This is a genomic window from Aminobacter sp. AP02 (assembly GCF_003148805.1).
Lineage (GTDB): Bacteria > Pseudomonadota > Alphaproteobacteria > Rhizobiales > Rhizobiaceae > Aminobacter.
The window spans coordinates 230,687-288,357 of record NZ_QGGX01000004.1; the positions used below are offsets into that span (position 1 = coordinate 230,687).

Annotated in this window: 49 protein-coding genes and 1 pseudogene (2 of these 50 running past the window's edge); 30 read left to right on the forward strand and 20 right to left on the reverse strand. The window is 61.4% G+C overall.

Translation table 11 applies throughout. The features are described 5' to 3' along the window. Nucleotides 1-2,767, forward strand: the 3' portion of a protein-coding gene (gene torS / locus C8K44_RS06785; RefSeq protein ID WP_109574997.1) for a TMAO reductase system sensor histidine kinase/response regulator TorS. It extends 161 nt beyond the left edge of the window; the window shows 2,767 of its 2,928 coding nt (coding positions 162-2,928); its start codon lies beyond the left edge, outside the window; its stop codon occupies nt 2,765-2,767. A gap of 6 nt (nt 2,768-2,773) precedes the next feature. Here the strand turns inward: torS and torR are convergent, their stop codons facing one another. After that, on the reverse strand, nt 2,774-3,508 hold the full coding sequence (gene torR, locus C8K44_RS06790; protein WP_109574998.1) for a two-component system response regulator TorR: 735 nt from the start codon (nt 3,506-3,508) through the stop codon (nt 2,774-2,776). Between the two features lie 190 nt (nt 3,509-3,698). On the opposite strand from torR, the gene C8K44_RS06795 reads away from it, so the two are divergent. The 3 genes from C8K44_RS06795 to C8K44_RS06805 all read left to right on the forward strand — a co-directional run bounded on the left by C8K44_RS06795 (nt 3,699) and on the right by C8K44_RS06805 (nt 7,771). Further along, complete coding sequence (locus C8K44_RS06795) at nt 3,699-4,652, forward strand: ABC transporter substrate-binding protein (RefSeq protein WP_245417388.1); 954 nt, start codon at nt 3,699-3,701, stop codon at nt 4,650-4,652. A 102-nt stretch (nt 4,653-4,754) separates the two neighbouring features. Then, nucleotides 4,755-5,783, forward strand: a complete 1,029-nt coding sequence (locus C8K44_RS06800; protein ID WP_109574999.1) for a glycine betaine/L-proline ABC transporter ATP-binding protein — start codon at nt 4,755-4,757, stop codon at nt 5,781-5,783. Beyond that, nucleotides 5,780-7,771, forward strand: coding sequence for an ABC transporter permease subunit (locus C8K44_RS06805; RefSeq protein WP_109575000.1), 1,992 nt, complete (start codon nt 5,780-5,782; stop codon nt 7,769-7,771). Before C8K44_RS06800 ends, C8K44_RS06805 begins: the two co-directional genes overlap by 4 nt. A gap of 88 nt (nt 7,772-7,859) precedes the next feature. Here C8K44_RS06805 and C8K44_RS06810 read toward each other — a convergent pair whose 3' ends face one another. The 6 genes from C8K44_RS06810 to C8K44_RS06835 form a co-directional block, all read right to left on the reverse strand. Next, nucleotides 7,860-8,174 carry a WGR domain-containing protein gene (locus tag C8K44_RS06810; RefSeq protein WP_109575001.1) on the reverse strand — a complete coding sequence of 105 codons (315 nt, stop codon included), beginning with the start codon at nt 8,172-8,174 and terminating at the stop codon, nt 7,860-7,862. Between the two features lie 172 nt (nt 8,175-8,346). Continuing rightward, on the reverse strand, nt 8,347-8,811 hold the full coding sequence (locus tag C8K44_RS06815) for a TetR/AcrR family transcriptional regulator (protein WP_109575002.1): 465 nt from the start codon (nt 8,809-8,811) through the stop codon (nt 8,347-8,349). Then, nucleotides 8,808-11,954: an efflux RND transporter permease subunit gene (locus C8K44_RS06820; RefSeq protein WP_109575003.1), complete on the reverse strand. Its 3,147-nt coding sequence runs from the start codon at nt 11,952-11,954 to the stop codon at nt 8,808-8,810. The genes C8K44_RS06815 and C8K44_RS06820 overlap by 4 nt, the downstream gene beginning before the upstream one ends. Nucleotides 11,955-11,965: 11 nt before the next feature. Beyond that, entirely contained in the window at nt 11,966-13,183 is a 1,218-nt protein-coding gene (locus C8K44_RS06825) for an efflux RND transporter periplasmic adaptor subunit (protein ID WP_109575004.1), read from the reverse strand. A gap of 81 nt (nt 13,184-13,264) precedes the next feature. Next, nucleotides 13,265-13,846: a TetR/AcrR family transcriptional regulator gene (locus tag C8K44_RS06830; RefSeq protein ID WP_109575005.1), complete on the reverse strand. Its 582-nt coding sequence runs from the start codon at nt 13,844-13,846 to the stop codon at nt 13,265-13,267. Between the two features lie 160 nt (nt 13,847-14,006). Next, on the reverse strand, nt 14,007-14,933 hold the full coding sequence (locus tag C8K44_RS06835; RefSeq protein ID WP_109575006.1) for a LysR family transcriptional regulator: 927 nt from the start codon (nt 14,931-14,933) through the stop codon (nt 14,007-14,009). A 100-nt stretch (nt 14,934-15,033) separates the two neighbouring features. Here C8K44_RS06835 and C8K44_RS06840 point away from each other — a divergent pair, with 100 nt between their 5' ends. The 9 genes from C8K44_RS06840 to C8K44_RS06885 all read left to right on the forward strand — a co-directional run bounded on the left by C8K44_RS06840 (nt 15,034) and on the right by C8K44_RS06885 (nt 25,700). Then, on the forward strand, nt 15,034-16,188 hold the full coding sequence (locus C8K44_RS06840) for a muconate/chloromuconate family cycloisomerase (protein WP_109575111.1): 1,155 nt from the start codon (nt 15,034-15,036) through the stop codon (nt 16,186-16,188). A gap of 4 nt (nt 16,189-16,192) precedes the next feature. Further along, nucleotides 16,193-16,483, forward strand: a complete 291-nt coding sequence (gene catC, locus C8K44_RS06845; protein ID WP_109575007.1) for a muconolactone Delta-isomerase — start codon at nt 16,193-16,195, stop codon at nt 16,481-16,483. Between the two features lie 94 nt (nt 16,484-16,577). Then, nucleotides 16,578-17,504, forward strand: a complete 927-nt coding sequence (catA, locus tag C8K44_RS06850) for a catechol 1,2-dioxygenase (protein WP_109575008.1) — start codon at nt 16,578-16,580, stop codon at nt 17,502-17,504. A gap of 319 nt (nt 17,505-17,823) precedes the next feature. Then, nucleotides 17,824-18,612, forward strand: a complete 789-nt coding sequence (benD, locus tag C8K44_RS06855) for a benzoate diol dehydrogenase BenD (protein WP_109575009.1) — start codon at nt 17,824-17,826, stop codon at nt 18,610-18,612. 85 nt (nt 18,613-18,697) lie between these two features. Further along, the gene (locus C8K44_RS06860) at nt 18,698-20,038 is read left to right on the forward strand and encodes an MFS transporter (RefSeq protein WP_109575010.1); all 1,341 of its coding nucleotides are present in this window, start codon (nt 18,698-18,700) and stop codon (nt 20,036-20,038) included. Between the two features lie 600 nt (nt 20,039-20,638). Next, nucleotides 20,639-22,030: a PLP-dependent aminotransferase family protein gene (locus tag C8K44_RS06870; RefSeq protein ID WP_109575012.1), complete on the forward strand. Its 1,392-nt coding sequence runs from the start codon at nt 20,639-20,641 to the stop codon at nt 22,028-22,030. Nucleotides 22,031-22,334: 304 nt separating this feature from the next. After that, nucleotides 22,335-23,561 (forward strand): 5-aminolevulinate synthase, encoded by a 1,227-nt coding sequence (gene hemA / locus C8K44_RS06875; RefSeq protein WP_199227033.1) that lies wholly within the window; start codon nt 22,335-22,337, stop codon nt 23,559-23,561. A 105-nt stretch (nt 23,562-23,666) separates the two neighbouring features. Beyond that, entirely contained in the window at nt 23,667-24,152 is a 486-nt protein-coding gene (locus C8K44_RS06880; RefSeq protein ID WP_158282714.1) for a DUF934 domain-containing protein, read from the forward strand. Between the two features lie 3 nt (nt 24,153-24,155). Continuing rightward, nucleotides 24,156-25,700, forward strand: a complete 1,545-nt coding sequence (locus C8K44_RS06885) for an MFS transporter (RefSeq protein ID WP_199227034.1) — start codon at nt 24,156-24,158, stop codon at nt 25,698-25,700. A 7-nt stretch (nt 25,701-25,707) separates the two neighbouring features. On the opposite strand, the gene dapA is transcribed toward C8K44_RS06885, so the two are convergent. Next, a complete protein-coding gene (gene dapA / locus C8K44_RS06890) occupies nt 25,708-26,598 on the reverse strand; it encodes a 4-hydroxy-tetrahydrodipicolinate synthase (protein WP_348626321.1) in 891 nt (296 codons plus the stop codon). Nucleotides 26,599-26,647: 49 nt separating this feature from the next. Next, entirely contained in the window at nt 26,648-27,409 is a 762-nt protein-coding gene (locus C8K44_RS06895) for a 2-dehydro-3-deoxy-6-phosphogalactonate aldolase (RefSeq protein WP_245417389.1), read from the reverse strand. Nucleotides 27,410-27,562: 153 nt separating this feature from the next. Between C8K44_RS06895 and ccoN the strand changes: the two genes are divergently transcribed. The 8 genes from ccoN to C8K44_RS06935 all read left to right on the forward strand — a co-directional run bounded on the left by ccoN (nt 27,563) and on the right by C8K44_RS06935 (nt 33,556). Next, nucleotides 27,563-29,023: a cytochrome-c oxidase, cbb3-type subunit I gene (ccoN, locus tag C8K44_RS06900; RefSeq protein ID WP_109575016.1), complete on the forward strand. Its 1,461-nt coding sequence runs from the start codon at nt 27,563-27,565 to the stop codon at nt 29,021-29,023. A gap of 13 nt (nt 29,024-29,036) precedes the next feature. Beyond that, nucleotides 29,037-29,774 (forward strand): cytochrome-c oxidase, cbb3-type subunit II, encoded by a 738-nt coding sequence (gene ccoO, locus C8K44_RS06905; RefSeq protein WP_109575017.1) that lies wholly within the window; start codon nt 29,037-29,039, stop codon nt 29,772-29,774. A 3-nt stretch (nt 29,775-29,777) separates the two neighbouring features. Beyond that, on the forward strand, nt 29,778-29,936 hold the full coding sequence (locus tag C8K44_RS06910; RefSeq protein ID WP_109575018.1) for a cbb3-type cytochrome c oxidase subunit 3: 159 nt from the start codon (nt 29,778-29,780) through the stop codon (nt 29,934-29,936). Continuing rightward, entirely contained in the window at nt 29,933-30,802 is an 870-nt protein-coding gene (ccoP, locus tag C8K44_RS06915) for a cytochrome-c oxidase, cbb3-type subunit III (protein WP_109575019.1), read from the forward strand. Before C8K44_RS06910 ends, ccoP begins: the two co-directional genes overlap by 4 nt. Further along, nucleotides 30,802-32,241 (forward strand): cytochrome c oxidase accessory protein CcoG, encoded by a 1,440-nt coding sequence (gene ccoG, locus C8K44_RS06920; RefSeq protein WP_109575020.1) that lies wholly within the window; start codon nt 30,802-30,804, stop codon nt 32,239-32,241. The genes ccoP and ccoG overlap by 1 nt, the downstream gene beginning before the upstream one ends. Next, entirely contained in the window at nt 32,238-32,738 is a 501-nt protein-coding gene (locus C8K44_RS06925) for a FixH family protein (protein WP_109575021.1), read from the forward strand. The genes ccoG and C8K44_RS06925 overlap by 4 nt, the downstream gene beginning before the upstream one ends. Nucleotides 32,739-32,974: 236 nt before the next feature. Further along, nucleotides 32,975-33,124 carry a cbb3-type cytochrome oxidase assembly protein CcoS gene (ccoS, locus tag C8K44_RS06930; protein ID WP_109575022.1) on the forward strand — a complete coding sequence of 50 codons (150 nt, stop codon included), beginning with the start codon at nt 32,975-32,977 and terminating at the stop codon, nt 33,122-33,124. Nucleotides 33,125-33,130: 6 nt separating this feature from the next. Beyond that, complete coding sequence (locus C8K44_RS06935; RefSeq protein ID WP_109575023.1) at nt 33,131-33,556, forward strand: hypothetical protein; 426 nt, start codon at nt 33,131-33,133, stop codon at nt 33,554-33,556. A 151-nt stretch (nt 33,557-33,707) separates the two neighbouring features. Here the strand turns inward: C8K44_RS06935 and C8K44_RS06940 are convergent, their stop codons facing one another. From C8K44_RS06940 to exbB, 6 genes are all read right to left on the reverse strand, one after another. After that, a complete protein-coding gene (locus C8K44_RS06940; protein ID WP_245417390.1) occupies nt 33,708-35,948 on the reverse strand; it encodes a TonB-dependent receptor in 2,241 nt (746 codons plus the stop codon). A gap of 218 nt (nt 35,949-36,166) precedes the next feature. After that, the gene (locus C8K44_RS06945; RefSeq protein ID WP_109575025.1) at nt 36,167-37,129 is read right to left on the reverse strand and encodes a FecR domain-containing protein; all 963 of its coding nucleotides are present in this window, start codon (nt 37,127-37,129) and stop codon (nt 36,167-36,169) included. A gap of 111 nt (nt 37,130-37,240) precedes the next feature. Then, complete coding sequence (locus C8K44_RS06950) at nt 37,241-37,744, reverse strand: sigma-70 family RNA polymerase sigma factor (RefSeq protein WP_109575026.1); 504 nt, start codon at nt 37,742-37,744, stop codon at nt 37,241-37,243. 47 nt (nt 37,745-37,791) lie between these two features. Next, nucleotides 37,792-38,694 (reverse strand): TonB family protein, encoded by a 903-nt coding sequence (locus C8K44_RS06955; RefSeq protein WP_109575027.1) that lies wholly within the window; start codon nt 38,692-38,694, stop codon nt 37,792-37,794. After that, nucleotides 38,691-39,149, reverse strand: a complete 459-nt coding sequence (exbD, locus tag C8K44_RS06960; RefSeq protein ID WP_109575028.1) for a TonB system transport protein ExbD — start codon at nt 39,147-39,149, stop codon at nt 38,691-38,693. The genes C8K44_RS06955 and exbD overlap by 4 nt, the downstream gene beginning before the upstream one ends. Nucleotides 39,150-39,160: 11 nt before the next feature. Further along, nucleotides 39,161-40,249: a tonB-system energizer ExbB gene (exbB, locus tag C8K44_RS06965; RefSeq protein WP_245417404.1), complete on the reverse strand. Its 1,089-nt coding sequence runs from the start codon at nt 40,247-40,249 to the stop codon at nt 39,161-39,163. A gap of 463 nt (nt 40,250-40,712) precedes the next feature. Between exbB and C8K44_RS06970 the strand changes: the two genes are divergently transcribed. The 9 genes and pseudogenes from C8K44_RS06970 (at nt 40,713) to C8K44_RS07010 (ending at nt 52,522) form a co-directional block, all read left to right on the forward strand. After that, a complete protein-coding gene (locus C8K44_RS06970; RefSeq protein WP_109575029.1) occupies nt 40,713-41,162 on the forward strand; it encodes a YbaN family protein in 450 nt (149 codons plus the stop codon). A 735-nt stretch (nt 41,163-41,897) separates the two neighbouring features. Then, the gene (locus C8K44_RS06975; protein WP_146203913.1) at nt 41,898-42,680 is read left to right on the forward strand and encodes a GntR family transcriptional regulator; all 783 of its coding nucleotides are present in this window, start codon (nt 41,898-41,900) and stop codon (nt 42,678-42,680) included. Nucleotides 42,681-43,422: 742 nt separating this feature from the next. Next, the gene (locus C8K44_RS06980; protein ID WP_109575031.1) at nt 43,423-44,520 is read left to right on the forward strand and encodes a porin; all 1,098 of its coding nucleotides are present in this window, start codon (nt 43,423-43,425) and stop codon (nt 44,518-44,520) included. Between the two features lie 448 nt (nt 44,521-44,968). Next, complete coding sequence (urtA, locus tag C8K44_RS06985) at nt 44,969-46,285, forward strand: urea ABC transporter substrate-binding protein (protein WP_109575115.1); 1,317 nt, start codon at nt 44,969-44,971, stop codon at nt 46,283-46,285. A gap of 112 nt (nt 46,286-46,397) precedes the next feature. Next, entirely contained in the window at nt 46,398-48,014 is a 1,617-nt protein-coding gene (urtB, locus tag C8K44_RS06990) for an urea ABC transporter permease subunit UrtB (RefSeq protein WP_109575032.1), read from the forward strand. Beyond that, nucleotides 48,011-49,078, forward strand: a pseudogene (gene urtC, locus C8K44_RS06995) (urea ABC transporter permease subunit UrtC); the annotation flags it as partial. The gene urtB and the pseudogene urtC, both read left to right, overlap by 4 nt. A gap of 145 nt (nt 49,079-49,223) precedes the next feature. Continuing rightward, nucleotides 49,224-49,970, forward strand: coding sequence for an urea ABC transporter ATP-binding protein UrtD (gene urtD / locus C8K44_RS07000; protein ID WP_109575034.1), 747 nt, complete (start codon nt 49,224-49,226; stop codon nt 49,968-49,970). Nucleotides 49,971-50,144: 174 nt separating this feature from the next. Next, nucleotides 50,145-50,840 (forward strand): urea ABC transporter ATP-binding subunit UrtE, encoded by a 696-nt coding sequence (gene urtE / locus C8K44_RS07005; RefSeq protein ID WP_109575035.1) that lies wholly within the window; start codon nt 50,145-50,147, stop codon nt 50,838-50,840. Nucleotides 50,841-51,655: 815 nt separating this feature from the next. Further along, nucleotides 51,656-52,522: a CocE/NonD family hydrolase gene (locus tag C8K44_RS07010; RefSeq protein ID WP_245417391.1), complete on the forward strand. Its 867-nt coding sequence runs from the start codon at nt 51,656-51,658 to the stop codon at nt 52,520-52,522. Here C8K44_RS07010 and C8K44_RS07015 read toward each other — a convergent pair. The 5 genes in view from C8K44_RS07015 to C8K44_RS07035 are tightly spaced (at most 52 nt apart) and all read right to left on the reverse strand, a layout consistent with a single transcriptional unit that may run on beyond the window. Beyond that, the gene (locus C8K44_RS07015) at nt 52,504-53,601 is read right to left on the reverse strand and encodes an ABC transporter ATP-binding protein (RefSeq protein ID WP_109575037.1); all 1,098 of its coding nucleotides are present in this window, start codon (nt 53,599-53,601) and stop codon (nt 52,504-52,506) included. The genes C8K44_RS07010 and C8K44_RS07015 overlap by 19 nt on opposite strands. 9 nt (nt 53,602-53,610) lie before the next feature. Continuing rightward, nucleotides 53,611-54,663, reverse strand: a complete 1,053-nt coding sequence (locus tag C8K44_RS07020; RefSeq protein WP_109575038.1) for a carbohydrate ABC transporter permease — start codon at nt 54,661-54,663, stop codon at nt 53,611-53,613. Beyond that, nucleotides 54,660-55,682 (reverse strand): sugar ABC transporter permease, encoded by a 1,023-nt coding sequence (locus tag C8K44_RS07025; protein WP_109575039.1) that lies wholly within the window; start codon nt 55,680-55,682, stop codon nt 54,660-54,662. Before C8K44_RS07025 ends, C8K44_RS07020 begins: the two co-directional genes overlap by 4 nt. After that, a complete protein-coding gene (locus C8K44_RS07030) occupies nt 55,679-56,947 on the reverse strand; it encodes an ABC transporter substrate-binding protein (RefSeq protein WP_199227035.1) in 1,269 nt (422 codons plus the stop codon). Before C8K44_RS07030 ends, C8K44_RS07025 begins: the two co-directional genes overlap by 4 nt. A 52-nt stretch (nt 56,948-56,999) precedes the next feature. Beyond that, a protein-coding gene (locus C8K44_RS07035) for a hypothetical protein (RefSeq protein ID WP_245417392.1) crosses the window boundary here: on the reverse strand, nt 57,000-57,671 show its 3' portion. It continues 1,848 nt past the right edge of the window; 672 of the gene's 2,520 nt are visible here — the last part of the coding sequence; the start codon falls outside the window, past its right edge; the stop codon is at nt 57,000-57,002.

Below are 57,671 nucleotides of genomic sequence, written 5' to 3' on the forward strand. Positions count from 1 at the left end.
CCAGCGCACCGCAGAACTCAGCGCCAAGCTGATCGCCACGGCACCCGCCCTTGCGGCTGTACGCTCGCGCGACGAGTTGCAGGCCGAGCAGGCCAAGCTCGCCACGCTATCGCAGGAAATCGTCAAGTCGTTGGCCGAGGTCCAGCGCCTCTCTATCGACCCCGAACTCGTAGAAGCCTTTGCCGGGTCGGTCGAAAAGATGCTGGCGAACCTCAAGCAAAACAACGACCTGGTCCGGCAGCGGCTGGAAGAGGACAAGGCATATCGAGAAGGTGCCGAAGCGGCAGCAACGGCGGCCCAGTCGATTCTGCTGCTGTCTGAAACCTTGATTTCCAACGCGTCTGCCGGTGCATCGGCGGTGACGGCGAGTCTCTACGGCCTGATCGGCGATCCCGGCCGCCGCGAGGACGCCTATACCGCGCTTGACAGGCTGATCGAGCACGACATCTATCTCATGGAGCGGATGTACGAGCTTCGCCACCGAAGCGCCCAGGTCAGCCTGTTGATCAACAGGTTGAGCCGTGCTGAATCGAAGGCCGAGATCAATGAGATCAGCGGCATCTTCCACGATCATGTGAAGGTCATAAGACGGCGTATCTTGAGCATTGACGACCCGGTGCGCCGCAAGCAGGGCGTGGAGTTCTTCCGCGCCATCGAGGCAGCTGCCGGCGACGTGCCGGTCGCGGGCTCGATCTTCGGCCGTCGCCAGCATGTTGTCGATCTGGCCGGCAACCTCGATGACATGGCGCAAGCCAATAGCGAGCTTGCCGTGACGCAGAACCAGGTTGCGCGGAACATTCTCGACCGCTCCGACGAATTTGCCAGGACTACGGCCGAACGTGCCGACAACGCCGTTCGCATCGGCGTCATGGTGCTCGTCGTGACACTGCTTGGTGCAATCCTCGCCTCGGGCGCCATCGTTTGGTTCTATGTCGAGCGCAATCTTGTGCGCCGTCTCAGCGGCCTATCGCGCGCCATGCAGCGCCTGACGGCAGGCGACCTTGACGTCACTGTCACCGACACCGGCGACGACGAATTGCGCACCATGGCCATTGCCGTCAACCAGTTCCGCGACGAGTCGCGGCGGCGGCTCGAGTTGGAACAAGAACGCGAGCGCATCACCGACGAACTCAGGCGTCATCGCGAAGAACTGCAGCAACTGGTCGAAGAGCAGACGGAGCAGATCAGGCTGGTCAACAAACGCTTGCGTCAGGAGGCTATCGACCATGGCGAAGCACGCGCCCGGGCCGAACAGGCCAGCAGCGCCAAGTCGGCCTTTCTTGCCACGATGAGCCACGAGATACGCACGCCGATGACGGGCATGCTGGGCATGATGCGCCTCCTTTCCGACACCAGGCTGGGTCCCAAGCAACGCGAGCACCTGTCGGTCGCGGCGAGTTCAGGCGAGGCATTGCTCGGCATCTTGAACGCCATCCTCGATTACTCGAAGGTCGAGTCGGGCAATGTCGAGATCGAAAAGGTCGATTTCGACCTTTCGGAACTGGTTGCCGGTGTCGTTACCTTCATGCGGCCGATGGCGGCTGAAAAGGGTCTCGATCTCAGACTCAAAATCGATCCAAAGCTTGGAGGAGCGTTTACCGCCGACGCGGGCAAGATACGTCAGATCCTGTTCAATCTGGTGAGCAACGCGATCAAGTTCACCGAACATGGCCACGTTGTGGTTGCGGTCGAGGTCGTCGGCCATCGCAAGACGGTTCAAAATGTTCGCCTGGCCGTTTCGGATACCGGTATCGGTATCTCGACGGAACGCCAGGAAGATATCTTCCAGGCGTTTGCCCAGATGGATGTCTCGATCACCCGACGTTTCGGCGGAACCGGATTGGGACTGGCCATCAGCCGTGAATTTGCCCGCCTGCTTGGCGCAGAGCTCGCAGTCAGCTCGCAGCCGGGCAAGGGCAGCGTTTTCGCATTTGAGATCCCATTGGATAGGTCACTGAGCCCGGGCCCTTCCAAGCAAAGGAGTCGGCGAGCGCGCAAGCCCACCACATTGCCACGCGCTATCCTGGTGGTCGAGGACGACGATGCGACACGATTGGTCTCGACGACGCTGCTGTCCAAGGCTGGCCACCGGGTAGTGGCGGTAAGTTCGGGTTATCTGGCACTCAAGGCGATTGCAGAGTTCAGGCCAGATCTTGTGGTCATGGACGTCAGCCTGCCCGGCATCGACGGCATCGAGACGATGAGACGGCTACGCGCCGCACTCTCCGCGCCCGATCTGCCTGTCGTGGCGATGTCAGCGCATGTGTTCAAGACCGACATCGACCGCTATCTTGATGCGGGTGTCACTGCCTTTGTCGCTAAGCCGATCGTCCATGAACAATTGCTCGATGCGATTGCGGCACTGTCCGATCAAGCCGCGCATTTTGACGCCCAATCGGTCGCGGCCCTTGATGTGGTGGCCTGCCAGGCCGATGTCGACGCTCTCGGAACCGAAACAGTGCGGCGCCTGCACCACATTGCCCATGACAGCTTGCCACGCCGTTTTCAGTCGATGCGGGATGCGCTCAAAACTGGGGACCGGGAGGCACTGCGCGACCTTGCCCATGCCACGCGAAGCACGGCCGGTTCACTTGGGTTTCCACGTCTGTTGAAGCTGGCAGAAATGCTTGAGGAGGCCGTAGAGCACGCGCCGTTGCGCGAGCTGCAGAAATTGGTCAACGCGTCCGAGCAGGCCTTCGGCGAGGGCTCGCAGCAATGGCAGAAAATGCTGGGAGAGATGGTCGATCCAGCAGCTTCGGCACGGTGATTTCCGTCAAAAAGCCATCGCCCCATGTGCCGGCTGGCTGGCGTCGGGGGCGAAGAAATAGCCTTCGCCATGGGCCGTGACGATGATGCGCGGCGCGCGCGGGTTGTCGTTCAGTTTTTGCCTTAGCCGTCTCACGAGCACATCGACCGTGCGGTCGCTGGCGTCCCACTCGCGCCGCGAAATCTCGTGCAACAAGCGCTCGCGTGACAACACCTGACCGGGATTTGCGGTCAGCACTGACAGAAGCTTGAATTCCGCGCCCGTCAACTCGACGAACGTTCCATCGGTAGCCTGTAGTGTGCGGCGCGACACTTCGAGCGTCCAGCCGTAAAAATGGCGTGGGCCTACCGTGACGCCAATTTGGCGGCCCTTGCCGACTCGGCGGAGCAGGCCTTTCACCCTGGCAAGCAGCTCGCGATGCTCGACGGGCTTCGTGACATAGTCATCGGCCCCGATTTCGAGCCCTACGATGCGGTCGACCGTATCGGTCCTGCCGGTGACCAAAATGATACCGACGTCGGAGCGCTCACGCTGCTCACGGGTGAGCTTGAGGCCATCCTCGCCCGGCAGGTTGATGTCGATCATCAGCAGATCGGCAGGGTAACGCCCCATGATGGAACGCATCTGTTCGCCATCCCCCGCCTCACTGACCTTGTAGCCTTCGGCCAGGAAATAACCCGCGAGCTTAGCCCTTGTGACCGGATCATCCTCCACGATCACGATGTGATGTTGAGCCCGCATGCCATTTTATCCTCCCACGTCTTGTTAACATATTTTCACAATTCAGGCCACGACTTTTACACCCCGCCCGACACCGGTTCACTTCTCCCCGCTATGTTTGCAGGGCTGGAGCGGAAAAGGCACAGGCCCGCAGAGGCTGACATCCGAAACTCCACGGGAACGATCGCAACACAAAACAATGGGAGCTTCAATGAGCAAGTTCACGAAGTCTGCGAGCATGGCCGCGATTTTGGCATTCGCGACAGGCTCGGCTTTCGCCGAGGATTCCACTGACGTCATCAAAATTCCGACCCACAACTGGTCCAGCCAGATTGTCGGCGCCCACATCGTGGGCAAGTTGCTCGAAAAGGGCGGCGCCAAGGTCGAATACGTTTCCGCAGACAGTCAGGTAGTCTACACAGCACTTTGCGAAGGTGACGTCAGTCTTGTGCATGAGGTCTGGGAAGGCGCCTTCGGCGTCGCGTTCCAGAAGGTGGTCAAGGAAGGCTGCGTCGTTGACGCGGCTACTCATGACGCCAAGACGCGCGAGGAGTGGTGGTACCCAACCTATGTCGAGGAGGTCTGTCCGGGCCTGCCGGCATGGGAAGCTTTGAACGCCTGCGCCGACAAGTTTGCCACCGCCGAAACCGCGCCGAAGGGACGATTCCTTGGCGGTCCTGTGGACTGGCTCAAGCATGACGCCGAACGCGTCGAAGCACTGGGCATGAATTTCGAAGTGGTCAATGCCGGTTCGGCAGCCGCGCTGTGGGCCGAGCTCGATTCCGCCTTCAAGCGCAAGGAACCGATCGTTCTTTTCAACTGGACGCCGAATTTCGTCGAAGCGCTGTATGACGGCAAGTTCGTCGAGTTTCCGGCCTTTGATCCCAAGTGCAAGGACGATCCGGCCTGGGGCTCCAACAAGGAGCTGAGCTACGACTGCGGCAATCCGAAAGACGGTTATCTGAAGATCGCCGCGTGGAAGGAATTCCCCACCAAATGGCCCAAGGCCTATGCGATCCTGCGGAAGATCAACTTCTCCAACATGGACATCGCGGTTCAGGCCAAGCTGGCGGACATCGACAACATGGAGCCCGAAGAGGCCGCCGACAAATGGTTGGCCGACAACGAAGGGCGTTGGAAGACCTGGCTGGGTTCGGGTAGCTAACTCCTCCATCGACAGGTCGTAGCGTCGTGGCGCTTGCGCAGAGCAGGCGTCACTTCGCTCGCACGCACCCATCGGCCACCTTGGCGAGAGGCAAAACTCGACATGACCGAAGCAAAAATCGCATGCCGCAACCTTTGGAAACTCTACGGCTCTGATCCGGCCGGCTTCCTGCGCCGGCACGGCGGCAATCCTTCGATCGACACCATCAGGGCCGAGGGCTATGTTCCTGCCGTCCGCGACGTCTCCTTTGAGGTGATGCCGGGAGAAATCCTTGTCGTCATGGGCCTGTCAGGCTCCGGCAAATCGACCTTGCTGCGTTGCCTTGCACGGTTGATCGAACCAACCGCCGGCGAAGTGATGTTCGAGGGCAGCGATATCCTTGCTGCTTCTGAGCGAGAACTGATCGATCTCAGGCGTCACAAGATGGGAATGGTGTTTCAGCATTTCGCGCTATTGCCGCATCGCACAGTGCTCGACAATGTCGCGTTTCCGCTACAGGTTCGAGGCACCGACCGGCAGAAGCGCGAGCTGCGTGCTCGCGAAGTGATTGAACTTGTCGGCCTAAAGGGCCGTGAGGGTTACTATCCACGCGAGCTCTCGGGTGGCCAGCAGCAGCGTGTAGGTATTGCCCGCTCGCTCGCCGTCGGCCCGGATGTGTGGTTCCTCGATGAGCCCTTCTCGGCGCTCGACCCCTTGATCCGCCGCGAAATGCAAGACGAGTTCCTGCGCCTGCAAAGGGTCCTCAACAAGACCATCGTCTTCATCACCCACGACTTCGACGAAGCCATCCGTGTCGCCGACAGGATCGCCATCATGAAGGATGGCGTCGTCGAACAACTCGGCACCGCCGAAGAACTGATAACGTGCCCGGCAACGCCTTATGTCGCCGAGTTCACGCGCAACGTATCTCACGATCGCCTGCTGTCCGTGCGCGCATTCATGGCGCCCGCATCCTCCCGCAAGCCGGACGCTGCAGCCATCCAGGCGCAGGCGTTGCTCGCCAGCGTTGCCCGTCAGGTGCTGACGTCGGAGCGGCCTGTCGACGTTGTCGACGACGCCGGTGCGCTGGTCGGCACGCTCAGCCGCGACAGCCTGATCGACGCGCTCTACGGCAAGGAGGAGCACGCATGAGCGCCGCGACTCTGACTCGTCACGAAGAAATCGAACCGCAAAGGCAGCTTGCCTCGGTGACCAAGCCGCTGCTGGTCGTGCTCCCTTTTGTCGTCCTGCTGCTTGCCGCCTCGCTGCTGCCCGACTGGGCGGTGCAGGTGCCCAAGGGCTGGACGATCCCCTTCGTCGACTGGGCGAATACGGTGATCGAGCACTTGCGCGACGACGCGATCTTCGGGCTGTTTTCGTTCCGAGACCTGACGCGGGCGATCGCCGAGATGATCACGTTGCCGTTGGCCTTCGTTGAGGGTCTGCTGGTCGCCGGTTTCCCTAACATCGGCGTCGCCGCCATGCCCTGGGTGATGACCGCCGGTCTCTCCGGCGTGCTCGGCTGGTACCTGAGAGACTGGCGCCTTGGCGCGCTCGCCGCCGGCTGCGTCGCCTATATGGCGATCTTCGGCAAATGGGAGTTGTCGATGATCACCTTGTCGGTGGTGCTTGTCGCGGCCCCCATCGCGGGCCTCATCGGTTTCGGCATCGGCATTCTCGCAGTCAAAAAGCAGTGGTTCGAAGCGCTCATCGTGCCATTCCTTAACGTACTGCAGTCGCTGCCGCATTTTTCCTACCTGATCCCGATCGCCGTGTTTATCGGCGTCGGCCACAAGGCCGGCGCGATCGCGACAGTCATCTTCGCCATCCCGCCGATGGCCCGCCTCACCATTCTCGGCCTCAATGGCGTTGCCGAGGAAGTTCGCGAGGCAGGCAAGATGGCCGGCTGCACCCGCTTCCAGACCTTGTGGATGGTCGAGATCCCGTCCGCCCGCCAGCCACTGCTCGTCGGCGTGAACCAGGTCATCATGCAGTGCCTTGCGATGGTCGTCATCGCCTCCTTCGTCGGCGCACGGGGCCTCGGCCATGACCTGTTGTTCCGGCTCCAGGCGCTGAAGATCGGCCAAGCGCTTGAAAGCGGCGTCGCCATCGTGCTGATGGCAATCACGCTCGACCAGCTGAGCCGGGCGGCGGCCCATAAAGAACCTGCGCACGTCTCATCCGACGCTACATTGTTGCAGCGTTTTCCGTTCCTCGCCGCTAGCGTGGCGGTCATTGCCGCTTCGCTGCTGTTGGCCACCGCAACCCCCATCGCGCAGGCCTGGCCTTCGGAACTCACCCTCAGCACGGCACCCTTTTGGGACGCGCTCGTCGATTGGGTCACGGTCACGCTCTACGATCCGCTGCAACATCTGCGCAACGCGATGCTGCTCTACGTGCTTATCCCCGTCCGCGACCTGTTCCAGAGCATTCCCTGGATAGCGATGGTGGCGCTTGTCGCGGCGGCCGGCTGGTCGCTGGGCGGTCTGCGCCTTGCGCTCACTGTCTCTGGCCTCGTGCTGTTCATCGCATTCGCCGGCTATTGGGAGCGCTCGCTGATCACCGCTTACATGGTCGCGGTCGCGGTTTTGATCTGCATCGCGATCGGCCTGCCGATCGGCATCTGGGCATCGCATAGCGAGCGCCGCACCGGCATCGCCAAGTTGTTGTGCGACACCTTTCAGACCTTCCCGTCCTTCATCTACCTGATCCCCGTCATCATGCTGTTCAAGGTTGGTGACGTCGCGGCGATTTCGGCGATCATCATCTACGCAATGATCCCGATCGTCCGCTACACCATCTTCGGTCTGCGCAACGTTCCATCCGAAATCGTCGAGGCCGGCATCACCTCCGGCTGCACCAGGCGGCAATTATTGTGGAACATCCGCATGCCGCTCGCGTTCCCGGAGATCATGCTCGGCATTAACCAGACGATCATGTTCGCGCTGTTCATGGTCATTATCGCGGCCTTCATCGGCACAAAGGACATCGGCCAGGAGATTTTCCGGGCCCTGACCTTCAACGATGCCGGCAAGGGCCTCGTGCTTGGTCTCTGCGTCGCCTTCATGGGTCTCACCGCCGACCAGTTGATCACCGCCTGGGCAGCGAAACGAAAGCAGCGTCTAGGCTTGGCGTCTTGAGGGTCGCATCGAATACCAGCATTGGAAATGCGGTCCAGCGCCAGACAAGCTGGACCGTCCGTCTTTGCCGACGCTGGTTTGAGCCATCTCAATCGGGATCGAGCGTGAAGAAATGCCCTGGTGGAGTTGGTTGCGGCCATTTCTTTCGCTGGCCGCCGCTTGCGTCGACGTAGCCTCGCCGGCGTTTCGCCCCCTCAATGCGCCTGAGTTCCACATCCGCCTGTTCGGAGCGGTCGAAACTCTGCATCATGGACTGCCCGCTCGTTCCTATCCGGCCCCAACGCCGGACAAGCGATGCGCCCCCGAAAAGCGTCGGCTGCACGGTCAGCCCATAGTAGCGCCGCATGTTCTTGCCCGCATCAATGCGGTGAAGGTGCAAATCGTTATCATCCTGCTTTGACATAGGCAGGTTGTCGCTGGCCAGGGCCCGCGCCGTCCAACGAGTTTGTTGAATCGATCACGTAGGGTCGATTCAAAAAACTGATGGGCGGGTTGCGGCAATCGCCCGGGCCCCAGCGAACGGCACCGACGCCGGCGCAGCCTAAGCTTACCACTGGGCGAACCTTCGCCCCCAATCAAGCGTCAGTGGAAATCGGGGCTCGGGACGTTTTCAGACAAAGCCGGTTGGCGAAGCTGCTTGCCAAGGCCAGCCGGGCCGCACGCTGTTCACCGCAGGTTCGTCCAGGGCCCTGAAGGTCGAACGTCGGACTGATAGTCTCAAGGAGCAATGTATCTTCCGCCGCAGCAACGAGCGCAGCAACGGCTAGCGGATCTGTATCGATTCCCGTGAGGTGTCGATCACGCGGGGCGTCAGCATAATGCTCCAGCATTGCCCTGATCAGGTGCTTCTTGGTGGCGAAGTGATGAAGCAGCCCGCCTTTGCTGATGCCCGCCTGCTGGGCAACCGCATCCAGGGTGACTTTGCCAAAGCCGTTTTCCAGCGCAACGCAAATTGCCGCGTGGAACAGACGCTCCTTGGGGCCGCATCCTCGCGGCGGGGCCGGCCAATCTACGACCGGCCCCTTATCGAGATCATTCATTCGCCCTGAACCCGCACCCCTTCGAGCGCATCGGTGCTTGCCTGCTGTTCAGCCTTGCCTCGCCCGAACAACTTCATGACAAAGACGAAGAAGACCGGCACGAAGAAGACTGCAAGCACGGTTGCCGAAATCATGCCGCCCAGCACGCCGGTGCCGATGGCGTTCTGGCTGGCGGCGCTCGCTCCGGTGGCGATGGCCAGCGGCACGACGCCCAGGCTGAAGGCCAGCGACGTCATGATGATCGGCCTGAAGCGGAGCTTGGCGGCCTCCACCGTCGCGTCGATCAACGACATGCCTTCCTGGCGCAGGTCCTTGGCGAACTCGATGATCAGGATCGCGTTCTTGGCGGACAGGCCGATGATCGCGATCAGACCGACCTTGAAGTAGACGTCGTTCGGCATCCCCATGTACATCACGGCGAGCACCGAGCCCAAAACGCCCAGAGGCACGACGAGGATCACCGACACCGGAATGGACCAGCTCTCGTAAAGTGCCGCCAACAGCAGGAACACAAACAGGATGCTGAGCGCGATCAGGGCAGGGGCCTGCGAGCCGGACTGGATTTCCTGAAGCGATTGACCTGTCCACTCATAGCCAAAACCGGCGGGCAGTTCATTTGCCAGGCGCTCCATCTCCTCGATCGCCGCTCCAGATGAGTGGCCAGGCGCCGACTGGCCGCTGATGCGCACCGAGGGATAACCATTGTAGCCCACGACCTGGGCCGCACCTTTTTGCCACTCGACGGAGGCGAACGAAGACAGCGGCACCATGCCACCGTTGGCGTTTCGAACGTTGAGGTTCAGCAGATCTTCCGTCTGCATGCGGCGCCCGGCGTCGGATTGGACGGTCACGCGCTGCATCCTGCCGGCATTCGGGAAATCGTTGACATAGGCGGAACCCAGATTGGCCGAGATCGTCGAATTGATATCGGCGAAGGTAACGCCGAAAGTGTTGGCCTTTTCACGGTCGATCAAAAGATTGACCTGGGCCGCGTCGGGCATGCCTTCGACGCGCACGCCGGTGATGACCTCACTCTTCGCGGCAGCCGCAAGCAACTGGTCGCGGGCAGCGGCAAGGGCTACCTGGCCGCGTCCCGAGCGGTCCTGAAGACGGAAGGTAAAGCCGTTGGACGTGCCAAGGCCCTGAATCGGCGGTGGCGAAAGCGCAAAGGATACCGCATCCTTCATCTGGAAGAGTGCACGATTGGCCCGGCCCGCGATGGCGGCGGCCGAATTCTGTTCGTCGCGCTCGCTCCAGTCATCAAGGGTGACGAAAGCCAGGCCGGCATTCTGACCCGCGCCTGAGAAGCTGAAGCCGTTGACCACGATCATGCGGTCGACCGCATCTTCGCCCATGAAGATCGTCTCGACAGTCTCGGCTATGGTCCGGGTGCGATTGCTGCTGGATTCCGGCGGCCCCTGGATATCGACGATCAGGAAGCCTTGGTCTTCATTCGGCAGGAAGGAAGTGGGCAGCTGAATGAAAGACCAGCCAAGGCCGACCAGCAGCGCCAGGTAGATGACCATGAAGCGGCCCGTGCGGTTGACGATCCAACCGACGCTCGAGGTGTAGCTGCTTGTCGTCCGGTCAAAGCCGCGGTTGAACCAGCCGAAGAAACCCTTCTTCTGATGGTGACCCTTGCTGATCGGCTTCAGGAAGCTTGCGCAAAGCGCGGGTGTCAAGGACAGGGCGAGGAATCCCGAGAACAGGATCGACACGACCATCGTCAGGCTGAACTGCCGGTAGATGACGCCAACGGCACCCGGGAAAAACGCCATGGGCACAAACACTGCGGTCAAAACCAGTGTGATGCCGATGATCGCGCCGGAGATCTGCTTCATGGCCTTGCGCGTCGCTTCCCGTGGCGACAGACCTTCTTCCGCCATGATGCGCTCGACGTTTTCAACCACCACGATGGCATCGTCGACCAGGATGCCGATCGCCAGCACCATCGCAAACATGGTCAGGACGTTGATGGAGAACCCCGTGGCCAGCATGACCGCACAGGTGCCCAGAAGCGCTACCGGGACGACCAGCGTCGGGATAACCGTGTAGCGGAAGTTCTGCAGGAACAGGAACATCACCGCAAAAACGAGCAGTATCGCCTCGAACAGCGTGGTGATCACCTTCTCGATCGAAACCTTCACGAACGGCGACGTGTCGTAAGGGATCGCGTATTCCAGGCTCTCGGGGAAGAAGCTCGAAAGTTCCTCCATTTGCGCTCGAACGGCTTCGGACGTTGCCAAGGCATTGCCCGTGGGCGACAGCTGCACCGCGATTGCAGCGCTCGGCTTGCCGTTCAGCCTGGTTGAAAAGTTGTAGTTTTCCGCTCCGACCTCGATGCGCGCCACGTCCGACAAGCGGACCGACGAGCCGTCGGGATTGGCGCGGAGTACGATCGAGCCGAATTCTTCGGCTGAAGTAAGCTGCCCTTTCACCAGCACGGTGGCCGAGATCTGCTGCGTGATCGGGTTGGGATCCGCCCCGATGCGGCCGGCGGCAACCTGCGCATTCTGCGACCGGATCGCATTGGTGATGTCGTCTGAGGTGAGCTTCAGTCCGACCATCTTGTCGGGGTCGATCCAGATGCGCATAGCGCGTTGCGTCGCAAACAGCTGCGCGCGGCCGACACCGTCGATACGCCTGATTTCGCTGAGCACGTTGCGGCTGAGATAATCGCCAAGACCAACGACATCGAGCGAGCCGTCCGTCGATGTAAGTGCAACCATCATCAGGAAGCCGCTGCCGGCTTCTTCGACCTGGATGCCCACCTGCTTGACGACCTGCGGCAATCGCGGCTCAACGCGGCGGACCGCGTTCTGCACGTCGATTGACGCCTGGCCGCTGTCGGTCCCGGGAGCAAAGGTCGCGGTAATGCTGACCATGCCGGAGGAATCGGACGTCGATTCAAAGTAGAGGAGACCGGCGACGCCGTTCAGCTCTTCTTCGATCGGCCGGGTAACGCTTTGATAGATGTCTTCGGGTGCAGCACCAGCATAAGTCGCGCTGATGGAGACCTGAGGCGGGGCCACGTTTGGATATTGCGCGACCGGCAGGAACGGGATGGCGATAACGCCGGCGAGCATGATGAAGATCGCCACGACCCATGCGAAAATGGGTCGATCAATGAAAAACTGGGGCATTTTGATTGTCCTTAGCCGGCCTTGGGCTTGCTGGCTGGCTCAGTCGAGCCGTCGCTGCCAGTTGCTGGCGTCGCATCCTGTGGCTTCCATGTCTGGGCACTGACCGCAGCACCCGGCCTGACCTTCTGGAAGCCTTCAACGATGACCTTGTCGCCTGACTTGAGGCCTTCTTCCACGACCCAGCGGTCGCCGGCCACGCGTCCGACCCGAACCGTCCTGAGTTCGGCCAGGTTCTCGTCGTTCACGACATAGACCTGCGAGCGCCCGCCGGCGTCACGTTGGATTGCCTGCTGCGGAATGGCGATAGCGTTTTGCTGGATACCCTGCTCGATCAGCACACGGACATACATGCCCGGCAGCAAGTCGCCTTCAGGATTGGGGAACTCGCCGCGCAGCGTCACCTGCCCGGTGGTGGCGTCGACGGCCGCCTCTAGGAACAAGAGTTTTCCGGGATGCGCGTACTCGCTACCGTCGTCCAGTCGCAGCATCACCCGAGCGCCGCCCGCCTCGGCTGTGGTCAATGCGCCGTTTTCGAGCGCGCGCCGAAGCCTGAGAAGCTCGTTGGCCGATTGGGTGAAGTCGGCATAGACCGGATCGATCTGCTGGATGGTGGCCAGGCTTTCGGGACCGTTGGCGCTGACGAGAGCGCCCTCCGTGACCATGGCGCGGCCGATGCGTCCCGAGATCGGCGCAGTGATTTCGGCATAGTCCAGGTTGAGCTGTGCTGTGGTCAGGCCTGCGGTCGCGATCGCCACATCGGCATCTGCCTGCGCGAGTGCCGCCACCGCATTGTCGAATTGCTGGCCGCTGGAGACGTTGCGTTCGCGCAGTTCGCCTTGACGCTCGGCCTGCTGGCGCGCCTGGAGTTGCACCGCTTGCGCGCGCTTGAGCGTCGCTTCCGCGCTCGCCACCTGTGCGCGGAACAACGCCGGGTCGATGCGATAGAGAACGTCGCCTTCCTTCACCAGGCTGCCCTGCTCGAACACGCGTTCGAGTACGATGCCGGAGACTCGCGGCCGCACCTCGGCGATGCGGGTCGGGGCAATGCGTCCCGGCAGTTCGTTCAAGATGGGAAGGGTCTCAGGAACAACATCGATCACGCTCACTGCGGGTGGAGGAGGAGCGGCCGGCTGTGCCTCGGCTGAGCTCTTGGCATCGCTGCACCCGGAAATGAAAGCGAAAAGGGCGACCGCCGCTGTGAGTTTCAGCGGCAAAACGGGAATACGCATAGGGAAATCCAGGAAAAGTTGACGATTGCCGGGACCCGAGGTGGCCGGGCGATGAATTGGTTTGGCGGCGGCTGTTGGCGTTCAGCCTTCTGCCGGCGAATTGTTGCCTTGCAGATATTCCGCATCGACCAGCCACTGGATGTCGTGCAGGATGCCTGCACGTTCGGCGTCCGACCACGGATGCATGTTGTGCAGTTCGAGCCTCTTGAGCCCCTCGAGCGCCAGAAACGCCAGGATCGCCCCACGCGGATTTTCCGCCGTTTCCGAGACCGAAGCGATCATGCGGGCATAAACTGCCTCAATGAAACCGCGCGATTCCGCGTCCTGGGCGAGGGCTGCAACCAGATTGACCGCGACAGCCCGCACATGATCGCGAGGCCGTTGGGCCGCGGCCGCGATGAGACCATTGATGGCTGCGCTTGGAACCGAACCTGCAGGTGGCGTGAGCGCTTGAATCCGCTCTTGTTCGGCGTCGACACGCCGCCTTATCACGGCATTGATGAGTTGTTGCTTGGATTTGTAGTCGTAGATCACGCTCGCCTTGCTGATCCCGGCGGCGGTGGCAACGGCATCCAGCGTCAGATGCGCAGCACCGTCGCGGACAACCACGAGTTCCGCGGCGTCAAGAATGTCGCTTTGCTCAATTACTCTTGGACGAGCCATACGTTCGCGCCTGTGCGGCCTCTGATTAGTTTCCAACCGGTTGGTTGGTTATAGGAGCGGCGCGGCAGAAAGTTCAATTCACCAATTTGTGTACCAGCGGTGAGGAGGCCGATTTGACGTGCATTTTCGTCGCTGCCCGGCTTGGCAAAGGCCGACCACTTCACCCGGTGGAGATGTTGGAAAATTGCAGCCAAGGCGGATTCTGCGCATACATTTCACGGATCAGGCTCTTGATCTCTTCGATGCGTGCCGAATTGTCCTTGCGCCGGCAGCTCATGATCACCGGCGAGGTTGCTTGGGCATCGGACAAGATGCGGTAGCAGACGTCGTCGGGACGCTGGCGCTGCGATGGGGCAGGAATGATGCACAATCCTGCTGCCGCGGCCACCAGGCCAAGTGCGGTCTGGATTTCGCGGACCTCTTCCACCATCCCCAGCTCGACGTTGAGATCGGCGAACAGGCCCAGGATCTCATCGGCGAAACTCGGGCGCGGCTTGGATGGATAGATCACCAAGGTCTCGCCTTCGATCTCCTTCAACGCGATTGGCTCGCTGGAAAGAGACTTCGGATGCCCCTTTGGAAAGGCAACGACCAATCGTTCCTCGCGAAGCGTTATACGTTCCACATCCGGATCGGTCAGGCGCACGCGTCCAACACCGAGATCGATGCGTCCGTCCTTCAAGGCGGCGATCTGCTCGACAGACATCATCTCGCGGATTTCGATGCCGAGTTCCGGCCAGCGGGCGCGCATGCTGCGTACCAGATCGGGGATGCCGCTATAGAGCGTCGAGCCGACGCAGCCGATGATGAATATCTCGCGGCGTGACTGCGCAATCCGACGCGTCTGCTCGCGAATGTGCTCCATGCGGGTAATCATCTGGGTTGCTTGCTCGTAAAAGAATCGACCGGCTTCAGTCAGCGTAAGCGGCCGGCTCGTGCGGTCGATCAGCACCGCGCCCAGGCTCTCTTCGAGCTGCTGAATCTGCCGGCTGAGGGGCGGCTGGGCAATATGCAGTGTCTCGGCCGCCCTCGAAAAATTGCGCTCGCGCGCCACCGCGACGAAATAGCGAAGCTGTCGCATATCCATGACACTATACCTTCTGGGTATCGAAACCGACCGCGATAGTCTTGGACTGTTTGTCTGCGCAAAGCTAGCGTCTGCCAAAGGAAGTTCGGAGGAAAATTCCGTGAGCTCTGGCGCCCGCATTGTCGAAATCGAGACCTTACTGCTTGATGTGCCTACGATAAGGCCGCATCGGTTGTCGATGGTAACGATGAGCGGGCAAACGATGATGGTCGTCAGGCTGCGCTGTTCCGACGAGTTTTCAGGGCTTGGCGAAGGCACCACAATCGGCGGCCTGGCCTACGGGTCAGAGAGCCCCGAAAGTATGAAGCTCACCATAGACCGGTACATCGCCCCTCTGCTTATGGGTGCCGACGCCACACGCGTTGGGCTCGCCATGGATAAGGTCAACACCGCGGTGAAGGGCAACCACTTCGCAAAATGCGCGGTCGAGACAGCGCTTCTGGACGCGCAGGCCCGCCGTCTTGGGCTGCCCCTGTCTGAACTGCTCGGCGGTCGCCGGCGCGACAGCCTTCCGGTCGCCTGGACGCTCGCTTCCGGCGACACAGCCAAGGACATCGAGGAGGCCCAGCGCATGCTGGAGACCCGTCGTCACAAGGATTTCAAGCTCAAGATCGGCCGTCGCCCGATCAACGAGGATGTGGCTCACGTGGCTGCGGTCCGCAAGGCGCTGCCCGACTTTGCCAGCGTGCGTGTCGACGTCAACATGGCCTGGCGCGAGCGCGAAGCCGCCAACGGCATCGCAGCACTTGGCGACGCGGGCTGTGTGCTGGTCGAACAGCCGGTGCCAGGCGTCGAGCCGCTTGCAAGGCTTCAGGCGAAGGCAGGTATCGCGCTGATGGCCGACGAGATTTTGACGGGACCGGAAAGCGCGCTGACAGCGGCATCGAAACTCGCCGGCGATGTGTTTTCGATCAAGATCGAACAGGCCGGCGGCCTGTTTTCCGCAGCCAAGGTGATCTCAGTGGCGGAAGCGGCCGATATCGCCGTCTATGGCGGAACGATGCTTGAAGGGCCGATCGGCACGATCGCCGCGGCCCAGCTATTTTCAGGTGTACGCAGCCTCGAATGGGGAACCGAACTGTTCGGGCCGTTGCTCCTCACCGAAGAGTTGCTGACCGAGCCTCTCGTGTATGCCGATTTCGAGCTCAAGGTTCCGACCGGGCCGGGGCTGGGCATTCAATTGCACGAAGCGGCGGTGAACCGCTTCCGCCGCGACCGGACCAGTACGTCCACAACGCTCAAGGCAGTGGGGTAGAGCTATGCTTTTCCAAGTCGAGATGACCGTCCACCTGCCGCACGATCTGCCCAAGGAACAAGCCGACCGGCTGAAGACGACGGAGAGGGCGCTGGCCCAGGAACTCCAGCGCAACGGCAAGTGGCGCCACCTTTGGCGGGTTGCCGGTCAGTACGCCAATGTCAGCATCTTTGACGTCAGCGGACCGGGCGAGTTGCATGAGATCCTGTCGGGCTTGCCGCTGTTTCCTTTCATGCAGATCGAGGTGAAGGCGCTTTGCCGGCATCCGTCGGCGATCGCCGACGATGGCGCATAGGCGCCGGGATGGCTCCCTTCCGCGCAGGTAGAGCGGGAGCAGGGAGTGAGTTTTAGTCAACGCGCAGAAATGCGAGCCAGAAAGGGAGGTTCCCATGTCCAGCAAGCTCATCGAAAAGTCAGTCATCGCCGATCTCGCCAACCGCGCCAGCGGTCTCGATCAGCCGGGCGGCGACCAGCGCCTGAAGACGATCACCAACCGCCTGCTTTTTGATCTCTTCACCGCGATCGACGATCTCGATATCAGCATGAACGAGGTCTGGAGTGCCGTGGCCTATCTCGGCCAGGCGGCGCGCGCCAACGAACTTGGTCTGGTCGCGCCCGGCATTGGCCTTGAACATTTCCTCGATCTGCGCCTCGATGAGGCCGAGCGTCGCGCCGGCCTGGCAGGCGGCACCGCGCGCACCATCGAGGGTCCGCTCTATATAGCCGGTGCACCGCTCTCCAAGGCAACCGCCCGCCTCGACGACGGCTCGGAACGCGGTGAAGTCCTGTTCATGCAAGGCCAGGTCCGCGACCACAACGGCAAGCCGGTCGCCGATGCGATCGTCGATGTGTGGCACGCCAACGTGCTCGGCAATTACTCGCATTTCGATCCGCTGCAGCCGGCCTACAATCTGCGCCGGCGCATCCAGACTGACGCGGACGGCCGCTACAGCTTCCGCTCGATCATGCCCAGCGGCTATGCCACGCCCGAAGGCGGCTCGACCGAGGCTCTCATGTTGGCGCTAGGCCGCCATGGCCACCGTCCGGCGCACATCCACTTCTTCGTCTCGGCCCCAGGTCACCGCCACCTGACGACGCAAATCAACATCGAGGGCGACGAATACCTGTTCGAGGATTTCGCTTTCGGCACCCGAAACGATCTTATCCCACCGGTCACCCGCGTCGACGACCCAAAGGCGCTGGCGGAACGCCAGGTTCAGGAGCCTTTCGCCTCGATCGACTTCGACTTTGTGCTGATGCCGGAAGTGGAAGGCGTAACCGACACCGTGGTCGAGCGCGAACGCGCTACCGCCTGATGTCGGCTCGGGCGCGCCAGCGAAGGCGCGCCCCATTCAACTCGCTGGGTTCATCGGTGATCGCCCAGTTGATGAAAACTCTATGCGGTGGACGATGTATGGCGGGCGCCTCGTGACCGAGCCGGCATCGCCGGCGTTCTGACCGCCTGTTTCAGCGGTCGCTGCAGTGGTCGCCAGCATCGTGGCGTCATCTGCCGCGCGCACTCCATCTATCGACGCCGTTTCATGCCGCCGGCAGGGCTCGCCCTTGTTTGCGAAACTCGAACTCCTGGAAGAGCAGGGCAATCCTGCTCCACCGTCAATCTGCAGAGGCTGCATCATGAACAATCGAACCAGACGCTTCGAGGGCAAGGCGATGGTCGTCACCGGTGCCGCGCAAGGTATCGGCCGCCAGGTGGCGATGGATGCGGCCGCCGAGGGCGCCCATGTTTCCCTTGTCGACCGCTCGGGGTTGGTGAGGGAGGCCGCAGCCGAAATCGTGGCGGGTGGCGGCAAGGCTTTTGCCATCCTGGCCGATCTCGAAAGCTGGCAGGGCGCACAGGTTGCGATCGATGAAGCGAGCGCTGTCCTCGGGGGCATCGACATTCTCGTCAACAATGTCGGTGGTGCAATCTGGATGCGGCCGTTTGAGCACTTCGACGAGACCCAGATCGAGGCGGAGATCCGCCGCTCGCTGTTTCCGACGATGTGGTGCTGCCGTGCCGTGCTTCCTCTGATGGTTGAGGCGGGAGGCGGGTCGATCGTCAACGTCTCGTCGATCGCCACGCGCGGCATCAATCGTGTGCCCTACTCTGCGGCCAAGGGCGCCGTCAACGCGCTCACCGTGTCGCTCGCCATGGAAAACGCCGAACGCGGCGTCCGCGTCAATGCCGTGGCACCGGGCGGCACGGACGCACCAGTACGCCGCATTCCCCGCAACGACGCAACCCAAGACGCACAAGACAAGGCGTGGATGCAGGCAGTCGTCGATCAGACCAAGGCTACAAGCTTCATGAAGCGCTACGGCACGCTCGCCGAGCAGAGCAGCGCGATCCTGTTCATGGCGTCCGATGACGCCTCTTACGTCACCGGCACGATCCTGCCGGTCGGCGGCGGTGACAGCGGCTGAGCGCGACGCGCTGCGAGCCAGCGCGATCGAAAGCGCCAAAGAAACTGCCGGATGAATTACAGAAATTCCCAGAGGAGGTATCTACGTGCGAAATTCTAGACTGGACATTCGGCAGTTGCTTGATGAGCGCCCTGTCAGTGGCCTGCAATTGCGGGTTTTTTCGCTTTGCTTTCTTGTCGCGCTGCTTGACGGCTTCGACACGCAAGCCATCGCCTATACCGGCCCCGCGATTGCCAAGGCGTTCGGAATGTCGCCGGGCGACATGACCTACATCTTCATCTCGGGCACGCTGGGTATGGCGTTGGGCGCGATGGGCCTCGGCATGATCGGCGATCGGATCGGCCGCCGCATCGCCATTGTCGGCTCGATCGTTCTGTTTGGCGCATTTTCGCTGGCCATCGCCTTTGCCCAGTCACCCGCCCAGATCGTGGCGCTCCGTTTCCTGACCGGTCTCGGCATGGGTGGTGCTACGCCCGTGCTGCTGGCCATGGCGGCTGAATACAGTCCCTCGCGCCTACGCGGCGCGGTCCTCACTGGCGTGCTTTTGGGCTTGCCCGCGGGCGCGATGGTTGGCGGTGTGCTCGCTGCAGGCTGGATGCCCGTGATCGGCTGGCAAGGCATCTACATCGTCGGCGGCGCGATACCACTTGTCGTTCTGTTGATCTGCCTGGCGTTCCTGCCGGAATCGGCCCAGTTTCTGGCGTCACGTGGCCGCCCGAACGATGTTGCCCGTGCGCGTGGACTTGTTGCCCGCATTGTCGGCAAGCCGATTGCGGATGATACCACCTTCATCGTTCCGCCGGCGGCGGGCAAGGGTTCGGTCAGCGCACTGTTCACCCCGGAATACCGCACGAGTACGATCGCAATCTGGGCCATCTATCTGTTCAACTGGATTGCCTGGTTCATGTTCCTGCTGTGGCTGCCAACCGTGCTGACCAGTATGGGGCTCGATCAGCCGACCGCTGCACTTGGGACGGTTATCGTCAATGCAGCCTTCATCATCTTCGCCATTCCGTTGTCGATCTTCCTGCCGCGAATCGATGTGCGCCGCACGCTGACGGTCATGTTCATGATCGGCATCGCCGTCTGCGTAGGCCTGGCCCTGGTGGACTCGAACTGGACCTTGATATTTGCGCTCGTCGCCGCTGCCGGCTTCGGCATAGGCGGCCAGCAAATCGCACTGAACTACCTTATCTCGAGCACCTATCCGACTGAGTTGCGTGCGACCGGAACCGGCTGGGCGATCGGCATCGGCCGCACCGGCGCTATCGTGGGTTCGGCTGCTGGCGGCTGGCTGCTGCAGACAAGCGGCACAAGCGGTTACTTCGTTGGCCTTGCCGTGCCGCTGATCATCGCGGCTGGCGCCGTGGTCCTGGTGCGCACGCGCAGGCAACCATCGGTCGAGGCAGTGGCCGGGGCTCACTAGCCCTTCGTTATCTTCGGCCCGGGCATGTGAGATGTGCCTGGGCCGGAGGATACGTGTTGATGCCTGCCTGACATCCCCTTGGATTGCAGAACAGCGAGTCATCGATCATGCCTTTTGAACTGCTCCTTTACGACAAGTCTGGTCATGGCCTGAGCCCCGCCCGGGCAGTATCGCCGACAACACCGACGACATGATTGCATTGCTCGACCATGTCGGATGGCAAAGCACGGCTGTCTGCGGACTTTCTTGCGGTGGATTGATCGCTATTGAAATTGCAGTGCGCGTTCCCCAACGCGTCACAAAGCTCGTGCTCATCGGCACGGCCGCCATGATTGGTACGCAAGATGCTTTGGAATACCCGCATCGTCGCAGGATATCTCCGCGTCGGGGCATCTTCAACAAAACGAAGGCGTTGCCGTCATAGGGCAACGGGCGCGCCGACGTGGAGTAGCCATCGGCCGGATATCCCTAGCTGTCTGCGCGCCACGTGCTGGAAAGGAAGAGGTCGGCGGCCGGAATGCTGGCGCCGATGGACTTCCTGCCCATTACAAGACATGGTACTCAAACTGTAGGCGAAATACACATACGGATTTCTACCTAATGTCTCTGTGGCAACCTCGACTGGAAAGCGATGCCCGCTTGAAGTATCTGGCGATCGTCGAGGCTCTCGAGGCTGATATCCGCGCTGGCCGGGTTCATCCGGGAGATCGCTTGCCGGCGCAACGCTCAATAGCCGAAGTGCTCGGAGTGGACTTAACGACTGTCACGCGTGCATTGAACGAAGCGCGCCGCAGAGGGCTGGTCGATGCGCACGCTGGACGAGGCACCTTCATACGAGAAGGCATTGCGAACCAACAGTCCGCGGGCGGCTTCAGCGGTACGCCACTGCTCGATCTCAGCATGAACATCCCGCCGCAGCCGGCTGCGGCCGATCTTCGACGCCGTATACCAGCGGGGATCGCCGACCTCCTTTCCAGCCCGCGAGGCATGCTTCACCTTCACTACCAGGAAAGCACTGGCAGCGACCCTGATCGCGCAGCGGCGGCTGGCTGGTTGGAGCAGCGTGTAGGTGCGGTTGCGCCTGGCAGAATCCTTGTCGCGGGTGGCGCGCAAAGCGCACTCTTTGCGATCTGCGATTATCTGGCCAAGCCCGGCGATGTCATCGCCGCTGGCGCCCTTACCTATCCCGGCCTCAAGGCAGTTGCGCAGCAGCGCGGGCTGATGCTCGAACCCTTATTGATGGATGAAGAAGGCATCGTACCGGATGCATTCGATGAATGTTGCCGCAAAACGCCACCCAAGGCGATCTACATCGTGCCAGCAATGGACAATCCGACGACGGCGACACTGACCGAAGCGCGCAGGCGCAAGATCATCGAGATCGCGCGCAACCATGGCGTGGCAATTATCGAAGACGACCCTTATTCGCCGCTCAGCGCCACAGGGGTAACAACCCTTGCGGCCATGGCAAACGATCTGACCTGGCATATCGCGACGCTTTCGAAATGCGTAACGCCCGCATTGCGGGTGGCGTATGTCGTTGCGCCAGGCAATCCCCAGGCGAGGCGGCTTGCGGGGATCTTGCGGGCAACAAATCTCATGGCGCCGCCCCTCAATGCCGCGTTGGCATCTAGGTGGATCGCCGATGGCACATTGGATTCCATCACCATGGCAATCCGGGAGGAAAATGAAGAGCGCCAGAAGCTGGCGACTGCGATATTGCGCGGATCGAATTTTGCTGCCGACCCTCACGGACATCATCTTTGGCTCAGGCTGCCGCGACACTGGAGAGCGACCGACTTTGCCGAGCACGCCGACAGGTCAGGCGTTGCGATCGTTCCGAGTTCCGCGTTCTCCATTTCCGCCCAGCCGCCGGAGGCGGTTCGTATCTCTCTCGGTGTTGCGCCCGACCGAGCCGCGCTTGAAGATGCCCTGACGCTGCTCGCGTCACTTATCGACCAGCCTTCACTGGCAACAAGAGCGGTCGTGTAGACTTTGCGCACATGGTGGTGGTCGAACTGCGATGGGTCGCAACCGATTTCCATACAATTCCGGGAAGCGCTTCAACCATCTTGAAGTCCTTTGGCCAGCGCCTGTTTAAGGGCCGCTGCCGTTCGACGGTGCAGGGAAAGCGCGCGCATCATATGCCGCGTTGATTGGAAAAGCCCAAGATCGCGCCTCCCTGTAGGGCTGCAAGGATCACTTTGCCGCAGCCTTTCACAATTGCCGTGCATTCAATATCCATATATATGGAAAGGGTACCTTTTCGCACGCGTCACTATCGGAAGTGGGCAAGATGATGGACTATGTCGCAAGGTTCGAGGGCCTGATTGCCGAAATGAAGCTCGACGGCCGCTATCGGACCTTCGTCGAACTGGAGCGGATCGCCGGCGAGTTCCCGATCGCGAGATGGTACGGACAGGACGGACAAAGCCGCCGTGTCACGGTGTGGTGCAGCAACGACTATCTTGGAATGGGGCAGCACCCCGATGTCCTTGCCGCGATGCACAAGTCAATCGATCTGTTCGGTGCGGGCACTGGCGGAACCCGCAACATCTCCGGCACCAACCGCCAGCATGTCCAGCTTGAGACCGAACTTGCCGATCTGCATGGCAAGGAAGCGGCGTTGATCTTCACGTCAGGCTGGATCTCCAACCTTGCGGCACTCGGCACCTTGGGCAAACTTATGCCCGATTGTGCGATCTTCTCCGATGCGCTCAACCACAATTCGATGATCGAAGGCATGCGCCGATCAGGCGCCGAGCGTTTCATCTTTCGCCACAACGACGCCGCGCATCTGGACGAACTGATGAGTTCGGTCGCGCCGGAGCGTCCCAAGATCGTCGCTTTTGAAAGCGTCTACAGCATGGATGGCGATGTGGCGCCGATCGCTGCCATCTGCGACGTGGCCGACAAGTATGGCGCGATCACCTATCTCGACGAAGTCCACGCCGTTGGTCTTTATGGCGCGCGTGGCGGCGGCATCGCCGAGCGAGATGGCCTCGCCCACCGCTTGACCATGATCGAGGGAACCCTTGCCAAGGCGTTCGGCGTCATGGGCGGCTATGTCGCCGGTCCGGCGCTGCTCATGGATGTCATCCGCAGTTTCGCTGACAGCTTCATCTTCACGACGTCACTTTGCCCACATCTCGCAGCCGGCGCGCTTTCAGCGGTCCAGCACCTCAAGGCACATCCAGAAGAGCGCACAAGGCAGGAAATCAACGTGGCGCGGCTCAAGGCGATGCTGCAGGCGGCCGACATGCCGGTTTCGGACTCCCCAAGCCACATTCTGCCGCTGATCATCGGCGACGCGCATCTGTGCCGGCGCACCAGCGAACTGCTGCTTCACGACCACGACATCTATGTCCAGCCGATCAACTATCCGACCGTTCCGCGCGGCCAGGAGCGCCTGCGCATCACGCCGACGCCCTATCACACGCAGGCGCACATGAAGGCACTTGTCGCAGCGCTGATTTCCGTTCGCGACAAGCTTGGCTGGACGAAAGGCGACGTGGCCGCCTGACAGGGTTCGGATTGCCGAAACCTGCAAGCCAGGCGGCTGTCCGTTGCCGCCAGAACCATCGAGGCCGGGAAGGGAAACGGCCTGGTCGCCTCAAGAAAGATGCGTATGGCGCTCATCGACAGCAATGCGAACGTGATCGAGGACACGTGGCTCTATCCGGATACGAGCCATGTGCCGGCAGGAGCGGTGAATTTCGTCATTCCGTTCGACGTTTTCACGGGTGTAGCTGCGGGATGCGCAGTCGAGCGTCCAGTGGGGGTTTTAGTAACGCCTCAAATCGCATCTGGGCAGCTCGCGCCTTATCTCGACAAGATCGACCTGGTGGTTGTGCAATTCGCAGAACCCCGTGAAATTCAAGGCCTCAGCACAGCGCAAGCGCTACGCCAGCACCATGATTTCAAGGGCGATATCCGGGCGCTTGGGAACTTGTTGCCGGATCAGCGTGAGCTGCTGGTGAAATGCGGCTTCAGCTCGATCGTCACGACAGAGAATCATCCGCCGGACCAATGGAAGGCCGCAATGCCCGGCGCAGCATTGAACGGACGGCCACCGCGGTTTGAGGAACGGGACTCCAAGAGCGCCGCGCGGTAGCTGATGACCGTGCGCCAGACCAATCCGCTTGCCGTGCTTCTCATCGCTTCCGTCGGTTGCGCGATGACGGTGCTCGATACCAACATCGTCGCCATCGTTCTGCCAACCATTGCACGGGATCTTGGCGCGTCTTTTGCAGATGTCGAATGGGTCATCAGCGCCTATGTGCTGAGTTTTGCATCGTTGCTCTTGCCGGCTGGCGCGATCGCGGACCGGTTCGGGCGGCGCACCATCTTCCTGCTTGGAATCGGCATCTTCGCGGTAACGTCGCTGCTGTGTGGCCTCGCCCCGTCCGCCCGCGCTCTGTATGTGGCTCGCGCGCTGCAAGGTGCTGGTGCCGCATTGCTTCTGGCACCGGCGCTCGCCATCATCGGTCACACCTTTCACGATGAGAAGGAACGCAACAAGGCGTGGGCGATCTGGGGTGGCATCATGGGGTTGACCATGGTGCTGGCGCCTATCCTGGGTGGCCTCATCGGTTTTCATCTCGGCTGGCGCTGGGCATTTTACGTCAACGTTCCGATCTGCATTCTGCTTGCCACTTCTGTCGCCTTGCGGGTGCCGGAATCGCGAGACCAAAAAGCTCGCCGTCTCGACCCTGCCGGAATCGTCTTTTTTTCAGGCGCGATGTTCGGGCTCACGTCCGGTCTTATCAACGGCCAGGCACATGGCTGGGAGACATGGCTGTCCACTGTCGGTTTTGTGGTCGGCGTCGTCGGCTTTGTGCTTTTCATTGCCGTAGAGACAATCCAGCAAAGACCAATGCTCGATCTGAGCCTGTTCAGATTGCCGCGTTTTGTCGGCGCTGTGCTGGCCATGTTTGCCTACGCGGCATGTGCACAGGTCATGGCGTCGCTGCTTCCACTTTATCTCCAGAATGGTCTTGGACGACCCGCCCTCGAGGCCGGCTTCGCCATGCTGCCTTTCGCCATGGCCATGCTTGTCCTTCCCCAGATAGGCCGCTGGCTTTCGCGCTTCATGTCGTCGACGCAGGTGCTAGTTTTTGGCTTGGCGATTGTTTGCCTGGGCAACGTCACGACCGGGTTTGGCGCGCTTCAGGGCCAATTGCCTTTGGTTATCGCCGGTATGATCCTACTGGGCAGTGGCGGTGGGCTGCTTAACGGCGAGACGCAAAAAGCGATCATGGGATCTGTCCCGCGCGATCGGGCGGGCATGGCGTCTGGCATCAGCACCACCTCGCGTTTTTCAGGAATACTGCTTGGCTTCGCCGTCCTGAGCGGCGTGCTGGCCACATTCGCCAGGCAGCAGCTTGAAATGGCCGCCAACGGGTCCATTGGCCTTCGCCCGAGCGATGCGCCCCGTTTTGCCGACGCGGTCATTGCCGGGGACTTGCCGCTGGCGACGAAGCTGGTTGCAATTGAGCATCAAGACGGCGCAGCACTGATCGCGCGCCAGGCCTACAGCGCGGGCTTCTCGACCGCCTTGTTTGTGGCGGCAGCGATGGCGGCAATCGCGGCCGTTTCAGTGGCAGTTCTGATGCGAAACCCTCGACGGGAGCCCCGGGTGGTCGAAGTTCATCGGCAGTGAAGCCAAATCAAGCGTGTTCTGGCTTTTCCGCCAGGGCGTTGCTTAGCGCGTCGCCGACAATGAGTTCGCTCGGGGCGGTCAATGGAACCATTGGCAATCGATAGTTTGCCTCGATCTTGCCGAGCTGCCCCAGCGCCCATTTGACCGGAATGGGGTTTGCCTCGATGAACATCGCCTCGTGCAGACGCGCAATGCGCCTGCTGAGATCGCGAACAGTGTGGAGGTCTCCCTCGTGTGCCGCCTTGCATAGGTATGCCATCAGATCGGGAATAACGTTGGCGGTAACCGAAATGTTGCCACGCGCGCCAAAGAGCATCAGTGCCGCTGCGGTCGGATCGTCACCGCTGTAAACGGCGAAATCGTCAGGGAGGCTGCGCATGAGCGAGATCCCGCGGCCGACGTCGCCCGTGGCGTCCTTCAGCGCAACAATGTTGGGGATCGTAGCCAGCCGAACCACCGTTTCATTGCTCATATCGGCAACCGTGCGGCCAGGGACGTTGTAGAGGATCACAGGAATATCGACCGCTTCGGCAATGGCCTTGAAATGCCGATACATCCCTTCCTGTGTCGGCTTGTTGTAGTAGGGAACAACCGACAGTGCTGCCGTGGCGCCCCATTTGCGTGCGTAGCCGGTCAACTCGATCGCTTCAGCAGTGGAATTGGCGCCAGTTCCAGCGATGATGGGTAGGCGGCTGCTCGCATGTTCCACAGCAACACGAATGAGCTCGCTGTGCTCCTCCATGGAAACCGTCGCCGACTCGCCTGTCGAACCCATCACGACGATGGCGTTCGTTCCCGCTCCGACATGCCAGTCGATCAGGTTGCGATAGTTGTCCCAGTCGATTGCGCCGTCAGCCAGCATCGGCGTGACGAGTGCTGGAATACTCCCAACAGGCAGTTGACGGAAGTTGGCGGACTTCTGCGATGGCATGTGCTTGGCCTTTCCTTCAGACATTGTCGTGCAGTCCGGCGCCGATGAGCGCGCCGGCCCTTACCTGGCTTGCGTCGCGCGCCCAGGCAGCTACCAGAGCGTCGGCGCGATCGCGGACCTCGGTGACGGAACGGCCAGGTGCGTATAGACCGCCGCCAGTGCCGAAGCCGCTCGCTCCTGCATCGACCCAGGCCTGCATTGAATGAGGCGCGATGCCTCCGGTCGGCAGAAGAGGGATGTCCATCGAAAAGACGGCGCGCCACGCCTTCAAGACGGCCGGCGAGATGGACTCAGCCGGAAACACCTTCAGGCCATCCGCTCCGGCCGCAATGGCCGCGAATCCTTCGGTGGGGGTCGCAACGCCCGGAAAGCACGCCAGTCCATGTTCTTTCGCGGCGCGGATCACGGCGACATCGGCATGCGGCATGACTACGATCCGACCGCCGGCATCGCTGACGCGACCTACCTGCTCGGGCGACATGACAGTACCGGCGCCGATTAGCGCATGGGTACCGAAGCGACGAACTGTGCGTTCGATGCTCTCAAACGGATCCGGCGAATTCAACGGCACCTCGATCAAGCGGAACCCGGCCTCGATCAACGTCTCCACCACGGCTTCGACTTCGGCGGGCGGAATCCAGGACATTCTGACAGAGCATCGGCGAGTTGGATGGTAGCTGGCGACGACACCGCATGGCGAGAGCTTGTCATTGTATGGCAACTTCCAATTTTGCCCATACACAAAAAACACGCATAGGCGGCTGTAATTGATGCGCATGTGACGCACAAATCGTCGCATGCGCCTAGATCTGTCTGGCCACATTCTCGTTTAGGCGGTAGATATCACCTGCAACAATGTATGGCATAAATCCATACATATTGAGCAACGATGTCTTTGTCCAGACCTGTCCGAGCGGAGCAAAAAAAGCCGATGAGCGCTGTTACAGCCGAGCCTCGGGATATCGAACAAATCCCCGGCTATAACGAGCAGATCGTCCGCTGGTTCACGCTGGCGACCGTAGTGTGGGCCATCTTCGGCTTTGCCGCGGGCCTGTTCATCGCCCTGCAGCTTGCATTTCCGAGCCTCAATTTCGGCGAATATGCAAGCTTCGGCCGCCTGCGGCCGCTGCATGTGTCAGGCGTTGTCTTCGCCTTCGCCGGCAATGCGCTGATCGCGACCTCGCTGTATGTCGTGCAGCGGACTTGCCAGACAGGCCTATGGGGCGGGCGCCAGCTCGCGATTCTGCTCTTCTTCGGCTACCAGGCATTTCTGGTCATCGCCTTCACCGGCTATCCGATGGGCATTACCCAGAGCAAGGAATATGCGGAGCCGGAATGGTATGCCGACATCCTGCTCCTGGTCGTGTGGGTTGTGTATCTGTGCATTTTCACCGGCACGCTGATCCGTCGCCGCGAACCGCACATCTACGTGGCGAACTGGTTCTACCTTGCCTTCATCATCACGGTGACGGTTCTCCACATCATCAACAACCTGTCGATGCCGGTATCCTGGGCAGGGACCAAGAGCTATTCGCAGTTCGGTGGCGTGCAGGATGCGCTGATCCAGTGGTGGTACGGCCACAACATGATCGGCTTCTTCCTGACGGCCGGCTTCATCGGCATCATGTACTACTTTGTGCCCAAGCAGGCCGGACGCCCGATCTATTCCTATCGGCTGTCCATCGTCCACTTCTGGGCGCTGATCTTCCTCTACATCTGGGCCGGGCCTCATCACCTCCACTACAGTGCATTGCCCGACTGGGCACAGACGCTTGGCGTGGCGTTCTCCATCATGCTGTGGATTCCCTCCTGGGGAGGCATGATCAACGGCATCATGACCTTGTCAGGGGCATGGGGGAAGCTGCGGACTGACCCGATCCTGCGCTTCCTCGTTGTGGCGGTCGCCTTCTACGGCATGGCGACGTTCGAGGGGCCGTTGATGTCGATCAAGTCTGTCAACGCGCTCAGCCACTACACCGACTGGACGGTCGGACACGTCCATTCCGGGGCGCTGGGATGGGTCGCCTTCATGATCTTCGGAGCGGTCTACTACCTGGTCCCCCGCCTGTGGCGCACGCAGCTATGGTCCATTCGACTGGTCGAATGGCACTTCTGGATCGCTACCATCGCGATCGTCCTCTACATCACCTCAATGTGGGTCGCGGGCATTGCCCAAGGGTTGATGTGGCGCGCCTACGACCAGTTCGGCTTCCTTCAATATTCCTTCGCCGACAGCGTCGCCATGCTGCACCCCTACTACCTCGTCCGCGCGCTCGGAGGCGCCCTTTATCTCCTGGGCGGGCTGCTCATGGCCTTCAATGTCTTGATGACGATCCTGCGCTCGCAAAACCAAACGCGTGCTGGCGCACTTCTGCCAGCCACCCAGCACTAAGGAGCGCGCAGCTATGGCTTCCCAGAACAAGCCCTTGGGGCACGCGATCATCGAACGGTCCACGACCTTGCTGTTCGTCCTGACCTTCCTCGTGATTGCCATCGGCGGGCTGGTCGAAGTGGTTCCGCTGTTTCGGCTCGAGGAAACCATCACGCCGGTGAAGGGTGTTCGGCCCTACACGCCGCTCGAGCAACTTGGGCGCAACATCTACACGCGAGAGGGCTGCTACACCTGCCACAGCCAGCAGGTTCGACCCTTCCGTGACGAAGTCGAGCGCTACGGCCACTACTCGATCGCAGCCGAAAGCATGTACGATCACCCATTCCTGTGGGGATCGAAGCGCACCGGGCCGGATCTTGCTCGTGTCGGCGGCAAATATTCGAACGCCTGGCATGTCGCCCACATGGTCAATCCGCGTGACGTCGTGCCGGTGTCGATCATGCCGGCCTATCCCTTCCTGCTCAACAAGGAACTCGCTTTCGACGACGTCTCGGACCATCTGCGGGCACTGCGCGATGTTGGCGTCCCTTACTCAGGGCCGATGATCCTCGACGCGCCCGCCGATGTCCGCGCGCAGGCCTCAGGGGAAAATGCAGACCCACTGCTTGCCAGGTATCCCGGCGCCAAGGTTGGCGATTTCGATGGCCAGCCAGAGCGGATCACCGAAATGGATGCCCTTGTCGCGTATCTCCAAGTGCTGGGAACCATGGTCGATTTCTCCGATGTCCGTTTGGACGAGGTCAGGGAGTAGGCCATGTCGCAAACCGCAATCAGCTTGTTCCTCAATGGTTGGCTCGTCATCGCCACCATCTTGTTCACCGTCATCTTGTGGTGGGCTTACCGCCGCTCGGCCCGAGACCAGATGGATCGCAATGCCCGCATTCCCTTCGATGTCGAAGGAGATGGACAATGAGCGCCCCCGAACGCGACCCGCTCACCGGTCAGCTCACGACCGGCCATGAATGGGATGGAATCAAGGAACTCCGGACCCCCATTCCAAACTGGTGGATCGTCACCTTCGTCGTAACCTGGGTGTTCGCCATCGGATACCTTGTCTTGTTTCCGTCGTTTGCGACAACGCGCGACTTTGCACCCGGGGTGCTCGGTTGGTCGAGCAGCGGCCAGCTCAAAAAGGCGATCAATGCAGCCGGTGACGCACAAGCGGCATGGCGAACGCAACTGCAAGAAACGCCGCTCGACAAGATCGAAGCCGACGATCAGCTCAGGCGGTTCGCGGTAGCCGGCGGCCTGGCTGCCTTCAACGAAAATTGCGCGGCGTGTCACGGTGTCGGTGCGGGAGGGCAGATCGGCCAATTCCCGGCCCTGGTCGACGATGACTGGCTGTGGGGCGGAACGATCGCCGACATCTACCAGACCATTCAGCATGGCGTCCGCGACGCGAACCCGGATTCTCGCCAGAGCGAAATGCCGGCCTTCGCCGATATCTTGTCGGCCGAAGAAATCGCTGCGACTACCGAATTCGTGTTGAGTCTGGCGCAAGACTCGCAGCGCCAGACCCGTTCAGACCTGCCGGGCGCAGCGATCTTTGCCGAAAACTGCGCGTCCTGTCATGGCGATCAAGGCCAAGGCAATCCCGAGTTGGGTGCACCAAAGCTCAATGACGCGATCTGGCTCTATGGCGGCAGCAAGGATGCCATCGCCCAGCAGATCGCTGCCCCGCGTATGGGCGAAATGCCCTCCTGGGGACAAAGGCTCGACGATGTCACAGTCCGGATGCTCGCGGTCTACGTCCACACCTTGGGTGGGGGAGAACGCTGATGACGACCACGATCGCGATCGACAGAAGAACGGTTACCCGCCTGTCCCTGCCGCAAAAGGTCAGGGGCCGCTACCGGGCCATCAAGACAACGGTTGCCGCGATCCTGCTGACGTTGTTTTTCGCCACGCCTTGGCTACGCTGGGATCGCGGCGCGCACCTTCCCGATCAGGCTGTGTTGTTCGATCTCAGTGGCCGCAGGCTCTTCATCTTCGGCCTGGAATTCTGGCCCCAAGATCTTCCGATCGCCGTCGGCGCGCTCATCCTGGGCGCGTTCGGCCTGTTTTATGCAACCACCCTTGCTGGCCGCGTCTGGTGCGGCTTCACGTGCCCACAAACTGTTTGGACCGACCTCTTTTACGGGGTCGATCGCCTCTGCGAACGCCTTGTCGGTCGCGGCAGCATCAAATCAAAGGTGCTGCGCAACGTTATCTGGATAGCCGTCGCGGTTCTGACCGGCTTCGGCTTTGCTGCCTACTTCAACGACGCGATCACTTTTCCGATCGCGCTTGTGACCGGCGCCGCTCCGATTGGAGCCTATGTCACCATCGGCGTCCTGACACTCACGACATGGTTGCTGGCTGGCTATGCACGCGAGCGCGTCTGCCTGCATATGTGCCCATGGCCCCGCTTCCAGGCAGCCTTGCTCGACCGCGACAGCCTCGTGGTAACCTACCAAAAATGGCGCGGAGAGCCGCGCGGCAAGAAGAAGGCCCCGATCCGCACCGACTTGCTTGGCCTTTCATCGCTCGTTCGGGAAGCAGCGGCGTTTGATGACGGACGCGGCGACTGCATCGATTGCTATCGCTGTGTCAGTGTCTGCCCGACGGGCGTCGACATTCGCGAAGGCCTGCAGATGGGCTGTATCGGATGCGGGCTTTGCATCGATGCCTGCGACGAGATCATGACCAAGGTCGACAGACCTAAGGGGCTGATCCGCTTCGATGTCGAGGGCTCGGAAACGCGACGCGGCATCAAGCAGCCGGGGTTGAACCTCCTGCGTCCGAAGTCGATCCTCTACGCTTTGCTCTGCCTCCTCGCGCTCGGCGGGATGGCCTATGGCATCACGTCGATGGACAACGTGATGGTCGAGGTCGAGCCTCAGCGCAATCCGCCGTTCATCCAGCTCTCCGACGGCGCGGTCCGTAACGACTACACGTTGCGGCTGGCCCATCGCCTCGGCGCGTTCGACGGCGTCAGGATATCGAGCAGCGGCATTCCGGGCGCGGTGCTGAGGCTGGGTTCTACCGACGATGCCGGCATGCCTCATATCGACGCGACTGTCGGTGAAACCAGGCAGATCAGCGACAGGCTTTTTGTCGTCGTGCCTGCTGGGCAAATTCCGGCTGGCCGCGCCGCCTTCCGCATCATCTTCTCTGATCCACTAAGCGGCACCGAGCTTGCAACGGTCGACACCTATTTCTGGGGGCCGGACCAATGACATCGCAACCGCCGGCACCAAAGCCACGCAAGGACCTGTGGATTCCGGCGATCTTCATCGGCTTCTTCGTTTTCCTGGCAGGTGTTGAAGCATGGTTCGTGACCATCGCCCACACCACCTTCAGCGGTGTAGTCACCGACAATGCCTATTCCATCGGCCTTGCCTATGACGACGTTCTGGCCCAGCGCGAGGCCGAGAGGCGATTGGGGTGGTCGTCTTCGTTGCAATTCGATCGCGGCGATGGCCTTTCCGGTCGGCTCACCCTTGTTGCGCGAGATGCACTGGGCCAACCGCTGGCGGGGCTGGCGGTACATGCGACCGCTGAGCGTATGACGCGATTTCCCCAAGTCCTGCCAGTAGCATTCAGCGAGATTTCTCCCGGTCGATACGCCGCACCGCTGGCCGTGCCGCTGGCTGGTCGATGGTTCATCCGCACTAAACTCGAAAAAGACGGCGCCGCCACCTTGAGTATCAACGAGGTCGACATAGACCCATGACGCGGGCGCACGCACTCCAGGCCGATCCAGAGCCGGTCTCGTCTTCGGCTTCGGTGCTCACAGCCTTCGTCGAATCCGATGTTGGAGGGCACCGTCTGAGTCATCTGGTCGACGGCGTCCATTGCGCCGCTGGGCCACGCAACCCCGATGATCGCGCCGTAGCAATGTCCGCAAGCTCGATGGTGGTAACACTTACTGCGTTGCGCGCGCGACCGCCAAAGGACAGGGCCGTCTGAATGGGTCCACTCTTGTTTCTCATACCGATAGCACTCGCCCTCGGCACCCTTGGTCTCGCCGCGTTCCTCTGGACCCTGTGGAACGGCCAATGCGAGGACCTCGACGGCGCTGCTGAACGCATTTTTCTCGATGATGACCTTCCGGAGTAACGAACCATGACCACAGGAAACACCAACGATGACAGGAACAAGCGTGTTGCTTTCGCCCTTTTCCTGACAACGATCATTGCGCCGATTTTCGGCTGGCTCTACGCCGGCGGATGGGGCGCCGTTTTGGCGTTCGTCGCGTGGGTGGTCTGCGTGACCCTCCCACGCACGACGGGCGTGCGCCTGTCGAAATTTCTCCACGGCTTCGTCTCTGCCGATCAGTTGCCACTGACCATGGTCAACATCACCTTGGCGATCCTGGTTGGTTCGATGGCATTTGGCGTCGATGTTGCATTTTACGCAGCCATGATCGGAGTGCCGATTGTCGTGCTTACACTGATGGTCATCGCCCTTGACCCCGGTCCATATCCTGAGTCCGAGTTCGTCCCGGTGCCTGTCGATCCCAAAAAGCTGGCCGACAACGCCCGTCAATGACCCGCCAGTCCTAGAGCCGGCCGACTTGAATGCGGCCGGGTGCCGCCTGCTTCGCTTGCAGGCGGGCCCTGGGTTCCGGCGAGGTTTTGCCGGACAGCCGGAAGAAGGCCGCAGCCTGTTTCGACGTCGGACGGCCGCATGGCCCCGCTCATCAGAATTTTGCTGTTGCGCTCAGGCGAAACGAACGGCCGGGCTCCAGCAGTGGCTTGACATTGACGAACTCCTGGCCGTAGGTCGCCCTGTTGGCGTAGGTTTCATCAAACAGGTTCCTCACCTCGCCGCGGAAGGTGAGGTCGGGGTTGGACTGTGGCTGATACTCGACGAAGGCATTGACCACCTCATAGCCCTTTAGCGGAGGCGTTCCGGCGGCGACCTTGTCGTATTGGAGCGCGATCTCGACGTCTCCGCCAACGGTCACGCCCCAATCGTCGAAGCGATGCGTAGCTGCCAGGGTGATGATCTGGCCAACCGGGGTTGCTAGGTATGTACCGATGTCGGAATCGGCAGGCTTGCCGTCGATGGTGACGTCGATGTCGGCATATTTGACGCTGAAACTGCCTGCACCCCAATCATAGCTGCCACCGATCTCGAAGCCCTGCGAGCGCACATCATGCACCTCGATAGCTTTTGCTAGGGCATACCGGGCGGTGCGGGCATTGTAGATGTCGGTGCGGAAGATGTTGCCCTCAAGCGAAAAGCCCTGATAGGTGGCGACGAGACCAGCAGTGGCGTTGTCCGCCGTGACGGCCTTTGGTCCGGCGCCATAGTTCCAGTTTGGGTTGAAGATGAAGTTCTCGCCCAATGGCACACCAGCCCAGACGTGCGAGTATCCAGCCTTGGCTGTCAGAAAGTCCGGCACGAGGTCGTACTCGCCGGAGGCGTTGCCGCTCACGCCGGCATTCGTCCATTTCTGGCCGGTGGTTCCTTCGAACCATTGGTTATCGCCGCGCGCGCCGAATGAAAGCCGCGTCCGCTCCCAGGGTTCGATACGTGCCTGGGCGAAGAGACCGACATTGCTCGCGTGTTCGGTCGCAGGTTCGTATTTGTCGTCGAGTGCTGCATCGTCTTTGTAGAAGTCAAAACCGGCAGTGATGCTGCCCATGTCCAGGGCGAAGCGGTTTTCGGCCTTGCCGTTGAAGCTTTCCGTTGTGCCAATGCCGGGGTAGGGGGAAGCTGCCTTCGGGAACACCAGCGTTTCGACTTTGCTGCGGGTGTAAGCAATGACGATCTTCGGATCCCACCAACCTTCCGGCGATGTGTCGGTGTAGGTGAACACCGTATTGCTGCGGTCGAGCGTGTAGTCGCGTATCAGCGGCTCCCACGGCTTGGGATTGGTAATCGAACCCATGTTCGCGCGGAAAGGCCGAGGGGCGTCGTCGCGCAGCTGTTCGTGGCTCAGCTCAAAGCGATTTCCATTTTCTGCCTGGTAGGCGATCTTGCCGAGCCCGCTGAGTAGATTGGCGCTGGTGCCGTCCATGACCTGCCCGTTGCCGGCGGTGTAGTTGTCACCCTCGGAAAAATTCAGATAGGCGAGATATTCGAAGCCATCCTGCACACCATAGAGCGACAGGCCGGTCGTGTGTGTGTTGGAGTTGAAATCAAAGGTTCCGGTAACCAGGCCGCCGAAGCTCTTGCCGGGATCGAGCAGGTCGCGTGCATCCTTGGTCTCGTATTCGATGGCGCCGCCAAGAGCACCGGGACCTGCATCTGCGGGCGCGACGCCGGCGTCAACGCTGACCGCCTTGAGCAAGGCGGGATCGATCAGGTTGGTTGCGTTGTGATGGAAGACCTTGTTGTTTTGCCGTGCGCCATCGACCGTAACCGCAAGGTTGGTCTCTTCTATGCCCTGAACATAAACCTTCTGCGACATGGGTACTGAACTGCCAACGGAGATTTTGGGTTCGTCGGCAAAAACTTCCTGGAGGTCTGCTGGCCTCCAGCGTTCGAGGTCCTGTGCCGTGATCTCAACGTGGTTGACGCTGTCGCTGGCGCGCTGGGCCGTCACTTCGATCGTCGCCAACACATGCGGCCCTGTCGGGGATGCTCCGCTGGGCACGGCGGACGCGGCCGTTGCCGCCGACTGGATGGAAACCGTATTGGGACCGGTGAATCTGTAGGTTATGCCGCTTTCGGCAAGCAGGCGTGCCAATGCCTGTTCCGACGAGATGGTTCCAGTCACGGCCGGAGCCAAGGCGTTGCCAATATCGGAAGTTGCAAAGGCGATCTGCAGGTTGGTTTGTTCTGCGAGTTGCCTTAGCGAGCGCCCCAGCGGTTGCGCCGGCAGATTGATGGTGTGGAGTCGCGGTGCCGCCTGCGCATGAGCTTGGCTTTGGGGTGCAACGAAGATCGCCGAGCTGGCGCCGAGTGTTGTGCCGATGAGAAGTTTCGCCAACAGCCGGTGCGATGCCAATCTGTAAAGTTCTCTGCCAATTCCGGCCATCTTCAGTCCCCAAAGCTGGCGCCAACAACGAACGCCTTCGATGGTTTGACGCGCGACAGCGGCCGGCGCCTAAGGACCTGTTTTCATTTTCCTGAAGAATATGCCGGAGAGACGTTAGGCTAGAACATGAACATGAAAAGTCCCGATCCGGGTTTTACCGGAATGGGGTCTCAGGAGATCACGATGACGAAGCCCGGGACAAGGCGCACCGACAGCCCTTGCGTATGGGCAAGAGCTTCGATTGCAGCATGAGCATCACGGGTCTGAAACACCGCGCTGACCGGGCTTTCGTCATGGGCATCGGTTGTCATGACGAGGCGTTCGGGGACGTAGCGTGCGAGCTCACGAACGGCGCTGCCGAAAGCCTTGCCTTGGAAAACCACGCGCCCGGTGCGCCAGGCAAGCTCGGTATCGAGGTCGACCCCGGTCACGGGCAACGGCGCGCTTGCGCTGCCGTAAGATGTCTGCTGGCCAGCCGACAGCAAAACGTCGTTCGGCGAATCACTGCCATTGTCTTTGGCAACTGTAACAGCACCGTCGACCACGGTCACCGTGACCTTGTCGGCGTCGGAGCGAACGGCATAGACAGCGAAATCCGAATCGCTGCGGCCACCAAGCGCGACGACCCGGAAAGGCTTTTCTGCAACGGGCTTCACGGACAATTCGACCTCGCCGTGGATGAGGTTCACCACTCGCAAGTCGGAACGGAAGTCCACTGCGACGCTGCTGTTGGTATTGAGAAACATTGTCGAGCCATCGGGCAAGGTGGCTTGCATCTGCTCGCCCGAGCCCGTGACAAAATCGGAGCGCATCCAGGTGACTAGACGCGGAGCGACAATGGCAGCAGCCGAAGCGGCCGCAGCCGAGCCTACAAGAAATGTGCGGCGGCTGACGAGACGGCGGCGCACTAGAGCAGGTGTTGCGCTGGGCGGATGTTCACTACTCATCCCTTGGAGCAGCTGCCAGAGTTGCTGCTCGCGGGCGAACGCCCGATGGTGCTCCGGCGACTGGGCGCGCCAGGCCTTGAAGCGGTCGAACTCCTCACGGCCGACGTCGCCGGCAGTCAGCCGCACGATCCAGTCACGCGCGTCGAGCGCTATCTTGCGGTCGATCTCCGATCGTTCTTTGCCCATCGCCTGTCACGCAGAAGGTGCCCGCGCCGGGCACATCACAAGTTACCTACCATAGACATGCGAGACGGCACCACGCCTAAGCTTCGTGGCGAAATAAATCTCGTTTCAAGTTCAGTCTATATTGTCGCGAAGCTCGGCGAGGCGTTCGACTACACGCCGGATATGGTAGTAGACAGCTTCGTCGGAGATACCGAGCCGCCGGGCTATCTCGCGGTGCGAAATGCCTCCGAGGCGATTCATCAGGAAGATTCGCCGGCTCTTTTCGGGCATGGTCTGCAACGCCGCCTCGACAGCCCGGAGCATGTCGCGGCCCATCTCAACGCGTTCAGGCGATATTTCGTCAACCGATTGCCACAAGAGTTCATTGACCTCGGCATCGAGCTCGCTGCGTCGGTTTTGCTTACGCAAGTGCCCGATGGCCGCATTCTTGGCTGCTCGCATGACAAAACTCGCGTGGTTTTCGATGGCCTCGTCATTGCGGACCTTGGACATCCTTATCCATGTGTCCTGGACGATGTCCTCGGCGGTTGCGCGGCAGCCGACCCGCCCGCGGATCAGCGCTTCAATTCGCGGGCGCAGTGCGGCAAAGCTGGAAAGCAGCCGGGTGAGTTCCATTATTGGTTCTTTGCGGCACGAGATGGATTGGTGGCCAGCGCGGCGGCTCAGCGGATTTCGAAGGTGATAGGAGCGGTCAGGTACAAGGGCGCTGACGGCGGGGGTGTTGGTATCGGCGAAGCCCTGCGCACCATGTTGAGTGCGATTTGATCAAGCTTCGGGTTACCTGAAGAGGAGGTAACAGCGGCCGAGAGGATATCGCCGGAGGCAGTGAAAGTGAAACGCACGTTGACCGAACCGTTGCCAGTCGCACGACCCTTGTGCCTGGCAATCCGACTGAAGACTTTTGACAACCATTGAGCCTGCGACATCGCCTTGCCGCCGCCTTGGCCGGCAGCTGGTGCGCGGGTGGTTTCGCTCTTTTGAGCCGATTTCTGGGACGCAGCGCTATTGGCAGATTGCTTCTTTTCGACCTTGGCCTGCTTGACCGGCTCCGGCTTCTTTTCGATCTTCTTTTTCTTAGGCACCGGCTTGGCGACAGGCTCGGGCTCTTCGAACTCCGGTCGCGGTTGGGGCATGGCCATTGCCACTTCCGGCAGCGGCGCCTCGACGAGATCCGGCACGACCTCTTCGACGGGCTCGCTCTCCGCGATTTCTTGCACCGGCTCGGGAACTTCCTGGGCGATTTCCTCGACAGGCGTCGTTTCCGGCTCGACCGCATCGGGCGTGACGGTTTCCGTTGGCTCGACGCTTTCTGCGGCCTGAGCGTCGACGAGATCCGCAGTCTCTTGCGGCACCGCCTCCGGGGCGAGTGCCATCGGTGCTAGGTCGATCATCACCGCAGTCTGCCCCTGCGGCTCGTCCATCATCATTGTCACGGGTTGCTGATGCAGGTACCAGGCGCCGGCCATGTGCGCGGAAACGATGACCGCCGCTGCCGCCGACCAGAGCACGGCCTCGCGGCGGTTGACGCCTCCGAAGCTGAAATCGTCATGCGTTGCCATGCTCATTGCGGCTGGCCCGTTGTTGGCGCGGCTGCTGTCGGCACGGCCTCGAGCCCGACCAGGGCTATCTTGAGGTAGCCGGCACCGCGCATCAGGTTCATGACTTCCATCAGCTCGCCATAATCGACGCCGCGGTCGGCGCGCAGGAAGATGCGGCTCTGCTTGTCGCCTTTGGCCCGCAGGTCCAGCTCCTGCTGGAACGACGGACGGGCAACGGTATCCTGGCCGATGGCGAGGCTGAGATCGTCCTTCAACGTAACGTAAAGTGGCTCTTGGGGGCGGGGCGAAGGGGTCGCCGTCGATGCCGGCAGGTCGACATTGACGTCGACCGTCGCCAGCGGCGCGGCAACCATGAAGATGATCAACAACACCAGCATGACGTCGATGAACGGCGTCACGTTGATTTCGTGGTTTTCCTGGAGGTCATCCTCGTCAGGCGATTGTCTGATCCCGCCAGCCATGGCCCGGTCTCCTAGACAGCTGCAGCGGGGGCGAGGCGCCCGTTGGCACGCACTGCCTCATGAGCCGGGTGCGGACGTTCGCTACGCGACGTCTGGCGGTCGAGGTCGCGGCTGACAAGACGCTGCACGCCCGCTGCCGCGTCTCCAAGTCCCTGGCGATAGCTGGTGATGGAACGGGCAAAGACGTTGTAGATGACAACGGCGGGAATGGCAGCGATCAGGCCGACGGCGGTTGCCAGCAGCGCTTCGGCGATGCCCGGTGCCACAACCGCAAGATTGGTGGTTTGGGACTCCGAGATGCCGATGAACGAGTTCATGATGCCCCAGACTGTGCCAAACAGGCCGACGAACGGAGCCGTCGAGCCGATCGTCGCGAGCACTCCGGTGCCACGGCTGAGGCGGCGGCCGGCCTGGGCCTGGATGCGCACCAGCCGTGACTCGACTCGCTCCTTGATGCCCGAGGCGTCGCCATGGCCGAATTCGTGGCCCGACATCTCCATCTCTTCGACCGCGGCGCGGACCAGCACGTTACCGATGCCTGCTTTATCGCCGAGCGCTTGTGCGGCATCGTCAAGCCTGCGGGCATGGAGAATGCCGCGCAGCGCCTTTTTCAGCCGCGCCTTGCTGGCAGCAATCTCGAGCGACTTGGCCAGCCATACCGTCCATGTCACCAGGGAAGCGATGGCCAGGCCGATCATCACTGCCTTGACCACCCAGTCGGCTGCCATGAACATGCCCCATGGCGACAAATCGTGCGGCAGCGTACTTGCCGGAAGGTCTGGCGCCGGGGCGACAGTGGTGTCGACCGGGGCAGCCGAGCCGGCGTTGCCGGAACCTTCAACGGCAGGCGCTTCTGGGCCAGCATTGCCAACGGGGAAAGGGGCGGCGCTTGTGTCGTTCACAGCCGCGGGCGCCGCGTCAGGGCCCGAGGGCTCAGCCTGAATTCGCGGCTGCGTCGCCTCGCTGCCTGGCACTACTGCTGGTTGGCTGTCAACATTCTGGCCAGGCGCTGCGACTGGAGCTTCGGCATTTGCCGGTGCGGATTGCTGCGCAAGTGCCGCACCTGCATTCAAAGCAAGGCACAGTACCAGGCCAACGATACCCGTATACCGGCGCAGGGCCCTTGACTTGACAGTCTTTCCGGGAGTCCCGAGTGCCCAGTTGTCCTGCATATCCCACGTCTCCGACAGTGAACCGAGGTGGTGCGAGGCGACCGTCACTGGCCTTCGCGTCACCTGGCTCTTCCAATGAGCCGGCCTCTAACATTCTTGAGTATGATAATCAAGAATTCAGAATCGAATGTGTTGCACGTCAGCGCGCCTGACTTTGCCGGTTCCTCTACCTTCCGGCCGAACTCGGTTGTCTCTATGTTTCGGAGGGCCGATTCTCGACGCGGCACATTGCGGCGGCACCTGAAGCGCATGCCTTGCATTGGCGCATGTTCACGGCTGCGCTCGACGCATTTGGATTGAACAATGCAGCGCAGGTGCATGGTCGGAGGTTCGGAAGCAGCGTTCGCCGCGTGCACAGGATGGTCTTGATTTGGTTATGTCTGGATAATTGATGCCGTTGCCGCGCCATTCCGCCAGCAAGGCAGCCTTCAACGCGAGACGGGCTGGTTTGATCGCGCTCGGGGCTTTGATGCTCGCCCTCGGGATTGTCGGTGCCTTTGTGCCGTTGATGCCCACGACGATCTTCTTGATCCTGGCGGCATGGTGCTTCGGGCGCTCGTCACCGCGTCTGGAAGCGTGGATGCTCAATCATCGACGCTTCGGTCCGGCATTGCGCGCTTGGCGCGACGAGGGCGCCATTCCGCGCAAGGCCAAGGTGATGGCCTGGCTTGGCATGGGGTTGGGATACGGGCTGTTCTTGCTGGGCAAGCCAGGCACGTTGCCGGTCATCATCGCGACCATATTTATTGGCGCCGGCGCCGTTTACGTGACCACTCGACCGCTGCCGAAGACAGGGACCAGGCCGATCGACGGGAACCGTGATTCGCAAAGAGAGGGATGATGACAGGTGGTGGAACGGCGCAAGCCGTCAATTTTGAACACCAAGAAGCGGCATTGGCATAAAGCGACCGCCCAAGATCGATGATCATGGGGTGCGGCTTTCTCTCGGTCATCTCCATAGTGGACACCACACCGCCGCCGCGAAATCGAATATGCTTTGGGTGATGTCGACGATCGGAGCAGGCGCGCTTGAGCGCTAGACGCTTTCCAGCCTACCCAGTTCAGCAACATCCGCCGGTATTTCTTCCGATTCCGGCAGAGCTTTGCCTCCTACGGGCGTCGCAGACCCACCCGGCACCGGCACCAGCGCAGAAGCGTTGACTTGATCACACCTGCCAAACGGTCGACTTGATTTTGCAAACGTTGACACCTACTCCTCAAATATAATTGACTTTCTTTCGTCAGACGATTGAGGCAGCGCGCCTTCTGGTGCAAGGTTGCCGCAAGGCGAGAATGTTAGCCGAAGCGCGTGACACATATCGGGAGCGTAGCGTCACACCGCGAATGAAGCGAGCTTAGAGGAGGGCTGGCAGTTTTGTTCCTTAGGCATGCGATCGCATACACATGCGCAACTACAGTAGATAATGACAATTTCATTATCATATGTAACGTTACGACTAATACACTCGCATAAATTAAATATATATTCTGCAACATCCCCAGCAGACAGGCACTTGGCGCACACTTATTGGCCAGCGTTCCTGTTTGAGTTGGTCAACGCCGAGAACGGGTCGCCTTGGCCGCTGCCGGCTGCGTTCTATTCGTGCTGTTACAAGGAGCCCGCATGACTGCCCGCTACCTATCCCCGGCCATCAACGACCAGGATGCTCTATCGCTGACCGTCGCGCCATTGGCTGGCGTGGAGGCCAACATATACAATGACATATGGAACGCGGTGATTTGCCAATCGCTGCACCCGGGCGTCAAGCTTGAAGAAATAGCCCTGAGCGAAATCTACGGCGTCAGCCGCACCGTCATCCGCAAGGTGCTGGTGATCATGGAGCAGGAAGGCGTCGTTTCGTTGCCTTTGAACCGCGGCGCTTACGTTGCCCTGCCATCTCCTCGAGATGCCCTTGAACTCTGCGAAGTGGTTTCGGCAATGTGCGCCTATATCGTTGGCAAGCTCGCCGACCAGCCAGGCAACATCACCTCAGAGCAACGCGAAAAATTGGCGCTGCATGTTCGGGCAGAAAAAGAGGCCGGTGAACTTCATACCATCCGGCGCCTGCATATGGAGCACGGCACCCTGCTGGCCCTGATCTACGGCAACCTCGTCCTGGCGGCCCAACTCGAGCGCGCCACATCCCGACTTGCGCTTGCGCTGTCTGCTTACCAGGGGGTAACCGGCAACATCTCCACCGTGGAATACACCACAGGCCTCAATCAGCTCATTTTCGATGGAAAAAAGGCAGAAGCTCTCCAGACGGTCACGGCTGCCGTCGATAGAGCACGCAAGTCCATGCGCTTTGGTGCCGCCGACGGCAGCATCAATCTCAAGGCCATCCTCGGCAAGGGTTGACCGACCCAACTTTCCGAATGGGCGGACGTCCACCACGGCCTTAGTCACATATCTCCGCGATTGACAGCTCGGCCAATGCTGCGGCCGGCACTATCCGTCAGCTGCCATTTGCCGGGTCTGCACCCGCCGCCACCTTAACGAGCCCAGATCTGGTTGACCAGGCGCGACCGCAAAGAAGGTTTGCGCGCCACTCGAACCTCGCCGCCCGTGGCGATGTCGTCCATGTCCTTTCAGGCTTGGAAGCCGCTCCCGCGTCACCATTGGTCGCCAATCCCCTCCCGGGTCGAAAGCCTTAAACCAGTGTCCGCACAGAAAGCCCTGCAACCGTCGCGTCTCTCTTCATGCTACTCTCAACGCATAATCTATCAAATCTAGATACACGTTGAGAGAAACATGACTGGAGGTCAGACCGAATTACGGTCGCCGGGACAAAACCACCTTTTGGTATCCAAGTCCAGTTCACAAATAAGTTATTCATGAACAGCCAATTAGCACGGTTTTTTGATCTCAAATGGGATTGCCTGCTGGCGAACTGCTAATTTGTGACATTTATGGCACGCGCCCTGGCCAACGGATGCAACTTGCTCGTTTTCGGCGCCAATGTCAGTTGATCCACTACATTTCATGAGCCAATGACGACGCAGAAAGAGATTCATCTCGATGCATTTTTTTCTGACATCAGATTTCTGATGGTAAAAATCTGCATGGCTTCCAATGGCTGTGCATCAACTGAGGAATTGAAATGAACATTAAGAGCCTTCTTCTCGGCTCCGCTGCGGCTCTGGTCGCTGTCTCTGGCGCTCGTGCGGCCGACGCTGTCGTCATCGCCGAGCCGGAACCCATGGAATACGTCCGCATCTGCGACGTTTACGGCGCGGGCTTCTATTACATCCCCGGCACCGAGACCTGCCTCAAGATCGGCGGCCTGGTTCGCTACGAGATCGGCTTCACCGATCTTGACGACGGCTTCCGCAAGGATGCCAAGGCTCGCCTGCAGTTCGACGCGCGTTCGGAAACCGAATACGGCACGTTCCGCCGTTACGTCGAGTTCGAAGCGAGCATCGGCAACAATGGCGGCTGGACGGAGACGGCTGGCGGCAATCGCTGGGACGGCCTCAACAGCGAAGGCGGCACGGCTCTGCGTCACGCCTACTTCGAGCTCGGCGGCCTGCTCGTCGGTCACACCGACACCCTGTTCGACGGCGAGCTCGATGGCGAGTTCGACTCCGGCGGCGGTGAGCGCGTCAACCAGATCCGCTACACCTTCGACGCCGGCAACGGCATCGCAGTTTCGCTCGGCCTGGAAGAAGAGTCGGACAACTTCGACTATGTCCCGCTGGTCGTCGGCAAGGTTTCGGTCACGCAGGGCTGGGGTTCGCTCAACCTGTTCGCCGGCTACGACAACGCCTACGAAGAGTTCGCTCTCAAGGCGATCGCCAACATCAAGGCGACCGACGCCCTCACTCTGCAGCTCCTCGCAGCTTACGAGTCGGGCCCGACCTACTTCTCCATCAATCCGGGTGATGCGATTGAAGGCATCAACGGCGTCTACAATGGCTATGCATGGTCGGTCGGCGGCTACCTGAACTACCAGGTCAACCAGAAGCTCGCAGTCGGCTTCGGCGGCCAGTACTTCGGTGATGCGCACGACAACAACCTCAGCCGCCTCTCGGTCGGCGGTGCCAACGATTGGGCAATCGGCGCTGTTGTCGACTACAACATCGTCGAAAACCTCGACGCCAAGCTCGCCGTCAACTACAACGATGGCGACACCTTCAAGAACTCCAACAACGGCGACGGCGTGGTCAGCGGCTTCCTCCGCCTCGACGCTGCGTTCTAACCAACACCTGGTTGGATAAGGAGGCCCGCGGTCGTCAGACCGCGGGCTTTCTTTTTGCGCCTAAGCAAGCAAACGCCCCGGACGCTGGCAGATGTGCCTTGTCGCACGCCTGGCGAGAGACCGACCTGGCTGCGACTCGGGCCAATTGGCGAAACGAAGTATCCGGCTTCACCTTGGAACCTTCCGTCTTCGGGAGGAATGCGAACGCGCAAGCCAAGGCAGATTGCCCTAATTTTCGGCATTCTGTCTCAATGACCAGAACGTAGGCAATTGCTATGTGCAATGCACAATTATTGGAGCAAGGCTTTCGCAACGGGTCGTTGGCGACAACGGCAACGTCAGCGTAACGTCATGATTTTCATTGTCTTTACTCGTTGGGACGTGCGCTCGATGTGACTGGCACGCCGATTGCTTGTCATGGTGAGGTGCAACAAACCAATTGGGAGACATTGGAATGAGGGGACTTGTTACAGGTTGGACCATGACGGCAATGGCTGGGCTCGTTGCAGCCGGCGTAAGTTTCTCGGCGCCCGCTCAGGCAGCCGATGACACGATCAAGGTGGGCGTGCTTCACTCGCTTTCGGGAACGATGGCGATTTCGGAGACCACGCTCAAGGATACGATGCTGTTCCTGATCGAGGAGCAGAACAAGAAAGGGGGCTTGCTCGGCAAGAAACTCGAGGCGGTCGTCGTCGATCCAGCCTCGGACTGGCCGCTCTTCGCCGAAAAGGCACGCCAGCTGATCGAGCAGGACAAGGTCGCCGCCGTCTTCGGCTGCTGGACGTCGTCGTCGCGCAAGTCGGTGCTGCCTGTGTTCGAGGAACTCAATAGCCTTTTGTTCTATCCCGTCCAGTATGAGGGCGAGGAAAGCCAGCGCAACGTCTTCTACACTGGCGCGGCGCCCAACCAGCAGGCCATTCCCGCGGTCGACTATTTGATGAACGAGGAAGGCGTCCAGCGCTGGGTGCTTGCGGGCACCGACTACGTCTATCCCCAGACGACCAACAAGATCCTGCAGGCCTATCTGGCGTCGAAGGGCGTGGCAGCCGAAGACATCATGGTCAACTATACGCCATTCGGTCATTCCGACTGGCAGACCATCGTCTCCGACATCAAGAAATTTGGCTCGGCCGGCAAGAAGACCGCCGTCGTCTCGACGATCAACGGCGACGCCAATGTTCCTTTCTACAAGGAACTCGGCAACCAGGGCATTAAGGCCGAAGACATTCCGGTGGTTGCCTTCTCCGTCGGCGAAGAGGAACTCGCCGGCCTCGACACCACGCCTCTGGTCGGCCACCTCGCTGCCTGGAACTATTTCCAGTCGGTCGATAGCCAGGCCAACGCAGAGTTCATTTCAGCCTGGAAGGCTTACACCAAAAACGACAAGCGCGTGACCAACGACCCGATGGAAGCGCATGTCATCGGCTTCAATATGTGGCTGAAGGCTGTCGAAAAGGCCGGCACCACCGATCCGGATGCCGTGATCGACGCTATCGTCGGCGTGTCGGTGCCCAACCTGTCGGGCGGCTTTTCAACGATGATGCCGAACCACCACATCACCAAGCCGGTGCTGATCGGCGAAATACAGGCTGACGGCCAATTCGAAACCGTGTGGCAGACGGCCGGTCTCGTGGTGGGCGACGAGTGGTCCGACTACCTCGAGGACTCCAAAAACCTTATTGCCGACTGGAGGGCGCCGATGTCCTGCGGCAACTTCAACGTGGCGACCGGCAAATGTGGCGGCAAGGGCGGCACGACGAACTGACCGCTTCGCCGTGCAAATGGTCCTGGGCGGCAGGCTTGCCCGGGACCATCTTCCTCGACGATCAGCGCCAGCAATGACCGTCGCCAACGATCCTCCGGACCGGTGACATTTCATGGGTTTTCTTAGGAAGGTGGTCGCAGCTTGCCTCATTGTGGCGGCAACGCTCCACGGCGCTGCCGCTGACGAGGCAGACCTGCGTCTGTTGGTCGCCAAATTCGCGGCTGCGAAGAACTTCCAGGCCACCGAGGCAGTGGTGCGCGAGCTCGGCGCCACTGGCGACCCCGCCGTCGAAAAGCTGCTCACTGCTCTGTCGCAGGGCGGGCTTTATGTTCGCAAGGGCGACGATGCGGTCTTCGTCGGCGACGAGACAGGTCAGGATGTCCAGCTGCGCGACCCGTTAAACGGCGCACCAGCAGGCGTGGCCGCAAAGGCCGACCTTTCCAAGGTCAAGGTGAACAACGCGCTACGCCGCGTCATCCGCGACGCGCTGGGCGGACTGACGCTGGGCTCGAAAGATCCGGCTGTTCGGCTCGCGGCGGCGGATACGATGTTCAGGAATCCTGATCCGGCTGCCATCGCGGCTCTCGATACAGCGATTGCCGGGGAGGACGTGACCAGCGTCAAGACGCGGCTGGAGCAGGCGCGCGCCGCGGCCGTGCTGCTTTCCGACCTCGGCGAAGCCGACAAGATGACGGCGATCGACACATTGTCGGCCCGCGCCGACCAGGATGCGCTGTCGCAGCTCACCCGCTTCCACACCAGCGCTCAAGGTGCGCTCCGGGATGCCGCAGGTGCGGCGGTTGCCCTGATCCACCAGAGGCTGGCCTTGTGGCAAGTCGCCCAGAACGTCTGGTACGGCATCTCGCTCGGCTCGGTGTTGCTGCTGGCAGCTATCGGTCTTGCCATCACCTTCGGCGTCATGGGCGTCATCAACATGGCGCACGGCGAGATGGTTATGCTCGGCGCCTACACCACCTTTGTCGTGCAGCAGGCGATCCGCGCCCTTGCCCCCAACCTGTTCGACTGGTCGCTTGCCGTCGCCCTGCCGATGGCCTTCCTTGTTGCTGGTGCCGTCGGTCTCGCTATCGAGCGCGGCATCATCCGCTTCCTCTACGGTCGTCCACTGGAAACGCTGCTGGCCACCTGGGGCGTTTCGCTGATCCTGCAGCAGGCGGTGCGCACTATCTTCGGGCCGACCAACCAGGAGGTTGGTACGCCACCATGGATGTCGGGCTCGCTTCAGCTTGGCCAGCTGGCCATCACCTGGAACCGGCTGTGCATCGTCGTCTTCTGCCTGGCTGTATTTGCGCTGCTGCTATGGGTCATGAAGCGTACGCGCTGGGGCCTGCAGATGCGCGCCGTCACCCAGAACCGCCGTATGGCCGCCTCGATGGGCATACGCACGCCTTGGGTCGACGCGCTGACCTTCGCGCTCGGCTCCGGGATCGCCGGCATCGCCGGTGTCGCGCTTAGTCAAATCGACAACGTCTCGCCCAATTTCGGCCAAGGCTACATCATCGACAGCTTCATGGTTGTTGTCTTCGGCGGCGTCGGCAACCTGTGGGGCACCTTCGTGGGTGCGATGTCACTGGGCATCCTCAACAAGTTCCTCGAACCCTACGCCGGGGCCGTGCTCGGCAAAATCATTGTGCTTGTCCTGATCATTCTATTCATCCAGAAGCGCCCGCGCGGCCTGTTTGCGCTCAAGGGCAGGGCGGTGGAAGCATGATGACGGGACGCTTCTTCGCCGGCAGCGCCACCAGCCGAATCGCGATCACGATCGCCGTCCTGCTGGCAATCGCCGTGATCGTGCCCATCCTCAACATCGCAGTACCGACAGGCAGCGCACTGCATGTGCCAAACTATGTCGTGGGGCTGGTGGGCAAGTACCTGTGCTATGCGCTGCTAGCGCTGGCTCTCGACCTAGTGTGGGGTTATTGCGGCATCCTTTCGCTCGGCCATGGCGCGTTCTTCGCGCTCGGGGGCTATGCGATGGGCATGTACCTGATGCGCCAGATCGGCGATCGAGGTGTTTACGGCAATCCGCTGCTGCCCGATTTCATGGTGTTCCTGAACTGGAAGGAGCTGCCCTGGTTCTGGTCGGGCTTCGACCAGTTCTGGTTCGCCGCCCTGATGGTGATGGCGGTACCCGGGCTGCTAGCCTTCGCCTTCGGTTGGTTCGCCTTCCGCAGCCGCGTCACCGGCGTCTACCTGTCCATCATCACGCAGGCCATGACATATGCGTTGATGCTCGCCTTCTTCCGCAACGACATGGGGTTCGGCGGCAACAATGGGCTAACCGACTTCAAGGACATCCTTGGTTTCAATATTCAGGCCAATACCACGCGCTCGGGCCTGTTCGCCGCAACTGCAACGGCCCTGGCATTTGGCGTGTTCGTCACCTGGTGCATTGTCGGCTCGAAGTACGGCAAGCTGTTGATGGCCGTGCGCGATGCTGAAAGCCGCACCCGCTTCCTCGGTTGGCGGGCGGAGAACGTCAAGTTGTTTGCCTTTACCGTTTCCGCGGTAATGGCCGGCATCGCCGGCGCGCTGTACGTGCCGCAGGTCGGTATCATCAATCCTGGCGAATTCGACCCGGCCAACTCGATCGAGGTGGTGGTCTGGGCCGCCGTCGGGGGGCGCGGCACAATCGTCGGCCCGATCATCGGTGCGGTTCTCGTCAATGCGGGCAAGAGCTGGTTCACCGGCGCGCTCCCGGAATTCTGGCTATTTGCGCTCGGCGGTCTGTTCATAGCCGTCACGCTTTTCCTGCCGAGCGGCATCGTCGGCACGTGGGACCGCTGGCAGCCGGCGCGGCCGGCCCGCGGCACTGCCAAAGTCGATGTGGTGCCCGAACGTATCGTTGCGCCCGCGGAGAGCTCGGGCGCGCATCCGATGGCCGGCGCAAAGCCACAACCGCAACCTGCGGAGTGAGGCGATGAGCAGGGCAAACACTATTCTCTATCTGGACGGCGTGTCGGTGTCCTTCGACGGCTTCCGCGCCATCAACAACCTGTCGCTGGTGCTCGACAAGGGCGAGATGCGGGCAATCATCGGCCCCAATGGCGCTGGCAAGACAACGATGATGGACATCGTCACGGGCAAGATGCGGCCAGATGCCGGCGAGGTTTATTTCGACGGCGATGTCGACCTGACGCGCCACGACGAGGCCGACATCGCCATGATGGGCATCGGCCGCAAGTTCCAGAAGCCGACGGTGTTCGAGAGCCACACGCTCGAAGACAACCTGCTCTTGTCGCTGAAGGGCCCGCGCTCGATTCTGCCGGCACTGTTTCACCGCCGTTCGACCGCCGAGACCAGTCGCATCGATGAAATATTCGGCCTCATCCGTCTGGGTGACCGTCGCCGCGACCTTGCCGCCAGCCTGTCCCATGGCCAGAAACAATGGCTGGAGATCGGCATGCTGCTGGCTCAGGATCCCAAGCTGCTGTTGGTCGATGAGCCGGTCGCCGGCATGACGGACGCCGAAACCGAAGAGACGGTGCGGCTGCTCAAGGATATCGCCCAGACCCATTCGGTGATCGTCGTCGAGCACGACATGCATTTCGTCCGCGAACTCGGCGTCAAGGTCACCTGCCTTCACGAAGGTAAAGTGCTGTCGGAAGGCACGCTCGACTTCGTGTCTGCCGACGAACGTGTCGTCGAAGTCTATCTGGGGCGATGACGATGAGGTGGCGAGCGAACGTACCGGCACTTCAATGGCAACCATCGGGCCTGGTTTCACGGCCAGCTTCGGTCTGCCCGAGCAAATTTCACCAACCTCCCCTGGCGCGCCGGAAGGTTCGCCACCCCCGCCCCGGTGGCGGGGGCGCGGGGGGCCCACAAATGGAGCCGGAGCATGCTTGAGGTCACCGACGCCGTGCTCCACTACGGTGCGGCCGAGGCATTGAGGGGCGTCTCGCTTACCGCGCAGCCAGCGCGCATCACCTGCGTGCTTGGCCGCAACGGGGTTGGCAAGACAAGTCTGATGAGATCGATCGTCGGCCAGCAAAGGCTGACATCCGGCACCGTTGCCTTCGAGGGGAAGGCGCTCGACCGGAGCGCGGCGTATTACCGCGCCCGGTCGGGCATCGCATTCGTGCCGCAGGGGCGGGAGGTTTTCCCGCTACTGTCGGTCAGGGAAAACCTTGAGACTGGCTACGCCCCGCTCAAACGGGCCGAGCGCCAAGTACCGGACTATGTCTTCGAACTGTTTCCGGTGCTGCGGCAAATGTTGTCGCGGCGTGGCGGCGATCTTTCGGGCGGCCAGCAACAGCAGTTGGCCATCGGCCGGGCGCTGGTGATGCGGCCCCGGCTCCTCGTGCTCGATGAACCGACCGAGGGCATCCAGCCGTCGATCATCAAGGATATCGGCCGCGCGATCCGCTACCTGCGCGACACCGCCGGCATCGCGATACTGCTTGTCGAGCAATACCTCGATTTCTGCCGGGAACTAGCCGATGTCGCGTACATCATGGATCGGGGGCAGATCGTTCATAAAGGCCCCGCCGAGGATCTGGAGCGAAGTGAGATCCGTAGGCTGCTCACTGTCTGACCAATTGAATTGAAGGCAATGGACGGAGCGCCTTCCGCCTGTGCAGCCTGTAAGTTGCGGTAGCGACGGCTCTTGCGGGCGACGAGTTCGGCGCGGCCGCCACTTTCGACCATGAGACACGGTGCAAGATTGACAACGAGTCCCTTGCTCGCGTCGCCGGCAGGCACCGATCAAAGAGCAGTGCGGCAAACGCAGCAATGCTTCACCACGCCGCGACTGGCTGGACCGGTCCTCACCGTCCCTCAGTGTCATTCGTCTTAACACAGGACTGGCGGCCGTTTACTTCGCGGCATTCTCTTCCCGAACCAGGGCCAGAGTAAGCAGAAGTCATGGTGATAAGGACCGCCATGCATGCAAGAATTATCTTGGTCATGAGAGTGTTCCTTTGCTGATGCCGTGCGCAGCAGCAAGGCAAATCACCTGCAGGGAACGTCCGTGATTCACTGGCTGGCAATGCGCATTGGATGGTTCCGGGCCAAAGCACGCGGTCCAACACCCGCCCGCGGGTAGCTGCGACACGAATTGCAGGCGGGTAGGGTGGACGCACAGACCACGGCCAGCACGTGCTGCTGCGTGTCATCGGGCCTATGTAGGACGTATTCGCCCGCCTTCCAGACCGGCAGCCGCCTTATGCCAACATGCTTCTGGAATTGGCCTGCGCAGCGCGGTCCCTGCGTGTCAGGTGCACTTCCCCATATGCGGCACTTCCGGGAGGGCTCCACCGTTGACCTCGAACCAGGTGAAGCGGCTATGCTTGCGTCCGCTGAATCGGTCCTGCCCGGGGGAAAAGCCTTATGCTGAAGCGCGTATCAGAGTTGTTCGAGATCGACCGGCATCCACTCGGTCTGGTCTCGAGGGACGTCGGGGTCGAGGACGGCGTGTCGCTGGAAAGGCTGGCCTTCCGTACCGCGGACGGGGAGGCGGTGGGTGGCTATTTCATGCGCCCGCCCGGCGACGGCCCTTTTCCGGCCATTCTCTACATCCACGCGCATGGCGCGCGATATGACATCGGCGCGCGGGAAATCCTCGATGGTCGTGCGTCCCTGGTCAGCCCGTTGGGAGCCGAATTCGCAAGACATGGCTTTGCGTCCCTGATGATCGAGATGCCTTCGTTCGGGCAGCGCCGCGAACCCGACGAATCGACCCGGACAAAGGCATTGCTCTGGCGCGGCAGGTCGCTTGCCGGACAGATGCTGGGCGAACAAGCTTCGGCCTTTGACTGGCTTTCCGGCCGCACTGATATCGACTCAACGCGTATCGGGGCCTTCGGCCTGTCGATGGGTGCCACGCTGGGCTACTGGCTGGCGGCGGCGGAGCCGCGCATCGCCTGTGTCGCGCATCTGTGTTGCTACGCGGATTTCGGCACCCTGATCGAAACCGGCGCGCACGACCTCCATGGCATCTACCTGACCATCCCCGGCCTGCTGAATGTTGCCTCCAACGGCGAAATCGCCGGCCTTGTCGCACCGCGTCCGCAATTCATCGGCGTCGGCGACCAGGATCCGCTCACCCCGCCGGTGGCTGTAGACCTGGCCCTTTCGCAAACGCGCGCGGCCTATCGTGCGGCTGGCGCCGAAGACAGGCTCGGCGTGCACCGGGAGCCCCGTTCGGGACATATCGAGACGCCGGCGATGAGGGAGCAAATGCTGGCGTTCTTCGAGCGCTACTTGCTGCGGACGTAAGTCACGCGCTGGCCGGAGCGGTCGAAAAGGTGTGCCATTGCGGGGTCAAAGTGCAGCTTGACCGCGCCGCCTGCGCCGTCCAGCTGCTGGCCCTTCAGCACCGCGACGAGCTTCTGGCCGTCCGCAGTCAGCGTGTGTGCCACGGTTTCGGGGCCTAGAGCCTCGACGAGCGTGACCTGGGCTTCGAGCGCACCTTTCGAACCCATGCCGATCGTCATGTCGTGCGGGCGGATGCCGATGGTGACATCGTCACCCGGTTTCAGGGCTTCGCCGTTCGCCGCAATGGTCGTGGAGAGGCCGCCCGGCCCCTCTATGCTCACAGTTCCGGGTGCCGCCGCCTTGACCTTGCAGGGAAGCAGGTTCATGCGAGGGGCGCCGATGAAGCCCGCGACAAAGAGATTTGCCGGTTCGTTGTAGAGATCGAGCGGCCTTCCAACCTGCTCGATGCGGCCAGCGCGCATGACCACGATGCGGTCGGCAAGCGTCATCGCCTCGACCTGGTCGTGCGTGACGTAGACCATGGTCGTCGCAAGCCGCTTGTGCAGCGCCGAGATTTCAGCGCGCGTGCTGATGCGCAGTTCGGCGTCGAGATTCGACAAAGGCTCGTCCAGAAGGAAGGCCGTGGGATTGCGCACCACTGCCCGGCCGATCGCCACGCGCTGGCGCTGCCCGCCCGACAGTTGGCCAGGACGACGATCGAGATACTGGCCGATTTCAAGCATGCGCGTGGCCTCGGTGATCCGCGCATCGATCTCCGCCTTGGGCATGCGCTGGTTTTCCAGGCCGAAGGCGAGGTTCTGGCGCACGGTCATGTGCGGATAAAGCGCGTAGGACTGGAATACCATGGCCAGCCCGCGTTCGGCGGCGGATACACGCGTGACATCGCGTCCGTCGATGGCGAGCTTGCCCGAGGTTGGTTTGTCGAGCCCCGCGAGCAGGCGCAACAGCGTGGACTTGCCGCAGCCGGAGGGGCCTACCAGCACCAGCATTTCACCGTCCTGGATGTCTAGGTTGATGTCGTGCAGCACCTTCACCTTGCCATAGGCGCGATCGATGTTGGTAAGCGAGATGCGGCCCATTCCAGCCCCTTATTTCAAGCCGGTCCCGGCGATGCCGGCGGTGATGTAGCGCTGCAGGAAGATGAAGACGAGCACGACCGGGATCATGGTCACGACGGTCATGGCCAGTATGAAGTGCCACTGCACGTTCAACTCTCCCGCATAGGTATTGAGGCCGACCTGCAACGTGTAGAGCTCCTTGCGCGACAACACGACCAGCGGCCAGAGGAAATCGTTCCAGCGCCAGACCACCGAGAAGATGGCGAGCACCGCCAGGGCTGGCGCTGCAAGGGGCAGCACAATTCGCCAGTAGATCTGCCATTCGGACGCATTGTCCATGCGCGCCGCGTCGATCAGTTCGTCGGGAATGGTCAACATGTACTGGCGTAGCAGGAACACACCGGTCGGGGTCGCGACGGTGGGCAGTATAACGCCCCAGAGCGAGTCGAACAGGCCGACGGCGCTGATGACCGAATAGAGCGGCACCAAGAGGACGGAGAGGGGCACCATCAGCGTGCCGACGATGAGCAGCAGCACCAGATTGCGTCCGCGAAACTCGTATTTCGACAGGGCGAACGCGGCCATGGAGTTGGTAAGCAATGTGATCAGCGTCGCCACCACGGTCACGAAAACCGAATTCTTGAGGTATTGCAGGAAGTCGAAATGCTCGAAGGGCTGGGTGTAGTTCTCCGTCGCGAAACGGATCTCGCGCACCGGCTGGCGATCGGCGATATTGACCTTGAAGATCTCGCCCGGCGCCTTCGGATCGACGAGCTGGGAGACGGTCCCGACGCGGCGGACCTCGGCCATGACCCTGGTCGTGCCGTCCGGAAGCTGGGCGGTGAAGAGATTGAGCGGCTTGTCATATCCTGCCACCGCCACCTGTTCGGTGGCGTAGGGCAGCAGGGTCGGGGGAAATTCCGCCAGCTGCGCCGGCGTCTTGAAAGATGACAACACCAGCCAGAGTGCTGGGCCGAACATGAGGACGAGGCCGCCGACCAGCCAGGCCCACATGAAGATGTCGGTCCAGTGCCAGCCGCGTCCGCCGCGCCGGCGCGTCAGGAAGGCGACGACCTGGCTCATTCGCGCGCGCCCTTCTTTTCGTTGCGACGGCCAACCTGCAGCTGCACAAGCGTGAGCACGACCAGCACGGCACCCATCAGGATCGAGGCGGCGGCGGCCAGGCCGGGATTGCGCAGCAGCGAAGCGAAGCCGACCTCGTAAATGTACTGGGTCAGGAACAGCGTCGACGTGCCGGGACCACCGCCGGTGAGGACGTAGACCTCGTCGAAAATCTGCACCGCGCGTATGAGCGCCAGGATGATGACTACGAGCAGGTTCGGCATCAGCAGAGGCAATGTGATGCGCCAGAACACGCGGCCGGGCCTGGTGCCGTCCATCTCTGCGGCTTCATAGAGATCGCGCGGGATGGCCTGCAACCCGGCCAGAAGGATCAGCGTGAAGAAGCCCATATGCGCCCACACCGACACGGTGACGCCGGCGGCGAAGGCCCAGAAGCGGTCGGTCAGCCATTCCGTGGGTTGATATCCGAATTGGTAGAGCATCGAATTGAGCAGGCCCTGCCGCTGCAGGATCCAGCGCCAGATCAGGCCAACGACGACTGGCGACAGCAGGACGGGAAAGAAGAACACCGCGCGCCAGAAGCTGCGGCCGACAATCTCGCGATTGAGGATCAGCGCCGTGATCATCGAAACCACGACGAGCAGCGCCACCTGCAGCACCACGAACAACCCGGTGTTGTGCACCGCTTTCCAGAACAGGTCCTCGCGGCACGACGAGGGATCGAGGTAGCTGCCGCACTCGAGCAGCCGCCGGTACTGATCGGCGCCGACGAAGTTGCGGTCCGGCAGGAAGAAGGCGTTCCCGGAAGTCGTGGAGTAGAGGAAATTGATGATGAAGGGCGCCAGCACGAAGATGCCGAAAATCAGCATGTTCGGGGCCAGGAAGAACGCCGCCATGCCATTGGTGCCCGTCGCGCGCTGCCACAGCTTGAGCGGCGCGTCGACGATCGCGGCAAGCCAGCTGATCGGCGCGGCAATTGCTGCGCCGATCTTCTGACCGATGGTGGTTTGCACCGTCATTTCGCCTGCGCGACTTTATCGGCGATGTCCTGGTCCATCTTGGCCCAGGCCTCGTCGAGCTGCATCTCGCCGGCCATGACCTGCGAAAGGCGCGTGACCAATGCGGCATAGTAGGCGTTGGCCCACTTCCATGACGGCAGCGCGTCGGCCGCCGGCAGCGTCTGGCCGGCCGACTTTACGAAGGCATCCAGCGCGGGCGCGACGTTCTTGTCGTTGCTGACCCACTTCAGGCCGCCCTTGTCGACCACGCCCTTGTGGGCGGGCAGGAACAGCGTGCGTTCGCTGAATTCCTTCACGATGTCCTCGCGGCCGAGATATTCCATCACCTTGACGACGTCGTTCGGGTTCTTGGTGTACTTGATCCCCACGAGCGCGGCGCCGCCCTTGAGGCCCGAGCAGCCCGCGGAGCCGCATGGGGAGCCCGTCGCCACCCAGTCGAAGCCGTCGCCGATCTTGGACGACAGATTGGCGACCTGCCAGCTGCCGGAATAGTAGAACGGAATCTGGGCGTTGATGAAGTCGTCGGCCGCCGCGCGATAGGTCGAGCCGGCGGCGGCAACCCAGGTCTCCTTCAGCATCTTGCCGTCGGCGACCCACTGCACGAGCTTGGAGCCAAAGGCCTTCACACCATCGTCGATCTTGGCGGGGCTACCGTCGGCAGCGATGTAGTTTGCGCCATAGGACACGTTCGGGCCGGAGATGCGGTGGCCCGAGCGGTCGATGGCAAAGGCGGCCGGAAGGCTCTGGCTCTTGGATACCTGGGCGGCCGCGTCGACCCATTCATCCCACGTGGCCTTCTCGCCAGGGACTGCCACGCCGGCCTGCTCGAACAGGGTCTTGTTGGCGAAGCCCCCGGTCAGCGTCAGCTGGGTCATGAAGCCGGGGATGGCATCCGATCCGTCGGGGCGCATCCAGTCGAGCGTGGAGCCGAAGTTGTCGTCCCAGTACTTGGCGTCCTTGAGCATCGGGCGCATGTCCAGCCAATGCCCGGCGAGTTCCTTGATGTTGGTGACGCGGGCGATGTCGGGGCCCTGGCCTGCCTCGAGCTGGATCGGCAACTGCTCCTGAACGACCTTGTAGGCGACGTTGTCGAGCGTGATCTTGATGTCGGGATTCTCCTTTTGGAAGCGGTCCAGAAGGTCCTTGATGACCTCTCCCTCGACGCCGTCGGAGTACCACATCACCCGCACTTCGCCGGCGTAGGCAGCGCTGCTCGCCAGCAGAGTAGCCGCCAGCGCGCCCAGAATCTTGGCCTTGTGTTTCATATCCATTCCTCCCTGGATGCGGGCGGCGCCCGCTCGTTTGGTAGCGTATTCCTCAAACCTGCCCGGAAGCGAGCCGGGTCGCCTGTCCTCCTATCGTCCACTCGGACGGATCGACGGTTCTCCCTTCCGCCGTCACCGCTCCATTGTCGCCAAAGCGAACCTCGCCATAGTCCGGATCATCGACGATCAGCCCGCCATCCTCGCCAGCGCACAGCGCCAGTGCGCCGAACCGCGCCGCGAACGCATCGAGCGACCCGCAGGACGCGCGGTCTCCCAGCCGCACTATCCAGGTCGACTTCCTGCCGGCGACACGCAGCTCGTTGCCCGCCGTCGGGCCGGACGCCACTTCGACCAGCGGCGCGCTCGCCCTGAGCAGGACAAAGGCGTCATCCGCTTCCGCCAGCGCGAGCGGTCCCTCGAGGCGCGAGGAAGAGAACTTGCCCTTTGGAAACCACGCATGAGTGAAATCGGGCTGTTCGTCCGAGCAATCGAACACGACCAGCGCCAGTCCGCGGTACTGGTGTACCCGCGGCAGCGTGCCGGACCCGCCCCAGTAGGACGGTCGGCCATAGCCGGATTGCAGGACCTCGCCCGGATGGTTGATCCATATCTGGGCGTCGGGGTCACGGCCGAGCCGGAGCTGGATGACCGTTTCCTGGTATCCCCACTGGGTCCAGCGATAGGCGGCGGCGGTGCCTATGGCATAGTCGCGGGTCTTGTAGTG

Excerpts from the sequence above, each read along its gene's own strand:
- torR (WP_109574998.1), bottom strand. The coding sequence starts at position 3,508 with ATGCGGGCTCAACATCACATCGTGATCGTGGAGGATGATCCGGTCACA.
- C8K44_RS06795 (WP_245417388.1), top strand. The coding sequence starts at position 3,699 with ATGAGCAAGTTCACGAAGTCTGCGAGCATGGCCGCGATTTTGGCATTC.
- C8K44_RS06800 (WP_109574999.1), top strand. The coding sequence starts at position 4,755 with ATGACCGAAGCAAAAATCGCATGCCGCAACCTTTGGAAACTCTACGGC.
- C8K44_RS06805 (WP_109575000.1), top strand. The coding sequence starts at position 5,780 with ATGAGCGCCGCGACTCTGACTCGTCACGAAGAAATCGAACCGCAAAGG.
- C8K44_RS06810 (WP_109575001.1), bottom strand. The coding sequence starts at position 8,174 with ATGTCAAAGCAGGATGATAACGATTTGCACCTTCACCGCATTGATGCG.
- C8K44_RS06815 (WP_109575002.1), bottom strand. The coding sequence starts at position 8,811 with ATGAATGATCTCGATAAGGGGCCGGTCGTAGATTGGCCGGCCCCGCCG.
- C8K44_RS06820 (WP_109575003.1), bottom strand. The coding sequence starts at position 11,954 with ATGCCCCAGTTTTTCATTGATCGACCCATTTTCGCATGGGTCGTGGCG.
- C8K44_RS06825 (WP_109575004.1), bottom strand. The coding sequence starts at position 13,183 with ATGCGTATTCCCGTTTTGCCGCTGAAACTCACAGCGGCGGTCGCCCTT.
- C8K44_RS06830 (WP_109575005.1), bottom strand. The coding sequence starts at position 13,846 with ATGGCTCGTCCAAGAGTAATTGAGCAAAGCGACATTCTTGACGCCGCG.
- C8K44_RS06835 (WP_109575006.1), bottom strand. The coding sequence starts at position 14,933 with ATGGATATGCGACAGCTTCGCTATTTCGTCGCGGTGGCGCGCGAGCGC.
- catC (WP_109575007.1), top strand. The coding sequence starts at position 16,193 with ATGCTTTTCCAAGTCGAGATGACCGTCCACCTGCCGCACGATCTGCCC.
- catA (WP_109575008.1), top strand. The coding sequence starts at position 16,578 with ATGTCCAGCAAGCTCATCGAAAAGTCAGTCATCGCCGATCTCGCCAAC.
- benD (WP_109575009.1), top strand. The coding sequence starts at position 17,824 with ATGAACAATCGAACCAGACGCTTCGAGGGCAAGGCGATGGTCGTCACC.
- C8K44_RS06870 (WP_109575012.1), top strand. The coding sequence starts at position 20,639 with ATGTCTCTGTGGCAACCTCGACTGGAAAGCGATGCCCGCTTGAAGTAT.
- hemA (WP_199227033.1), top strand. The coding sequence starts at position 22,335 with ATGATGGACTATGTCGCAAGGTTCGAGGGCCTGATTGCCGAAATGAAG.
- C8K44_RS06880 (WP_158282714.1), top strand. The coding sequence starts at position 23,667 with ATGGCGCTCATCGACAGCAATGCGAACGTGATCGAGGACACGTGGCTC.
- C8K44_RS06885 (WP_199227034.1), top strand. The coding sequence starts at position 24,156 with ATGACCGTGCGCCAGACCAATCCGCTTGCCGTGCTTCTCATCGCTTCC.
- C8K44_RS06895 (WP_245417389.1), bottom strand. The coding sequence starts at position 27,409 with ATGCGCATCAATTACAGCCGCCTATGCGTGTTTTTTGTGTATGGGCAA.
- ccoN (WP_109575016.1), top strand. The coding sequence starts at position 27,563 with ATGAGCGCTGTTACAGCCGAGCCTCGGGATATCGAACAAATCCCCGGC.
- ccoO (WP_109575017.1), top strand. The coding sequence starts at position 29,037 with ATGGCTTCCCAGAACAAGCCCTTGGGGCACGCGATCATCGAACGGTCC.
- C8K44_RS06910 (WP_109575018.1), top strand. The coding sequence starts at position 29,778 with ATGTCGCAAACCGCAATCAGCTTGTTCCTCAATGGTTGGCTCGTCATC.
- ccoP (WP_109575019.1), top strand. The coding sequence starts at position 29,933 with ATGAGCGCCCCCGAACGCGACCCGCTCACCGGTCAGCTCACGACCGGC.
- ccoG (WP_109575020.1), top strand. The coding sequence starts at position 30,802 with ATGACGACCACGATCGCGATCGACAGAAGAACGGTTACCCGCCTGTCC.
- C8K44_RS06925 (WP_109575021.1), top strand. The coding sequence starts at position 32,238 with ATGACATCGCAACCGCCGGCACCAAAGCCACGCAAGGACCTGTGGATT.
- ccoS (WP_109575022.1), top strand. The coding sequence starts at position 32,975 with ATGGGTCCACTCTTGTTTCTCATACCGATAGCACTCGCCCTCGGCACC.
- C8K44_RS06935 (WP_109575023.1), top strand. The coding sequence starts at position 33,131 with ATGACCACAGGAAACACCAACGATGACAGGAACAAGCGTGTTGCTTTC.
- C8K44_RS06945 (WP_109575025.1), bottom strand. The coding sequence starts at position 37,129 with ATGGGCAAAGAACGATCGGAGATCGACCGCAAGATAGCGCTCGACGCG.
- C8K44_RS06950 (WP_109575026.1), bottom strand. The coding sequence starts at position 37,744 with ATGGAACTCACCCGGCTGCTTTCCAGCTTTGCCGCACTGCGCCCGCGA.
- C8K44_RS06955 (WP_109575027.1), bottom strand. The coding sequence starts at position 38,694 with ATGAGCATGGCAACGCATGACGATTTCAGCTTCGGAGGCGTCAACCGC.
- exbD (WP_109575028.1), bottom strand. The coding sequence starts at position 39,149 with ATGGCTGGCGGGATCAGACAATCGCCTGACGAGGATGACCTCCAGGAA.
- C8K44_RS06970 (WP_109575029.1), top strand. The coding sequence starts at position 40,713 with ATGCCGTTGCCGCGCCATTCCGCCAGCAAGGCAGCCTTCAACGCGAGA.
- C8K44_RS06980 (WP_109575031.1), top strand. The coding sequence starts at position 43,423 with ATGAACATTAAGAGCCTTCTTCTCGGCTCCGCTGCGGCTCTGGTCGCT.
- urtB (WP_109575032.1), top strand. The coding sequence starts at position 46,398 with ATGGGTTTTCTTAGGAAGGTGGTCGCAGCTTGCCTCATTGTGGCGGCA.
- urtD (WP_109575034.1), top strand. The coding sequence starts at position 49,224 with ATGAGCAGGGCAAACACTATTCTCTATCTGGACGGCGTGTCGGTGTCC.
- urtE (WP_109575035.1), top strand. The coding sequence starts at position 50,145 with ATGCTTGAGGTCACCGACGCCGTGCTCCACTACGGTGCGGCCGAGGCA.
- C8K44_RS07015 (WP_109575037.1), bottom strand. The coding sequence starts at position 53,601 with ATGGGCCGCATCTCGCTTACCAACATCGATCGCGCCTATGGCAAGGTG.
- C8K44_RS07020 (WP_109575038.1), bottom strand. The coding sequence starts at position 54,663 with ATGAGCCAGGTCGTCGCCTTCCTGACGCGCCGGCGCGGCGGACGCGGC.
- C8K44_RS07025 (WP_109575039.1), bottom strand. The coding sequence starts at position 55,682 with ATGACGGTGCAAACCACCATCGGTCAGAAGATCGGCGCAGCAATTGCC.
- C8K44_RS07030 (WP_199227035.1), bottom strand. The coding sequence starts at position 56,947 with ATGAAACACAAGGCCAAGATTCTGGGCGCGCTGGCGGCTACTCTGCTG.